Origin of the sequence: Variovorax sp. RCC_210 (assembly GCF_041355175.1) — a bacterium.
GTDB lineage: Bacteria > Pseudomonadota > Gammaproteobacteria > Burkholderiales > Burkholderiaceae_C > Variovorax.
In genome coordinates, this window is record NZ_JBFUPJ010000012.1 from 55,198 (window position 1) to 111,474 (window position 56,277).

Here is a 56,277-nt window from a genome sequence, read left to right on the forward strand (position 1 = left end):
TCGGGCTGCTGGAGGGGCGCTGGAAGCTGGTCATCCTGTTCCACCTGTTCGACGGCCAGGTGCAGCGCTTTTCCGACCTGGAGAAGCGCGTGGACGGCATCTCGCAGAAGATGCTCGCCCAGCAGCTGCGCCAGCTGGAGGCCGACGGCATCGTGCTGCGCACCGTCCACTCGCAGGTGCCGCCCAGGGTCGACTACCGCATGACGGCCTGGGGCCAGGCCCTGTGTCCCGCGCTGGACGCGATGCTGAAGTGGGCCGAGCTCAGGGAGCAGTGCGCCGGCGCCTGAACACCGCCCGGTGAAAAAAAGCCCCCCGGCGCCCACCCGAAACCGGTGGCTTCCAGCAAAATCCCGGGCTTCGAGAAAACTACCTCCCGACACCGGAGAGCGCGATGACCCTGGACGACCTGTTTGCCGACAGCCACCTGCTCCCCACGGTGCCCAAGGTGGTGTTCGATCTCATCGAGATCCTGCGCGACGAAGACGCCGCCGTCGGCGTGGTGGCCCGCAGGCTCGAGCTCGACCAGGTGCTCACCGCCAGGGTGCTGCGCCAGGCCAACTCTCCCTACTTCGGCGTGCGCCGCAAGATCTCGTCCATCCAGGACGCGATCCAGCTGCTGGGCTTCTCGTCGATCCGCTCGCTGGTGGTGAGCTCGGGCCTCACGGGCACCTTCCAGAAGGTCGAGGGCGTGCATCTGCCGACCTTCTGGGCCCACAGCCTGCGCGTGGCCTCGGTGGCCCGCTACCTGGCGGGCAAGACCCGGCGCGTGGACCAGAGCCTGGCCTTCACCGTGGGCAGCATGCACGCCATCGGCCACCTCATCATGGCCGGCGCCATGAAGGAGCAGATGGCGGCGCTCAACGCCGCCCACCCCTTCGACACCATGGGCCGCCTCGAGGTGGAAAAGCGCCAGCTCGGCTACCACTACGGCGATGTCAGCGCGCGGCTGGCCGCCCGCTGGAAGTTCGCGCCGGAGTTCGCGAGCGCCCTCTCCGGCTTCGCCGACCCCATGGCACAGCCGCAGCAAGACCCGCTGGCCAACGTACTGCACCTGGCCGTGTGGCGCGTGGCGCTGGAGCAGGAAGGCCTCGTGATCGGCGACGCGCGGCACGTGTGGCCGGCGCTTTCGGCGGACGCCATCGGCCTGTCGGAAGAAGTGGTGCAGGACATGCCGGCGCCGCGCGAGCTGGCGTTCGACCTCGAGCTGATGATTTCCTGAGCCGCCCCGGCAGTACGAGCAAAAAAAGCAAAGGCAACGGCAGCAGCACATGGCGCAAGGCAAGCGGGTTTCCGCCGACATCAGCGAAGACGCCCTGCGGGCGATCAAGGACATGGGCGCCGCGGCCAAGCAGGGTCGCCTGGCCGCCGGCGAAGGCCAGGCCGCGGCGGCGGCGCGGCTGGGCGTGCACGTGCAGACGATCGCGCGCATCGAGTCGGGCGAACCGGGCGTCGCCATCGGGCATGTGCTGGGCATGCTGGTGCTGTACGGCATCGAGACCCAGCTGCGGCAGCCGGGCGCCTGACGCGCGCAAGCCGCCGAGCTACTTGCTCAGCGAAATCAGCGTCCACACGATCGCCACCAGCTGCGCGATGTTGATCAGGATGGCCGTCACGTGCGTCCTGCGGAACCCCGGAATTGCGTCCATGTAGTTCGCCTGGATCTGCGAGCCCAGCGCGTCCATCTTGGGAATCACCTTCTTGCGCAGCAGCACCGCCACCACCGCGAGCCCCGCCGCCCCCGCCGCGATGCCCAGCCGCCCCGCGCACGCGAAGCTGACCGCCGTGGCGGCCGCGGTGATGAAGGCCGCGTTGTAGTACAGGTTGAAGAAGCCGCGCACGAAGCGGGCGTCGAGCGGCGTGTCGTGCTTGAGCACCAGCAACGGGAGCGAGCCCATGATGAAGTAGGCCGTCGTCACGAGCAGTGCCACCGTGAAGAACAGCGCGGCGAACATGGCGGCAGACATTCCGGTGTTCCTCCAGGTGGTGGGAATCGGGGCGGTACGAACGTTACGAGCGGCACGGGTGGGCCGAAGGGCTTCGGGATATTGCCCGCTTTCATGCGCCTGCGCATCCGGGGTTGGCCTCTTGAAGCCCGTGCTGGCCGCAGGGGCGGCGGCAACGAAAATGCTGTCGCAACGGCTTGGCTGCCCAATGGCCGCCAGTACCCGCGCGCACGACGATCTCCGCCGACCGGCTCCGCAGCACTTCAACAACCTTCTCGATGACCCTCACCGTACGCAGCGCCGCCAGTGGCGACCAGCCGGCACTGCGCGAACTGTTCCTGCGCTCGCGCCGCGACACCTTCGCCTGGCAACCCGCCGACAGTTTCCAGCTGGCGGATTTCGACGCGCAGACGCAGGGCGAGCGCCTGTGGGTGGCGCAGGACGGCGCGCTGACCGCCGGCTTCATCTCGCTCTGGGAGCCGGAAAACTTCATCCACCACATGTACGTCGACCGCCGGTGGCATCGCCGCGGCATCGGCCGCGCCTTGCTGGCCGCTCTGCCGGGTTGGCCGCACACGCGATTCACCCTGAAGTGCCTGCGGCGCAACGAGGCGGCGCTGGCGTTCTACGGCGCCTGCGGGTTCGCCGAGGTGGGCGCGGGCACGTCGCAGGGCGGTGCTTATCTGCTGATGGCGTCGGGTAGAGAGTCAGGCGACCAAGACAACTCGACGCCCCGAGCTTGACGCGCTCGTTACACGCGACCTGCATCAAGTCCCGGACGCCGCAGCGGCTCAGCCGTCCAGGCTGTACGGGTAGCGCTGCGGCAAGCCCTCCGACAGCCGGTTCATTTCCCGAGTAATTTCGTCAACGTTCGCAGGCTCCGACCCACCGTGGTCCGTCAGCTCCACCTGCGCCATCAGGTCCGCCAGCTGCAGCCATTGGTCGAAGTCGATGCCCATCTCGGCGGGCAGCGCATCGGTCCCCCGGTCGTGGTCCAGAAAGGCCGCCTGCGACCCGTGTTCCGTTCGCCGCAGCAGCCAGGCGTCGCCCGTGCCGGAGGTGGCGAAGACCCACCACGCCGTGCCCAGCGCGATCAGCGGGTGGTCCCTGCCGGCGGTCTCGCGCAGCAGTTGCGCCAGGTCCAGCAGCATGAAGTCGCCGGCAATTTCCTGCCCGCCGATGTCGTCGAGCCGCGAGAGAAAGCCGGCCGGCAGCGCCGCCGCCAGCGCCTCGTGCGCGCTGCCTGGAACGGACGCCGGCGCCCGACGGCGCGCGCCCAGTTCCGCCACGATCTGCCCCACGGGGCGCAATGCCAGCATGCTCCAAAGCCCTCCAACAGCTGTCGATGGCCGCCCACGGCCATCCCAAGTTGGCCCCGATGATGCCGCCATCCGCAGGCCGCCCGCAGGCCAAGCGCAAATCCTGAAGTCGCGCTATGGTTCGCTGCCACCCCACGGCGAACCCACAAAAAAAGGCAGGCCCATGATCGACCTCCAAATCAACGGTCAATCCGTTGCCGTCAACGCCCCCGACGACATGCCCCTGCTCTGGGCACTGCGCGACATCGTCGGGCTCACAGGAACCAAGTTCGGCTGCGGCATCGCGCAGTGCGGCGCCTGCACCGTGCACCTCGACGGCCAGCCGGTGCGCTCGTGCGTGCTGCCGGTCGGCAGCATCGGCAAGCGCGCCATCACCACCATCGAGGCGGTGTCGCAGACGCCGGCGGGCCAGAGCATCCAGAAGGCCTGGCTCGACGTCGACGTGGTGCAGTGCGGCTACTGCCAGTCGGGGCAGATCATGTCCGCGGCCGCGCTGATACAGCGCACGCCCAACCCCAGCGACGCCGACATCGACATGGCCATGTCGGGCAACGTCTGTCGATGCTGTACCTACTCGCGCATCCGGGCGGCCATCAAGCAGGCGGCCACGGGCAAGCCCGAGGTGCTGCAATCGGTGGTCTCGATGCCGGCAAGGAGCGCATCGTGAAGGCCGCCGCACGAACGGCAAACCTCAGGGGCGCCGCAGGCATCAGCCGACGCGCCGCCCTGCAGGCCGGCGGCCTCGCGTTGGCCTTCACCTGGGTCGGCGGCAGCAAGGCCTTCGCGGCGATCAGCGCGCGCCAGCAGCCCGCCGACGCAGCCGCCGCGCAGGCGGACGGCAACCCGGCCTTCGCGCCCAACGCCTTCATTCGCATCGACGCCGACGGCGGCGTGCGGCTGGTGATGCCGATGGTCGAGATGGGCCAGGCCATCTACACCGGCTCGGCGATGCTGCTGGCCGAAGAGCTGGGCGTGGAGCTCGACCAGGTGCGCGTGGAGCACTCGCCGCCCAACGAGGCGCTGTACGGCATGCCGCTGCTCGGCGGCCAGATCACCGGTGGCTCGACCAGCACGCGCGGCACCTACGCCGTGCTGCGCGAGGCGGGCGCCGTGGCGCGCACGCTGCTGGTGTCGGCGGCCGCCGCGCAGTGGAAGGTCGATGCGTCTGAGTGCACGGTGGCGCGCGGCGTGGTGAGCCATGCGGCCTCCAGCCGGCAACTGGGCTTCGGCGCGCTGGCCGGCGCGGCCGCGAAGCTGCCGATGCCCGACAAGGTGGCGCTGAAGGAGCCGAAGGATTTCAAGCTCATCGGCCAGCCGCTGCGCCGCGTGGACTCCGCCGACAAGGTCAACGGCAAGACGCAGTTCGGCCTCGACGTGCGCGTGCCGGGCATGAAGGTGGCCACGGTCAAGGCCAGCCCCACGCTGGGCGGTGTGCTGGCCTCGGTGGACGACAAGGCGGCGCGCGCGATTCCCGGTGTGGTCGACGTCATTCGCATAAACGACGCGGTGGCGGTGGTGGGCGAGCATTTCTGGGCCGCCAAGCGCGGGCTCGATGCGCTGAAGATCACCTGGACGCCCGGGCAGAACGCGGCGCTCACCACGCAGCAGCTGCGCTCGGCGCTGGCCGACGCGTTGGCCAAGGGCAAGGCCATCGTCGGCAAGGAAACCGGCAAGCGCCCCGAGGGCACGCTGGTGCAGGCGACCTACGACCTGCCGATGCTGGCCCACGCGACCATGGAGCCGCTGAACACCACGGTGCACGTGCGCCCCGACCAGTGCGAGATCTGGGTGGGCACGCAGGTGCCGGCGCGCTGCGTGAGCGTGGCGGCCAAGATCACCGGGCTGGCCGAAGACAAGGTGGTGGTGCACAACCAGTACCTGGGCGGCGGCTTCGGCCGGCGGCTGGAGACCGACTCGGTCGAGCAGGCCGTGGCCTTCGCCAGGCAGGTGCCTTACCCGCTGAAGGTGGTGTGGACGCGCGAGGAAGACATTCGCCACGACATCGTGCGCCCGATGTACCACGACGACATCTCGGCGGTGGTCGATGCCGAAGGCCAGATCCTCTGGTTCGGCGACCGCATCGCGGGCGGCACGGTGCTGGGCCGCTGGGCGCCGGCCTTCATGGGCAAGGACGGCATGGACGGCGACCTGATCGAGTGCGTGGCCGAGCCCTGCTACGACCTGCCGAACCTGAAGGTCGAGTGGGTGCGGCACGACATGCCGGCGGGGCTGAACGTGGGCTGGTGGCGCGGCGTGGGGCCCACGCACAACCTGTTCGTGATGGAAAGCTTCATCGACGAACTGGCGAACCGCGCAAAGAAAGACCCGGTGGCCTACCGGCGCGCGCTGCTGAAGAAAAACCCGCGCACGCTCGCGGTGCTCGACCTGGCGGCTGAAAAAATCGGCTGGGGCAAAGGCGCGCTGCCAGCGCGCGTCGGCAGAGGCGTGGCGGTGGGCGACCCCTTCGGCAGCCGCGTGTGCGCCATGGTCGAGGTGGAGGTGTCGCCGCAGGGCGAGGTGCGCCTGCGGCGCGCGGTGGTCACGCTGGACTGCGGCATCGCGGTGAACGCGAGTTCCATCGAGGCGCAGATCCAGGGCGGCCTGCTGTTCGGCCTGAGCGCGGCGCTGTTCAGCGAGATCACGCTGCAGGGCGGCGCCATCGAGCAGAGCAACTTCCACGACTACCGCATGCTGCGCATCAACGAGTCGCCACCGATCGAGGTGCACACCGTGAAAAGCGGCGAAGCCCCCGGCGGGCTCGGCGAGGTGGGCACGGCCATTGCCGCGCCGGCGCTGGCCAACGCGATCTTCGCGGCCACGGGCGTGCGGCTGCGCGCGCTGCCGGTGAACCGCGCGCTGCTCGCGCAGGACAAGGACGCGATGAAGAAGAAGATCGCCGATGCGGCGCCCCCGCCGCATCCAACGCCTTCGCAGGGCGAAAGGAGCGCGGCATGAAGCGATTCATCCAGGTGCTGGTGGTGCTCTTCGTGGTGGGCGCCGGGCTGTACTTCTTCCTGAACCGCACCGACGGTTCGCAAGGCGAGGCGCCGGTGCTGGCCGGCGCGGCGCCCGACGCCGCGCTGCTGGTGCGCGGCGAATACCTGACCAAGGCCGCGGACTGCATCGCGTGCCACACGGTGGCCGGCAAGGGCCAGCCCTTTGCGGGCGGCGTGCCTTTCGTGCTGCCCTTCGGCACGATCTATTCGTCGAACATCACCGCGGACCCGGCGACGGGCATCGGCGGCTGGAGCGACGACCAGTTCGTGCGCGCGGTGCACGACGGCGTGCGCGCCGACGGGCAGCGGCTGTACCCGGCGTTCCCGTACACCTCGTACACCGCGCTCAGCCGCAAGGACGTGCTCGCCATCAAGGCCTACCTGTTCAGCCTGCCCCAGGTGAACCAGCCGAACAGGCAGGCCGACCTGGGCTTTCCGTTCAACCAGCGCTGGGCCATGGGCTTCTGGAACGCGGCCTTCTTCAAGAGCAGCCGCTTCGAGCCCGACCCGGCCCAGCCCCCGGCATGGAACCAGGGCAAGTACCTGGCCACGGCGCTGGGCCACTGCGCCGAATGCCACACGCCGCGCAACGTGGCCTTCGCGATGGAAACGCGCAACAACCTGGCGGGCGAATCCATCCAGGGCTGGCGGGCCTACAACATCACCTCCGACGCGAAGAACGGCATCGGTGCCTGGAGCGACGCGGAGATTGCCGCCTACCTCACCACCGGCCATGCCGACGGCCGCGGCTCGGCCTCGGGCCCGATGGGCGAGGCGGTGGAGCACAGCCTGCAGCACCTGAAGCCCGAGGACACCGCGGCGCTGGTGAGCTACCTGCGCACGGTGCCCGCCAGGACGGGCAAGGACCCGATCGAGATCGACGCCAAGGCGCCGTGGGCCGTGGCGGCCAGCGCCGCGGCACCCGCGGCCAACACGGCCGAGGGCCACGAACAGGGCCTGCGGCTGTTCGCGGCGGCCTGCGCCAGCTGCCACCAGTGGAACGGGCAAGGGCAGCAGACCAACTTCGCGTCGCTGCTGGGAACGCGCGGCGTGAACGACCCCGAGGGCTCCAACGTGACGCAGATGATCCTGCAGGGCGTGAACATGCGCGTGCGCGACAACGAGGTCTACATGCCGGCGTTCGGCAAGGCGTACACCGACACCGAAGTGGCCGCGCTCGCCAACTACGTGATCGCGCAGTTCGGCAACAAGCAGGGCACGGTCACGCCGGAGTTCGTGGCGAAGCAGCGCACGAAATAAAAAAACCGACACAAGGGCCGGAGCAACGGCCGGAGCAACGGCCGAAGCCGGCGGCTCAAGACAGCACGACCGGCCGCTCGACCCCGACCGTGCGCTCCAGCGGCAGCCACAGCACCAGCCGCGTGCCCGCGTTGCCCGACTCCCAGCTCACGTGCCCGCCGATGGCCAGCGCGCGGCGCTGCTGGTTGCGCAGCCCGCGGCCGCCGCGCTGCAGCGCCTCTTCGAGCACGAAGCCCGCGCCGTTGTCCTCGATCATCACGCACACGCCCTGCCCGCCCGTCGCGGTGCTGAAGCGGATGGTGGTGGCGCGCGTGTGGCGCAGCACGTTGGCCACGCACTCCTGCATGATCCGCAGGATGTGCAGCGCGCTGCCCGGGTCCAGCCAGGGCAGCGCGGGCACGGGCTGCACGTCCCACTGCAGCGCGATGCCGGCGCTTTCGATGCGCGGCGCCAAGCGGAAGCGCAGCGTTGCCAGCAGCAGGAGCAGGTCGGCGTCCACGCTCTCCATGGAGTCGATGGCCAGCTTCAGGTCTTCCATGCAGCCCTTGAGCACATTGGAAATCGCGGCGTCGTTCATGATGCCGCGCTCCACCGAGCGGATGGCGCCGATCAGCGACGAGCCCAGGCCGTCGTGCATGTCCTGCATGAGCCGCCGGCGCTCGGCGTTGAGCATCTGCTGGTTCTCGATCACGCGCAGTCGCTGGTAGCTTTGCTCCAGCTCGGCCTCGCGCGCGCGCAGGCGCTCGGCCAGGCCCTGGTTCAAGCGGCCCACTTCGGCGAAGGCGCCCGTGTAGCGCTGGAACATGATGTACGAGAACACGAAGAACAAGCCGATGATCGCGTAGGGCGAGGTGTACACGCTCTCGGGGCTCACCAGGTTGTTCTGCAGCAGCCCGTCGTACGAGGTGAACGTGACGGCGAACACGGTCCACCCCGCCACCAGCCGGCCCGCCGGCAGCTGCGCGCGCAAGGCCTTGCGCAGGTTCACCGCGAAGATCAGCACCGCCACGGGCAGCACCGCCAGGTTGAGCAGCGGCGTGATCAGGTAGAGGCTGGCAATCGATGCTGATACATGCGGCAGCGTTGCAACGCTGCACAGCGTCGCCAGGCCCACCGACGAGCGCGTGAGCCACGGCGAAGGCTGCTGGTGCAGCCGCTCGAGAAACAGGTGGATGAGCACGATGAGCCACAGCAGCGCCGACACGGTGAGCCACTCGAACCACTCGTCGGACACCGGCAGGTAGTCGCCGCTCACGTAGTAGTGCAGCATGCGCACGAAAGCCAGCGCCGAGATGGCCGCGAACAGCAGGTACAGCGACTCGCGCCGCTTGCCCAGCCACACCGCGAAAGCAAAGGCGCCCACCGCCAGGAACGCGGCGCTGCCCATGAACGGCAGCTGCACCTGCAGCATCTGGCGCGCCTGGTAGCGCCAGGCCAATGCGCGCTGCTCGCCCACCCACACGCTGGAAAAGCCGCTGCCGCTGCTGCGCAGCCGGTTCACGCGAATGAGCACCGAGGTGGGCGACAGCGTGTTCGCCGTCGCGTTCAGGGGCAGCAGCAGCGGCTGGTTGTAGCCGTTGTGCACCGGGCTGCCGTGCGACTGGTAGAGCAGCACGCCGTCGCCGTACACCGCGATGTGCCCCAGCGTTTTCCAGCGCGGCAGGTACAGGAAGCGCGGCTGCGTGGAGGGCGCGAGCGCATCGACGTCGAGCCGGTACCAGTCGGTGAGGGTGCTCACGCCGCCCGACGGTGTGGGCACCAGCTCGCGCCCGGCCGTATACGGCAGGCCGACCTTCTGCCAGCCCTCGGTCGGCAACGCGGCGTCTTCGATGCTCGGCGGCGGCGCCGAGTAGCCGGTGCCGGCCACGGAGAGCAGCTCGGCCTCGGTGATGTGCAGCGTGCTTTCTTGCTGCGGTGCGGCATCGGTGGTGGTCGGCTCGCCCGCTTGCACGCAGGGCAACAAGGCCAGGAACGACAGCAGCCACAGCGTGGCAGCGACGCGCCTTGCGCTCATCTCTTCGGCAGTGCCGATGCGGCCGCGCCACCAGGCGCAAGACCGCACGCCACCACGATACGGAGGGGGCGGGCGCCGAGGGCGGAGGGGTTCGGTTTCATCGAGACACAATTATGTCTCGGGCACCCCGTGGCGGCCAGATCGCCATCGCGACACTGCATCCCACTGCATTGACACGGCACCGACACGACATCGGCGCAACCTCGATGCGGCTTGCAAGACACACGAGCCGCTACGCTGAAAACACGCCTCAGAAACACGCGCACCGCTCCCGCGCGCTATCGCCGGAATTAAGTGCTTCTATTCGCCCCGCAGCGGCTTCTGGCAGAGAATTTGCGCTCCCCTCGCAGCAAAAACAGGAGTTCCCATGAGCAGTGAAAAGACCGAAGCCAAGTGTCCCTTCAGCCAGGCCGCAGGCGCCGGCACCACCAACCGCGATTGGTGGCCGCAACAGTTGCGCGTCGACCTGCTGCACCAGCACTCCACCAAGTCCGACCCCATGGACAAGGACTTCGACTACGCCGCCGCCTTCAACAGCCTGGACCTCGCCGCGGTCAAGAAAGACCTCGCTGCGTTGATGACCGACTCGCAAGACTGGTGGCCGGCGGACTTCGGCCACTACGGCCCGCTGTTCATCCGCATGGCATGGCACAGCGCGGGCACCTACCGCATCGGCGACGGGCGCGGCGGTGCCGGCCGCGGCCAGCAGCGCTTCGCGCCGCTGAACAGCTGGCCGGACAACGTGAGCCTGGACAAGGCGCGCCGCCTGCTGTGGCCCATCAAGCAGAAGTACGGCCGCAACATCTCCTGGGCCGACCTGTTGATCCTCACGGGCAACGTGGCGCTGGAGACCATGGGCTTCAAGACCTTCGGCTTCGCGGGCGGACGTGCCGACGTGTGGGAACCCGACCAGGACGTGTACTGGGGCCGTGAGAAGACCTGGCTCGGCGGCGACGTGCGCTACGCGCAAGGCTCGCCGGGCGTCGAGGAAAACCACGCCGTGCTGGTGAAGGACGACGACAGCCAGGTACCGCACACGCGCGACCTGGAGAACCCGCTGGCCGCCGTGCAGATGGGCCTGATCTACGTGAACCCCGAAGGCCCGGACGGCAAGCCCGACCCGCTGGCCGCGGCACGCGACATCCGCGACACCTTCGCGCGCATGGCCATGGACGACGAGGAAACCGTGGCGCTCATCGCGGGCGGCCACACCTTCGGCAAGACGCACGGCGCGGCCCCTGCTTCTCACGTGGCGCACGAACCCGAAGCCGCCGGCATCGAAGACCAGGGCATCGGCTGGAAGAATAGCTTCGGCTCCGGCAAGGGCGGCGACGCCATCACCAGCGGCCTTGAAGTGACGTGGACCACCACGCCCACGCAATGGAGCAACAACTTCTTCGAGAACCTCTTCAACTTCGAATGGGAGCTCACCAAGAGCCCCGCCGGCGCGCACCAGTGGGTGGCCAAGGGCGGTGCCGGTGCGGGCACCATTCCCGACGCGCACGATCCGTCGAAGCGCCACGCGCCGACCATGCTCACGACCGACCTGTCGCTGCGCATCGATCCGGCCTACGAGAAAATTTCGCGCCGCTTCCTCGAGAACCCCGACCAGTTCGCCGACGCTTTCTCGCGCGCCTGGTTCAAGCTCACGCACCGCGACATGGGTCCGCGCGTGCGCTACCTCGGCCCTGAGGTGCCGGCCGAAGAACTCATCTGGCAAGACCCGATTCCGGCGGTCGATCACGCGCTGGTCGATGCGCAGGACGTCGCGGCGCTGGGCAAGAAGGTGCTGGCCTCCGGCATCGCGCCTGCGCAGTTCATTGCCACGGCATGGGCCTCGGCATCGACCTTCCGCGGCTCCGACAAGCGCGGTGGCGCCAACGGCGCACGCATTCGCCTGGCGCCGCAAAAGGACTGGGCAGTGAACGAGCCGGCGCAACTGGCCAACGTGCTGCAGGTGCTCGAAGGCATCCGCGGCGAGTTCAACGGCGCGCAGGCCGGCGGCAAGAAGATCTCGCTGGCCGACCTGATCGTGCTGGCCGGTGGCGCCGCCGTGGAACAGGCCGCGCGCAACGCGGGGCGCGAAGTGAAGGTGCCCTTCTCGCCCGGGCGCACCGACGCCTCGCAAGCGCAGACCGACGTGACCTCGTTCGCGCCGCTGGAGCCGGCCGCGGACGGTTTCCGCAACTACACGCGCGCACGCTTCAGCGTGCCGGCCGAGGTGCTGCTGATCGACCGCGCGCAACTGCTGACGCTGACCGCGCCCGAGCTGACCGTGCTGGTCGGCGGCCTGCGCGTGCTCGGTGCCAACGTGGGCGGCTCGAAGCACGGCGTGCTCACCGGCAAGCCCGGCGCGCTGAGCAACGACTTCTTCGTCAACCTGCTGGACATGGGCACGGAATGGAAGCCGGCCGCGGGCGGCAACGAGCAGTACGAAGGGCGCGACCGCAAGTCGGGCGCGCTCAAGTGGACCGGCACGCGCGCCGACCTGGTGTTCGGCTCGAACGCGCAGCTGCGCGCCATTGCCGAGGTGTACGCCGGTGCCGACGCGCAAGAAAAGTTCGTCGCCGACTTCGTGGCGGCCTGGACCAAGGTGATGAACCTCGACAGGTTCGACCTCGCCTGAGCTTGAGTGAGTGGATGTTCGCCGGGCTGCTGCGCAGCACCCGGCGAATGTCACTCGCTCTGCAGTGATCAGCAGGCGCTCAGCAAGACTGCGCCTCCACCACCCGCCGCACCGTTTCCAACGCGCTGCGCAGGTTCTCCAGCCCCACGGAGCCCAGCGCCAGGCGCAGCGCATGCGGCACGTGCGCCGACGTGGCGAACGGCTCGGCCGTGGCCACCGACACGCCTTCGCGCACCAGCGCCGCCGTCACCAGGTCGGCGCGCGTTTCTTCCGGCAGCGGCAGCCACACGAAGTACGACGCCGGATGGCGAACGCATCGCAGCCCGGCGAGCGCATGGGTGGCGATGGCCTGTCGCTGCATCGCGTCATGCCGCTTCTGCGCCTCCAGCCGCTCCACCGTGCCGTCTTCGAGCCACAGGCAGGCGATGGCCGTCGTCACACCGGGCGTGCACCACGTCGTGGCGCGTATCGCGCGTTCGAGCTTCGGCACCCAGGCGTCGGGCGCCACCACGAAGCCCACGCGCAACCCGGTCGCCACGCTCTTGGACAGGCCCGACACATACACCGTGGTCTCCGGTGCCAGCGCAGCCAGCGGTGGCGGCGGCCCCTTGCTCGGGTCGTCCGCCAGGAAGGCATAGGCCGCGTCCTCGATGATGAGCAGCCCATGCCGCCGCGCGATCGCGACCAGCCGGCGGCGCCGGCTCTCGCTCATCACCCAGCCCAGCGGGTTGTGCAGCGTCGGCATCGCGTAGATGGCCTTGACGCGGCGCTTGGCGCACAGCCGCTCCAGCGCGTCGAGGTCGGGGCCCTGGCCCGATGCGGGCACGGCTGCCAGTTCGAGCCGGTGCGCTTCGGCGAGCACCTTGAAGCCCGGGTAGGTCAGCGCATCGACCGCGACCACGTCGCCCGGTTTCAGCAACGCCATCGCCGTGATTGCCAAGCCATGCTGCGCGCCGTCCACCAGCAGCACCCGGGGTGGCTGCACCGCGAGCCCACGCGATGCAAGGTGCCGCGCCACGCAGGCGCGCTCGTGCAGGCGCCCGCCGTGGGGCGCGTAGCGCAGCATCGATTCCAGTTCGCCACCGGCGGCGAGCTGGCGCAAGGCGCCACGCAGCAGGTCGGCCTGGCCGGGGAGCGAGGGGTAGTTGAAGTTCAGGTCGACCAGGTCCGCCGCCACCGCTTGCTGGTCGACGCCCTGGCGCGCGGACATCGCCGTTTCGCGAACGAAGGTGCCACGGCCGACCTCGCCACTGACCAAACCCATCGCCTCGAGTTCCGCGTAGACGCGCGACGCCGTCACCAGCGCCAAGCCGTGTCGCTCGGCCAGGCGGCGGTGCGTGGGCAAACGGGTGCCGGGCGGCAGGCGGCCCTCGCGGATTTCGGCGGCGAGTTGGTCGACGAGTGGCTTGTAGCGGGCAATCTTGCTCAATGGTCGTGAACCGCAGCCAAGAATCCGGGCGGTTTGCAGAGTGGTACACGATTGCATTGTCCGTGTCGAAGTCGCAGACCGGGTCGGCGAATCAGCGTCGAAACGGCGCCGCGTGGGTTCACGGCAGCGGAGGAATCGGTCATCCGCCCGCGTTCGACCCATGTCCGGTTCATGTCCGGATGACGTCCGGTTTTGCCAAACAAGACCGACCTCCGTCCGCCTCTACACAGCCCCGACCTTCAAGCAAATCAACAACTTGGCGTCACGTGGCGTGCGCGCCGAGGCGTGTAGAGCTGCTGCGACGGGGCCGTGCGATGTCCGGGGAATGTCCGGTAAGTGTCCGGTTCAGCCGGCCCACGTCCGGCCGGTGCGCACGTAGGTGGTGGCAGCGCCTGCTCCCTCGACCCGCAGCAAACCCAGTTCTTCCAGCAATACCAGGTCCCTGCGCGCCTGGCGTTCAGACACTGCGGACGCGAAACGCTCACGGTATTCCGCCGGACGCAAGCGTTCGTCTGGCTTCATGACGCCAAGCAGCGCCTGTTGGCGGGCGTTGAGCAGGGGCTGCATGGCCTGTTCATCCCCTGGGCCCCAGAGCGTGAGCGTCACGCCCGTCTCTCGGTCGTCCCATTGCGGCTGGCGCAATTCGTGATCAGCGCAGGCCTCGAGGATTTTCTGCGTACCGCGGCCAATCCGCTCCATCAACCCGCGCAAGTAGAGCACCTGGGCCATATCAGGATTGGCGGGCAGCGAAGGATGGTTGCGCTTCAAGTCGGCAGGCTTGAGTCCCTCGGGCAAGCGCCCTGCGTTCCAGATCTCGATGCGATCCGGATAGACACTCACCGTCAGGCCGCCGGAGAAGCTGGCGTACTCGCGATGGGCAAAGGCATTGACCAGGCCTTCGCGTACGGCTGCCTCCGGATAAGCCGGGCGCGCTCGGCGCACCAGCGGGGCGCCTGGATCGGAATCGAACCTTTGCGCCATGGGCAGTTGAGTACGAAGCCATTCGAACGCGCGCAGCAGAACCTGAACCATGGGGCCCTGCAACTGGCGGTCGTCGAGGTACGCATCGCCAGTCTTGCCCGTGGCGTACCGAATCAGCCGCACGCGCGTCTGCGGATGACGCAACGCCGGGTTGCGCGCGAACAGCACGTCCGCGCCCTGCGTGTAGCCTTTGGCGTTCGCCAACCCAAGCGCGGCGAGCACCGCGTCGTCGTCCTCGACGTTGTCGAAGCGTTGTCGCCCGGCTTCACTGGCCTCGGTGACGAGCGCGCGCACTTCGTCATGATCAAGATCGGCCTCGTCCATCGCCGTGGACGGCCGACGCTCCCAACGCTCGGCGCTTACCGCCTTGAGCTGGACCATGTCGCGAAGCGCCTCCGCGTCGACCGGCACGGTGAGCGCCCCCTTTCGTACAAAGACCCGTCCATCGCACACGTAGGGTCGATCCTTGCCCTCGGGCACTTCGATCGTGAGCACCATCTTGGCGTCAAGCATGTCTTCGCTGACGGTGAACAAAGCGGAGGGCGTCAAGCGTTCGGCCAGCGCCTGGTGCATGCCTCCGGGGCCAACGGCGCCGTTTTCGTGCACGGGCAAGCCGAGCACTTCGCCCGCATCGCCGACGCCGCAGAACACAGTACCGCCTTGCGTATTGAGAAACGAGCACACCACCTGGGCCAATGCATCGACATCAGACGCATCGCGCCTGAATTCGGTATGCAGATCTTCGCCCTGGGCAATCTGCTGCAGCAAAACCTCGCTGATCATGGCTTGCTCCCTTCATCGACCTTGTGCGCAACTACCGCCACGTCGCGCAGGTGCTCGGTCACGAATTGCTCGGCCTCCTGGTAGCGATAGAACTGGGACGAGGCATACAGCAGCGCCTCGTCAGGGTTCACGAATTTCTGCACCCAATTGCCCTTGCGCTCCAACACATGCACGTCGTGGCGAATGGCGGCCTCGTACATGTCGATCACGCGCAAGTCGTCGATCACCTTGCCTCGCTTGAACGGCAGCGCCGCACGCTTCTCGGCCGTTTCGTGCCCCAGCCCCATGAGCAATGTCCGCGCAAACACGACGTCGCCATGGGCCAGGACCCAGCGCGGCTTGTTGAGTTCGATGGCCTTGAGCAACTCGCGATGAGTGATGGACATTGCGTCCTTGTCTTCCTTGCCCGATCCATATTGCGTGGTGATCAGGCTGAGGAACAGGTCGCATTTTTCGACACCCTGCAAGCAAGACTCGAATGCCGAGCGCGTGGAACTGACGGGCAACGTGCCTTTGTGCGACATCCAGACCTCGTAGCCGAAGTTCGTGAGTGTGGCGTAGATCTTCTCCAGCAGCTCTTCGATGCCGTAGACGGTGGATGACACCATGATGGTCAATCGCCGGGAAACCTTTGCCGCTTCGTCCGCCATGCCGATCTCGCTCCTTATGAGCCTCGCATTCTCACCGACACGCTCGGCGCAGGAACCGTCGGCAAACGTTGGAGAGTGTATTCATGACAATTTTTTGATTGTATTGATCGATATGCCTACGATGGCGCCACCTATTCCAATGGCCGCCCCCACGAACACCATGCACATCGCCATCCTCACCTTCGACGGCTTCAACGAACTCGACTCGCTCATCGCGCTCGGCGTGCTCAACCGCATCAAGAAGCCCGGCTGGCGCGTGACACTGTGCTGCCCGGCGCCGCAGGTCACGTCGATGAACGGCGTGACCGTGCATGCGCAATCGCTGCTCGAAGAAGCGCGCTCGGCCGATGCCGTGGTCGTCGGCAGCGGCGTCAAGACGCGCGAGGTCGTCGCCGACCCCGCGCTGATGGCGCGCCTGTCGCTCGACCCGGCGCGCCAGTTGATCGCAGCCCAGTGCTCCGGCACCTTGATCCTGGCCAAGCTCGGCCTCGTGGGCAATGTGCCGGCGTGCACCGACCTCACCACCAAGCCCTGGGTGCAGGAGGCCGGCGTGGAAGTGCTGAACCAACCCTTCTATGCACAGGGCAACATCGCGACGGCGGGCGGCTGCTTCGCCGCGCCGTACCTGGCCGCGTGGATCATCGCGCGCACCGAAGGGCTCGAGGCCGCGAGCGCGGCGCTGCACTACGTGGCGCCCGTCGGCGAGAAAGAGCCCTACGTGGCCAACGCCTTGAAGAACATCACGCCGTACCTGCCGAAGTGAAACAACCGGGCTGAACACCCGGCCCTATTTGCGTTGCACCACCGGCACGTGCACGTCCCACTTCTGCGAGGGCGTCACCGCCTGCGTGCACACCACTGAAATCACGCGGCGCTCATGCGGTACCGCTTCACCGCCCCTGCCCGTCGAAGACCAGCGGATGGTGTCCCAGCGCGCCTTCAACGGAACGGCGCATCGGGGCACCAGCACCTTGAGGTTCGGCTCGCCGGCTTCCCACGCGTTGCCGGCCTTGCCGTTCTCGCGCGCGACGAACTCGCGCGCCGTCTCACGTATTTCGTAGAGGCCGTGGATGGCGTCGTTGGAGCGCATGTCTTCGATGCCCGTGGCGCCGAGGGCATGCATTGCTGCCACGAGCAACAGGGAAGGCAAAAGGCGATGGAGGGGCATGGGGTTTTCAGGCGATATCAGGCGATATGGCGGCTTGCGTGGGCTACATTGGCGAACGATTTTCCAAGCCAGGAGGGACGTTCGCATGACCCAAGTCTGCATGGTTTTCTTTCGCGCGGGCACCTGCGACCTGGAGGCCGCGGCCGCCTCGCTGCAAGACTACGGCCTCGATGTTTCGCGGGAGCCCGGCCTGTTGTTCGCGAGCACCGAAGACTCGCAGCCTTTTCGCATCCGCCTGTCGACCGCGCCGCACGTGCAGGCGGAGGCCATCGAGATCGGCACCGGCACACCCGACGAAGCCGCGATGCGCACGCTGGACGCGCGCTTCGAGATTGCCATCGACGACTTCGACGAGGCGCTCGACGAAATCAACACGCTGATCGACGTGCAGTCCGCGCTGCAGGAGGTGTCGAACGGCTACCTGTTCCTGCCGTGGAACGGACATCTGTCCGCGCCCTGAGCGACGGCCGGCGCCGTGCCGCGCCAACTCACGAGGAAGCAGACGCCTTCACAGGCAGCAAGGCGTCGAGAACGAAACGCGTCGGCCCGCTGGCGCCCCGGTCACTCACCGCAAGGCCGAGCTGGCGCCACAGCGCCGGGCTCAGCGGTCGCACGGCGATGCGCGGGTCGCGCGCGGGCTCGTGCGATTCCTCGGGCAGCAGCGCCGCGCCGTAGCCCGCGGCGACCAGCGTGCGGATCGCGTCGTTGTAGTTGAGCTCGATGCGCGGCCGGCAATGCACGCCGGCGGCGGAGAACCATTCCGCGGTCAGCCGGTACAGGCGGGTAGACGCGTCGTTCATGATCAACGGGCGTTCGGCCAGCCACTGCGGCGTGAGCCGCCGGGGCGCCTTCCAGTCCACCGGCAGGAAGGCGACGACGGCCTCGCGCCGCAAAGGCGTGACGTGCACGCCGCGCACCGGCGCCTGCGGCAGCGCCACGACCGCCAGGTCGAGGCTGCCCGCGGCGAGCCGCGCCATGCTGTCGTTGGAGGTCAGCACCTGCACGTTCACGTCGATGCCCGGATGGTTGCGGGCCAGGCGCTCCAGCGCGGGCGGCAACAGGTGCGCGATGGCGCCTGTCGACGCGCCCACCCGCACGCGGCCGGTCTGGCCGGCGAGCTGGCGGCGGACGTCGTCCACGGCATCGTCCGCGTCGGCCAGCAGCCTGCGGGCGCGCGCGATGAAGCGCTCGCCCAAGGCGGTCGCCTGCGCGGGCCCGCGTCCGCGAACGAGCAGCTGGCCGCCCAGGCGCGACTCGAGCTCCGCGATCTGCACGGTGACGGTCGGTGCAGCCAGGTGAAGGGCGCGCGCGGCATTGGCCAGCGAGCCGAGATCAGCAATGGCGACAAGGGTGCGCAGATGGTCGAGGCTGAGTTCACGCATGGCGCTAATTTAACTTTTCTTAATTCTGGCTTGCATATATTTAGCTGGAGCCATCGAGGCCGCGTGCCTACCATCGCGCTCCATGGACCTCAACATCTTCATCGACGGCGACCAGGGCACCACCGGCCTCGACCTGCAGAACCGGCTGCGGGGCAGCGACTTTCGCATTCGCACATTGCCCACCCACCTGCGCAAGGACGCGGCCGCGCGGCGCGACGCGCTCAACGCGAGCGACATCGCCATCCTCTGCCTGCCCGATGCCGCCGCGCGCGACGCGGTGGCCATGATCGAGAACCCCGCGGTGCGTGTCATCGACGCCAGCTCGGCGCACCGCACCAGCCCGGGGTGGGTCTACGGCCTGCCGGAGCTCGATGCGCGGCAAGGCGAACGCATTGCCTCGGCATCGCGCGTCACGAACCCGGGCTGCTATCCCACCGCGGCGGTCGCGCTGCTGCGGCCGTTGACGGATGCAGGCCTGCTGCCCGCGGACTACCCGCTGGTCATCCATGCGGTGTCGGGCTATTCGGGCCAGGGCCGCGCCGGTGCGGAAGCGCACGAGGCGGCGGCGGGCGGGCATTCGCTGACGGTCTATGGCCTGGCGCTCGAGCACAAGCACGTGGCGGAAATCGAGGCCTACGCCGGCTTGACGCAGCGGCCCCTGTTCGTGCCGGCCTACGCCAGCTACCGACAAGGCATCGTGCTGACCATCGGGCTGCATGCGCGGCTGCTTGCCGCGGACGCATCGGGCGCGCCGCGCATGCATGAATGCCTCGCGCAGCACTACCGCGACGCGGCGCACGTGCGCGTGCTGCCGATGTCGCCCGCCACGCCGCTGACCGAGCTGGACCCGCAAATTCACAACGGCACCAACGACATGAGCCTGGGCGTGGCTTTCAACGAACGCACGGGGCAGATCGTGCTGAGCGCGGTGCTCGACAACCTGGGCAAGGGAGCCGCGGGCGCGGCGGTGCAGAACCTGCGTTTGATGCTGGGCGACACACGGCCCGCGCTGTGAATTCGAAGCAAAGCGAAGCGACGCGGCCGCGTCGCGTTCGCTTGATGCAGGTCAACCGGCGAGCGGCCGGGCCTGCCGATACTGCCGTCTTCCGCAGCAACCCGGTCCAGACAAATGGCGCATCTCGTATGGAAGTCCGAACTCAACACCGGCATCCATGAAATCGATGCTCAGCATCAACGCATCGTCCACTACATCAATGCGCTCGACGATGCCCGGCTCGCGAACGACCAGAAAACCGTCGGCCGGATCATCGAGGAAACCATCGACTACACCGCCTCGCACTTCGCCTTCGAGGAAGCGATGCTCGAGGACGCGGGCTATCCGTTTTCAACGCCGCACCGCAAGGTGCACGAGATCTTCGTGCGCCGCGCCGTGGAATTTCGCGCGCGCTTCGAGCGCGGCGAAGACGTGCTGGCCGAGCTGCACGGCATGCTCTCGCGGTGGTTGTTCAACCACATTCGCCATGAAGACGGCGGCTACGTCGCCACTGTGAAGGCGCACCTGCAAGCGACCGAATCGTCGGCGGAGCGGCTCGTGAAGGAACAGGTGCGCAAGGAGCTGCAGCAGGGTCGCACCGACAACCATGCCAAGCAGGGCTGGCTGAAGCGGCTGTTCGGCGCGGGGGCCTGACCACGGAGGTACGCGGGTGCACAGGTGCGCTAGCCGCGGCTGCCGCCGAGCCGCAGCGAAGGCAGCAGGCACAAGGCCGCGCAGGTCGCGCCGGCGCCCACGAGAAACGCCGTCGAAATGCCCAGCCACTGCGTCGCGAAGCCGACCACCGGCCCGGTCACGCCCATCGCGATGTCGGCGAAGGCGATGAAGTTGCCGACCGCGCGGCCGCGTTGCTCCGGCGGCACGGCGCGAGTGGCGATGACGCCCATCGCCGGGAACACGAGAGAGAAGCCGAGGCCGCTCAGCGTCGCGCCCAGCACGGCCATGCCCGGCGCGGGAGCGCACCAGATCAGCAGCTGCCCCACGGCCTCGAAGACCAGCGAACCCACCGCCACCTTCGTGGCACCGAAGCGGTCGGGCAGGCCCGAGCCGACCAGCCGCACGAACACGTAGGCGGCACCGAAGCCCAGCAGCGCGGTGCCGGCGTGCGGCCAGCCGTGTGCCGCGTAGCTCAGCGTCAGGAAAGCGGCCATCGCGGCATAGGGCACGGTCGCCAGCGCCAGCACCAGGCCCGGTCGCCAGATGAGGCCGAGCACGCGGTGGAACGGCACGCGTTGCCCGCCCGAGGCTGCAACCGCGGGCAGCTTGAGGGCGATGGCCCAGGCCACCATCGGCGTGAGCACCGCGAGCGCGCCCACGCCGGCAAAGCCGTACGCCGACTGAACGACGAGCCCCAGCGATGCGCCCAGCCCGAGGGCGGCGTAGATGGCAATGCCCGTCCACGACATGACCTTGCCGGTGCGCGCGGGGCCCACGCGCGCGATGCCCCAGCTCATGAGGCCGGTGAGGAACAGGCTCTCGCCGAGCCCCGCCACCAGCCGCCCGACGAGCAGCACGGCGAGCTTGGCCACAGGGTCGATGGGCAGCGCGCTGGCCAGCGCATAGGCGATGCCCGAGCAGGCCGTCAGCGGCAGGCCGAGCAGCACGGCCGCGCGCGGCCCGCGCTGGTCGCACAGCGTGCCCGACTGGTGGCGCGTGAGCAAGGTGGCCAGCGCCTGCGCACCGACGACCCAGCCCACGGTGAGCGCGCCGAAGCCCAGGTGGTCGCGCACTTCGAGGGCCAGGGCCGCCAAGGGAACGCTGATGGCGAGAAAGCCAAGGAACACCGCGAGCACCACGGGCGCGAGGCCCGCGAAGGCGGAGGTCTTCGAAGGGGCCGTCGAAGGGTTCTTCGCAAAGGCCGTCGCGGAAGAACGAACGGAAACGGAATCGGAAACGGGAGATGAATGTGATGTCATGCCACAGGCGCGTCTTGAGTGATCGAGTACTCCCTGCTGGGATCCACTCGACAAAGGACGCGTTGGATGACGGTAACGCCTACGACAGTGCATTGCGCGCTGCGGCGGCGACTATAAACGCGACGCGCGGCGTGCGTCAACCACCGCCGAGGCTCGCCTAATTCGCCTCCCGGACAATGCGGCCCATGCCGTCCCGCCATCGCATCGTTCCCCTCATCGTCGCTTCTCCCCTCTTCCTGCAGAACCTCGACACCTCGGTGATGGCCACCGCCTTGCCGACCATCGCCAACGCGCTCGACGTGAGCGTGCTGCACCTGAACCTCGCGATCACCTCGTACCTGCTGAGCCTGGCGGTGTTCCTGCCCGTGAGCGGCTGGCTGGCCGAACGCTTCGGCGCCAGGCGGGTGTTCTGCGTGGCGGTCGCGTTCTTCTCGCTGGGCTCGACCTTGTGCGGCGCCGCGCAGACGCTGCCGCAGCTGGTGGCGTTCCGCGTGCTGCAGGGGCTGGGCGGCGCCATGATGCTGCCGGTGGGCCGGCTCATCCTGCTGCGCAGCGTGCCGGCGGCGCAGATGGTGTCGGCCATGGTGTGGTTCACGGTGCCGCCCGCGTTCGGCCGGCTGGCCGGGCCGCTGTTCGGCGGGGCCATCGTCACGCTGGCGTCGTGGCGGTGGATTTTTCTGATCAACATTCCCTTCGGGCTGCTGGCGATTGCGGGTGCGCTGCGCTTCATCAACGACACGCCGGAAGACCGCGCGCCCGCGCCCTTCGATGTCGAAGGCTTCGTGCTGCTGGCGGTGGGGCTCACCGCGCTGCTGGGGAGCCTGGAGCTGGTGGGCAAGGCGCTGCTGCCGGTGCCGGCCATCTGGGCGATGGCGGGCTTCGGTGCGCTGGCGTCGCTGGTGTATCACCTGCGCAGCCGGCACAAGGCCAACCCGCTGATCGACCTGGGCATTCTTCGGCACTCGACGTACCGCGCGTCCATCATCGGCGGCACGCCGCTGCGCATTGCGATCGGTGCCTCGCCGTTCCTGATGCCGCTGATGCTGCAGCTGGGCTTCGGGCTGTCGCCGCTGGCCTCGGGCACGCTCACGATGGCCACGGCGCTGGGCTCGCTGGCCACGCGCACGGTGATGGCCAAGGCGATCCGCACGGTCGGCTTCCGCTCGCTGCTGGTGGGCGCCACCTGCCTCACGAGCCTGTGCTACCTGAGCTACGGCTACTTCAAGCCGAGCACGCCGCACCTGCAGATCTTCGTCACGCTGCTGTTCGGCGGGCTGGTGAACTCGATGGCGATGGTGTCGCTGCAAACACTGGGCTTCTCGCAGATTTCCAAGCCCCGCATGAGCCATGCGGCCACGCTGAACAGCATGGCGCAGCAGCTGTCGCTGAGCCTGGGCGTGACGCTGGGGGCCTCGCTGGTCACGCTGGCGGCGTGGTGGAACGGCAGTGGCGCGGGCCAGCTGACAGCAGCGGATTTTTCGCCGGCCTTCGGCGTGGTGGGCGCGATGACCTTGCTGTCGCTGCTGTCGTTCACCAAGCTCGCGAAGGACGAGGGCGCGGGCCTGCGCTGAAACGAAAAAGGCCGGCGCTCAGGTCACCATCGCCAGCAGGCTGGCAACGCCGAGCCCCACCGCCGCCAGCGCGTCCCCCGCGATCAGCCCGCCGCCGAACAGCGAGGCGCTGTTCATGTCTTGCGGCGCGTCATTGCGGGCAGGCGCGCGCGCCGACCACACGCTGCCCGCCACGCCGCCCGCGCCCAGCCACAGCGAGGTCGGCAGGCTGACGAAGCCGCCGAACGACAGCGCATAGGGCGACGGCAGCACGATGGCGTCGAGCACGAAGCTGCGCGGGCGCAGCCACTTGCGCAGCAGCTCGATGGCCAGGCCCACGGCCACGCCCACGCCGATGGCTGTGCGCTGGAACGGCAGGTCGTGCGTGAGGCTGCGCAGCACGCCGACGAACTTGTAGGTCATGGCCGAACTCCATTCGGCGGGCTGCTGGTCGGCGCGCATCACCGTCTGGTCTTGCAGCAGCACGGGGTAGGCCGCCATGAACAGCCGCGCGAACACCACCGCCAGCACGGCGCCCATGACGACGCCCAGCACCTGGTAGCGGAACTGCACCGCGCGCGACGTGCCCAGCCGCCAGCCGGTGGAGCGGTCTTGCTGCATGTCGCAGGCCACGCCGGTGGCCACCAGCAGCACCGCGCCGGCCAGCAGGCCCACGCCGGCATCGCGCAGCCCCATGAAAGCCAGGATGACGATGGTGACGACGAAGGCCGAGGAGATCGGGTTGGCGTCGCTCACGCCCACCGAGATGCCGTTGACCAGCGCGAAGACGAACACCAGCGCCACCGCGGCCACCAGGAAGAACACGGGCTGCTCCAGCAGCCAGTGGCCGCACGCCACGGTGGCGCCCGCCCAGAAGACGACCCAGAGCACCAGGCGAAGGGCGTTGGCGGGCGGCTGCGCGGCATCGGCCGCGCCCTGCGGATCGCGGTCTCGCCAGCGCCGCAGCGCCTGCGCGAAGATCCACGCCATGTCCACCACGGCGGCGCCCATGATCGTGCCCAGGGCGATGAGGAACATGATCTTGCGCGGCGGGTCGCCCGCCTGCAGCCAGCCGATGGACACGAAGTACGGCTGCAGCGCCACGCCGGCCAGGCCGCCCGTCACCGCCGGAATGCCGATGCGCGCACCGATGACCAGCCCGGCGCCGAAGGTCGACGCGGACAGGCCGATGGCGCCCAGCACCGGCAAGCGCGCCGCGGCAAGCTCCGCCGCCAGCCCGAGGCCCACGCCGCTGCCCAATTGGCGCACCGAGCGGCGCAGCAGCGCGGGGTCGGTCAGCGCCCGAAGGATGTTGGCCACCGCCAGCCCCGACGGAAACGCCAGCCGCATGCGGTCCACCAGCACGGGCGTGTAGAGCATGCCCACGCCCACGCCGAACATGCCGATGCAGGCCAGGTACAGCGCCATCTGCCAGGCGGGCGGCTGGGGCAGGCCCATCCACGCCATGGCCTGCAGCAGCACGCCCATGCCGCTCATGCTGGCCACCGAGGCGGCCGCCGTCTGGATGTAGTTGGCGCCGTGCCGGCCGCTGGCGCCGTAGCCCGCGGTGACCACGGAACCGAGCAGCCCCGCGAGCACCTGCCCGCCGACGAAGAAGCCCAGCGACAGGTTCATGTAGGCCGCGGTCACGCCCGCGAGCGGCCCCAGCACGAACATGCCCAGGGTCGCCAGGAGCAGGTGGTAGCGCCAGCTGCCTTCGACGGGCAACCAGCGCCAGCGGGGGCCGTGCGGTGAGGGGTTCATAAAGCGGATGATCGCGCACCGGCGCGCGTAGCCTTGCAGCGGCATGCGTTGCAAGGCCCGGGCCATGGCGATGCCATCTGGTGCTATGAGGTCTGGCGAGCCCCGGTCAACGGGCCTGCACGGTGCAGCAACGAGAAGCGAAATGAAGAGTGACAGCGGTCGGCATCGAGGCGGTTTCCCTGAGCGGTTTTTTTCTCCCTGGCCTCTACCAGCGCCGAACCGCTGTCGAGAGGCAGTGTCTGCCACGCAGGTGAAGTCGCAGTGAAGTCTGTGCGGAAGTTCCGTGAAACGATACCGAACAGCCGGTGTCGCGCGACTACGGCAGCTGTAGCCCGTCAGCCGATTCAGTCGAAAGAACTCACCCAGTCCCACACCCGCGCGGGCGCCTCGACCATCACGTTGTGGCCGTGCGGCCCGAGCTCCGTGGCGTGGGCATCGAGCGCGCGGGTCTGCTCCATGGTGACCAGCGCGTCGTGCGCGCCGCGGCCGAGGTGAACGGGGCAACGTGCCACGCTCATCAGCTCGGACAGCGGCGGCTTGCCGACGGCGTTGGCGCGCGGGTCCATCGCGAGGCGCCAGCCATCGGCCTCCTGGGCGACGCCGCGCAACGCGAGCGTCGACGCCGCACCCGCGATGTTCACGAGCGGCGCCAGGCCGGAGACCTTCAGGTAGCGGTCCCACGCTTCGTCTTCGGTGGCGAACTTTTTCGCGGGCTGCGATGCCAACGCGTCCATGCGACGCAGTTCGTCGTCGCTCCACGCGGCCTTGATGCCGGCGCCGAAGACCTGGTGCGGCGCCACGCCGAACCAGCCCGTGGCCAGTGCCAGCGCGATCACCCCGCCCAGCGAATGGCCGAGCACCACGAGCCGGCCCGAGGCGTCGGCATGCGGCAGCACCGCGCGCGCGACGCTCGCGGCGAGCTGGCCGACGGCGTAGCTGTCTTGCGGCGCAGACCGGCCATGCCCCGGCAGGTCGAGCGCGAGCCAGCGGCCGGGCCAGCGCACGTCGGCCTCAGCCAGCAGGGGCGACCACACGGCGCCTGTCGCGCCCATGCCGTGCAGCAACAGGAGCAGGTCGGGGCCTTGGCCGCCTTGTTCGATGTGCATGTTCAACCCCTTCGTTTCAAGCAATCAGCCGGCCGGCCGGACCCAGGCCACCAGCAGGCCGAGCCAGCGTGCGCGCCAGGTCGCGGTGAACGCGATGGTCAACGCGGCGCCGGCCAGCGTCATGAACCACACCAGCGCGGCCATCGACGCGTGATCGACGCGCAGGCACAGCAGCAGCGATGCCGCCAGGCCCGACACGCCCAGCACACGCAGCAGCCGCACGGTGCCGCGCGTGGCCGGTACCGGCCCGCGCGCCTGTTCCCAATGCACGTCCATGGCCAGGGCCAGCCAGCCCAGGCCGGCGATGTTGGCCACGACGGCCAGCAGGAGCAGCAGCGCGTCAGGCACGGGCGTCCTCCCCCGCGGCCGCCACCGCTTGCGCCGGCGCTGGCCGAAACACGGCCGCAGTCACCGGCGCGCCTGCACGGCGGCGCAGCTTGCGCGCGGCCATCAGCGCCAGCGCCGCGCTCGCGAGCATGAACAGGTCGACGCCGGCCACCGGCCAGTAGCCCGCGCCCACGGTGCGCAGCAAGTGGTCGCCCGTGGTCACCCAGTTCAGCAGCACCGCGGCCACCGCCATGACGGCGACGGCCACGCACTGCTCGGCCCATGCGGGCGCGATGCGCGCCTGCGCCACGTCCGACGTTCTCCAGATGCCGTGCGCAAAGGCCAGCACCCACGCGCCCCAGAAGATGTAGCGCTCCCAGTCGCCGCGCGCGGGCAGGTCGCCCGGCAGCAGGCGGTTGGCGATCAGCATGGCCAGCGCGGCGACCAGCATGCCCGTCACGGTGGACACCGCGAACGCATCGACCCAGCGCGCGCCGCTGCGCCCCTGCTTGGCGTGCTGGCGCTTGCGCTTTTCCACGAAGAAGATGAAGCCGGTGGCAATGCACGCGCAGCCCGACAGACCGCCCAGCACGTACAGCCACCGCAGCAGCCAGTGGCGAAAGTGCTGCAGGTGCAGGCCGGTCAGAAAGGTGTTGACGCTGGCCACGGGCGTGAGCGGCGGGTCTTCGCGCAGCACCTCGCCGGTCGACGCCTTGAAGTGAATGCCCTCGCCCGTGAGCGCGATGCGGTCGGTGCCGGCGCGGTACACGCTCACGTAGCTGTTGGCATCACCCACGTGCTGAATGTTCAGCAAGCCCACGTCGCCCGCCATGTCCTTCGCGGCCCAGCGGCGCTTGGCCTCGGCGACCATGGCGTCCACCGACGCGAGCGGCGCTGGCGTGCCGGCGCGGTCGTGCGGCAGGCCGGTTTCCAGCGCCTCGTGCTTCTCATGCATCTCGTGCAGCGGGTGCAGCTGCGTCTCGGTGATCGGAAAGTAGATGCTCCCGAAAATCACCAGCCCCGAGAACGCGAAGATGAAATGAAAGGGCAGCGCCACCACGCCCGTGAGGTTGTGCAGGTCGAGCGTGCTGCGCTGCGTGTGCTTCTTCGGGCGGAAGGTGAAGAGCTCGCGAAAGATCTTGCGGTGCATCACCACGCCGCTGACCAGCGCCACCAGCATCACGAGCGCGGCGAAGCCGACGATGAAGTAGCCCAGGTTCATCCACTCCAGCTGCAGGCTGTAGTGCAGCGGGTAGAAGAACTGGCTGCCGATCTTCAGGTGGTCGTCGGGCAGCGACTTGCCGCTGCGCGGGTCGATGGTGCGCGCGCCGAACACGCCGTCTTCCGGGTCTTTCGCGTTGGGCAGCTCGTAGCTGGAGAACAGGCTGAGCACGGGGTCGCGGTGCGTGGTGTACGCGGCCCAGTTCTTCACCACCGGAAAGCGCTCGGCCATGGGGCCGTTCACGCGCCCGCGGGCCTGCTCGATGCTCTGCGGCGTGGGCTTCATGTCCTGGAAGACGGGCAGCAGCATCTTGTCGAAGGACGGCATGGGCTGCGGCGCAAAGCGCGACTCGGGAATCGCCCAGCGGTCGATCTCGCGGTCGAACACCGAGAGCGAGCCGAAGAAGAAGACGACCATCAGCACGAAGCCCAGCACCAGGCCGAACCACGTATGAAGCCAGGCCATCGAGAGGCGGAAGTTCTGGAACACGGGAAATGATCTCCTTGGGCGCTCGGTCAGCAGTTCTTGCGGTGCGGCTGTTCAGAGCAGCGCGCGCTGCACCAGCCACGCGGCGGCCGCCATGAGCGCGCCTCCGCCCGCCAGCACGAGCCACACGCGCAACAGGCTGCGCGCCGCGAAGGCCCACAGGAACGCGACCAGGAAAACGATGAAGCCCACGATGTAGCCCAGGGCTTCGGCGTCGTGGAACTCCATGCGCGCGGCGAACAGCAGGCCGATGGCCAGGGCGATGAAACCCCAGGTGAAGGCGTAGCCGCCGAGCATGCCGGCGGCAATGCGAAGTGCAACGTGAGAGGCGGTCATGGGGTGCGCGCCGCGAAGGGGCGCGGGCTGGAAAGCGGCATGCGCGGCATCATAGATTTCGTTCTCCCGGATCGGGCCAGAGACCGTGGTCCCTGGCGGTTCATGCGGCGCTATGCCGTCGGTCCTCGGCGCATGCGCGGTTTCTGGGTGTGCCGGCACACGGATCCCGGCCTTCTGGCGGGGTGTGGCGGCGGCCTGTTGTTGGTGGCGCGATGTCGTGGAGAGCGCGGCATTATAGGAGCCAGATGAGAACGAATCGCATGTAAATGCACCCTCACGCCGACGTCGGCGTGCACAATCGCCCACTCCCCTCCCCCCGATCCCCCAGCCTCCAGGCCTTGACGCCCTTCGGCAGCGCATGCGAATCCACGAACTGAAACAACGCCTGCGCGACGCTGGCGCCGGCCCCAGCCACGAGCAGCGCATTCTTCGGCTGTGGTCACACGCGCTGCCGCGCGACAGCGGCCGCCGCCTGCCGGGCACCTTCTTTCCATCGTCGCTGATGGAGGCGCTGCCGGCCATCGAGGCCGAGCTGGCGGGGCTGGCGCGCATCCACGCCGTGCACCCTGGCGCCGACGGCTCCGAGCGGCTGCTGGTCGCCCTGGCCGACGGCCAGACCGTGGAAAGCGTGCTGCTGCCGCGCGACGGCCTGTGCGTGTCATCGCAGGTGGGTTGCGCCGTCGGTTGCCAGTTCTGCATGACAGGGCGCGATGGCCTGCTGCGGCAGGTGGGCAGCGCCGAGATCATTGCGCAGGTCGCGCTCGCGCGCACGCGCCGGCCGGTGCGCAAGGTGGTGTTCATGGGCATGGGCGAGCCGGCCCACAACCTGGACAACGTGGTCGAGGCGATCGACCTGCTGGGCACGGTGGGCAACGTGGGCCACAAGAACCTGGTGTTCTCCACCGTGGGCGACCCGCGCGTGTTCGAGCGGCTGCTGCAGGAGCGCGTGCGGCCCGCGCTGGCCCTGTCGCTGCACACCACCAAGGCCGCGCTGCGCAAGACGCTGCTGCCGCGCGCACCCAGCATGTCGCCCGAGGAGGTGGTGGCCGCGGGCGAGCGCTACGCGCGCGCCACGGGCTACCCCATCCAGTACCAGTGGACGCTGCTCGAAGGCGTCAACGACGGGCCGGACGAGGTCGAGGGCATCGTGCGGCTGCTGTCCGGCAAGTACGGCGTGCTGAACATGATTCCCTTCAACGCGGTCGACGGCGTGGCCTTCACCCGACCGTCGTGGGAGCGCTGCGAGCAGATGGCGCGCACGCTGCACGAGCGCGGCATTCTCACGAAGCTGCGCAACTCGGCCGGACAGGACGTCGATGGCGGCTGCGGGCAGCTGAGGGCGCGCGCGGCTGAAGTGCAGGTGCGTTTCCAGCGGGACGCGACGGGCAGGACGAGCGTTGGGCCGCCTTCGGCTGTGTGACTGCGAGCTGAGAGACGGCGCGGGCGCGGCCGCACATTGACTTTGCTGATCAACATTTGAGGCGACACGGCAACACTAATTAACCAATACAATTGCGAACGGTTCGCATTCGTCGCGCCACATTCCTCCCCCAGAACCGTTCTCCATGCCCGCGGCCAGCTCCCCCGCCTCGCCCATCGAAGCCCTGTACAGCGACCACCACGGCTGGTTGCTCGGCTGGTTGCGCCGCCGCCTGGGCGACGCCTGCGACGCGGCCGACCTGGCGCACGACACCTTCGTGCGGCTGATGGTGTCTTCGCGCACCGCCAACCTCGGCGACGAGCCGCGCGCGTTCCTCACCCACGTCGCCAAGGGCCTGGTGGCCGACCACTGGCGCCGGCGCGAGGTGGAGCGCGCCTACCTCGAGGCGGTGGCTCACCTGAGCGAGCCCGAGGCGCCTTCGCCGGAGGCGCGCCTGCTCATCATCGAATCGCTGTTGCGCATCGAGGCCATGCTGGCCAGCCTTCCGGCGCGCACGCGGCAGGTGTTCCTGCTGGCGCAGTTCGACGAGCTCACGCTGCAGCAGATTTCCGAGCGCATGGCGATGCCGGTGATCACTGTGCGCCGCCATATCCACAAGGCGCTGGTCGCCTGCATGTCCGTCGCCTGAGCGGCAGGCCGCCCCCCAAAATGAACACTCCGCAGCCGCTGCAGGCGCACGGCGCTCCCCGCACAGCGCTCGACCCCGCGCTGCTGAGCGAAGCCGCCGACTGGATGCTGACTCTGCGCTACGGCGACGACGCCCAGAAAGCGCAGGCCAACGTCAACCGCTGGCGCCAGCAGAGCCCCGCGCATGCCGAGGCCTGGGCGCGCGCCGAGGCGCTGCTGGGCGTGTTCGCCCAGGTGCCCGCGGGCATCGGCAAGGACGCCTTCCAGGTCCTGCAACGCCCCACTCGCCGCCGAAGCATGGGCATGCTGGGCGCGCTGCTGATCGCCGCGCCGGCCGGCTGGCTCGCATGGCGCCACATGCCCTGGCGCGAGTGGAGCGCCGACGTGGCCACCGCGACCGGCGAGCGCAGGTCGATGACGCTGGCCGACGGCTCGCGTCTGGTGCTGAACACCGCGAGCGCGGTGGACATCGCGTTCACCGCCGCGCAAAGGCACATCCGGCTGCAGGCCGGCGAGATCCTCGTCACCACGCACGCCGACCCCTCCCCCACCTACAGGCCGTTCCTTGTGCAGACGCCGCAGGGCACCGTGCGGGCGCTGGGCACGCGTTTCAGCGTGCGCCGCCTCGACGACCAGACCACGCGCGTCGCGGTGTTCGAGCACGCCGTCGAGATCAGCGCGCTGGACGGCGCCTCTCACCTCCTGCGGGCCGGCCAGCAGGCCGACTTCGAGGCGGCGCGCATCCGCTCCGAGGTCGCGGTCGACAACAGCGCCGCGCTCTGGGAGCGGGGCATGCTGCTCGCGCGCAACATGCGCCTGGCCGACGTGGTGGCCGAAATGAGCCGCTACCGCAGCGGCGTGCTGCGCTGCGACCCGGCGGTGGCCGAGCTGCGCGTGTCGGGCGCCGTGTCGCTGGCCGACACCGACGCCGGCCTGGCGCTGCTGGCGCGCTCGCTGCCGCTGCGCATCGAGCAGGCGAGCCGCTACTGGGTGACGGTGGCACCGCGGTAGATGCGGTGGCGCGGTAGACGCGGTGGACGCGGCTCGGCGCTCGAGGACGGCGCATGGAGCGCCCCATGGCAGTCCGAGAAAAAAATCCGCAAGAAGGTGATCACTTTTTCCGTCTCGTCCGGTGACAGGGGGAATGACGCATCGACGCCGATGCGCACCACCGCTCTCACAGACCTCCAAGGACGCAGACACATGACATCGCAGCAGGCACGCCGGCACCGGCGCATCGACGGGTTCGCGCTCGCGCTCACCACCACGGCCATTCGCGCGGCGTTGATCGCAGCGCCAGCCTGCGCGCTGGTAGCCGCGCCCGCCTTTGCCGCCGAGCCCACGGCCCAGGCCCCACGCCAGTACGCCATTGCCGGCGGCACGCTTGCCGACGTGCTGGCCCAGTACGCCGCCGCCACGGGCGTGCAGTTGGTCTTCGAGCCCGGCATGCTCGCCGGCCTGCGCAGCGACGGACTGCGCGGGCGCTACACGCCGCAGGAAGGCTTCGAGCAGGTGCTGCGCGGCAGCGGCTACGAGGCGGTCGGCCAGGGCGGCGGCGCGTATGCGCTGCGCAAGGCCGGCGCACCGGTGCGCAACGGCATAGGCAGCACGGGTGGCACCAACGACGCCGCCACGCTGTCGCCTGTGACCGTCACCGCCGCCACCGAGCGCGAGACGCCCACCAGCCGCGTCAACGGCTATGTCGCCCGACGCAGCGCCACGGCCACCAAGACCGACACCGCCCTGATCGAGAACCCGCAGTCGGTCTCGGTGATCACTGCCGACGAAATCGGCGACCGCAAGGCCGAGACGCTCGACGAAGCACTGCGCTACACCGCCGGCGTCACGCCCAACCTGAAGCCCTGGGCGGTCGACGAGTTCTCGCTGCTGCGCGGCTTCGAGCTGGGCACCGCGGGCGTCTTCATGGACGGGCTGCTCACCTCCGGGCGCTCCTACGCGGCACCCATCGAGCCCTATGGCCTGGAGCGGCTCGAAGTGCTGCGCGGCCCCGCCTCGGTGCTCTACGGAAAGATGCCGCCCGGCGGCATGGTCAACGCCGTGAGCAAGCGGCCGACGGCCGACACGCTGCGCGAGGTCGGCATCGAGTACGGCACCTACGGCCGCAAGCAGCTGAAGGCCGACATCGGCGGCGCGCTCGACAGCCAGAACGAATGGACCTACCGACTCACCGTGCTGGGCCGCGACTCGGGCACCCGGCTGGACAACGATCGCGACGACCGCCTCTTCATCGCGCCCGCGCTCACCTGGCAGCCCAGCGCCGACACCAAGCTGACGCTGCTCGGGCGCTACCAGAAGGACAACCAGGCCTACGCCTGGCAGAACCAGCTGCAGCAGCCCGGCGTGTTCGGCCAGCCGAACCCGAGCGTGAACATCGGCGGCTACGACAACCGCTGGCGCCGCGACAACAAGATGCTGGGCTACGAGTTCGAGCACCGCTTCGACGACACCTGGTCGGTGCAGCAGAGCATGCGCTACAGCGAACTCGACCGCTCCGAGACCAACGTGTTCCCGCGCGGCCTGCGTGCCGACGGCTACACGCTCAACCGCAGCTTCTCCCCGCGCGAAACGCACTGGAAGGGCCTGCTCGTGGACACGCGCGTGCAGGCCCGCGTCGACACCGGGCCGCTGTCGCACACGCTGCTGGCGGGCGTGGACTATGCCAAGTCGCGCATCACCGACGAGTTTCCGTACGACCGCCCGCTGCTCGCGCCCATGAACCTGTTCGCGCCGGTGTACACCCACCAGCCGCTCGCGCCCGCCGCCGACCCGTACGTGAACCGCATGCCGAGCAAGCAGGTCGGCCTCTACCTGCAAGACCAGGTGAAGTGGGACCGCTGGGTGGTCACCGCCGGCGTGCGGCACGACAAGGCCGACGCCTCGGGCACCCGCATTTTCCCGAAGGCCGGTGAAAGCACGCTCGACTACGACACCTCCGCCAGCGCCACCACCGGCCGCGTGGGCGCGGTCTACCTGTTCGATTCGGGCTGGGCGCCGTACGTGAACTACGCGACCTCGTTCTCGCCCGAGATCGGCAACAGCGTGAACGGCGACCCGCTCAAGCCCTCGAAGGGGCGCCAGGTGGAGGCTGGCGTGCGCTACCAGCCCAAGGAGCAGAACCTGAGCTACACCGCCTCGGTGTTCGACATCGTGCGCAGCAACGTGACCACCGCCGCGCCACAGGCGCCAGGCGAGGTGATCCAGACCGGCGAGGTCAGGTCGCGCGGGCTCGAGCTCGAAGCGCGTGCCGAGCTGACCAAAAACCTCAGCCTGATCGCCCAGTACACCTACCTGGACACGCGTATCACGCGCAGCAACGACGGCGACCTCGGCCTGCCGCTGATGAGCGCGCCCAAGCACAGCGCGTCGGTGTGGGGCAAATACGCGTTCCCGGTGGGCGATGCCACCCGCGCCTTCACGGCGCTGGGCGTGCGCTACCTCGGCAAGTCGCGCTCCGCATGGGACACGGAATACGCCGGCATCACCAACCCCAGCATCACGCTGGTCGACCTGGCGCTCGGCTTCGACCGCGGCCCGTGGCGCTTCTCGCTGAACATCAACAACCTGCTGAACAAGCAGTCGCTGATGGATTGCAACGGCAGCATCTGCTACCGCAGCGCCGAGCGCACCGCGAACGTGAGCGCGCTGTACCGCTTCTGATGGCGGTGGCGCGCCGAGGCAGGAGTGCGCTGTTGTCGCGCATGGTGGCCGCACTGTTCGGCGGCTACGCGCTGGCCGCGTTGACCAGCGTGGCCGTGCTGGCCTTGCCTATCGGCACGGTCGAGGCCGTACTTCTGGGTATGCAGGCCAGCTTCGGCGTGTACGCGGGCGCGGTCGTGTGGGTGTTCGCCGCGCGCAGCGCGCGCAGCGCATGGCTGGGACTGGCTGTGGTGGCGATGCCGCTGCTGGCGGCGGCGTGCCGCGTGTGGGCTGCCGCATGACCGGTGCGCCACGCCTTCGCCAGGCCATGGCCGGCCTTCACACCTGGACCGGGCTGCTGTTCGGCTGGCTGCTGTACGCGATGTTCCTCACCGGCGCGGTGAGCTACTTTCGCGAAGAGCTCTCGCAGTGGATGCGGCCCGAGATACCTGCGCTGAAGCAACCGACGGATGCGGCCCGCAGCGCGATGCAGGCGGTTGCCAGCCTGCAGGCGCTGGCGCCCGGTGCGACGCAATGGGTGATCGAGCTGGCAGGTGAACGCACGAACGTCGTGGCCGCCTCGTGGCACATCCGCAGCAACGGAGGCAACGACGGCAGGGCCATGCTCGACCCGCTGACCGGCCACGTCGTGCACGCGCGCGAAACCTACGGCGGCGAATTCTTCTACTACTTCCACTTCTCGCTGCACTACCTGCCGCGGGTGGTCGGGCGCTGGCTGGTGGGGCTGGCCACGATGTTCATGCTGGTCGCGCTGGTCAGCGGCGTCATCACGCACAAGAAGATCTTCGCCAACTTCTTCACCTTCCGTCGCGGCAAGGGCCAGCGCTCGTGGCTGGACGCGCACAACGCGCTGTCGGTCACCGCGCTGCCCTTTCATTTGATGATCACCTACACCGGCCTCGTCACGCTCATGACGCTGTACATGCCGTGGGGCGCCGACAGCGCGCTCCAAACAGCGCAGCTGCGACAGGCACTGAGGGCCGAGATGACGGCGTTCCTGCCGGCGGGCGCGGCCAGCGGCACCGCCGCGCCGCTCGCCGACGTGGGCGCGATGGTGCGCGAGGCCGAGCGGCGCTGGGGCACGGGCCGCGTGGCGCGGCTGCTGGTCGACAACCCCGGCGATGCGGCGTCGCGCGTGACGGTGGTGCGCGGTGACGCGGGGCGCGTGTCGGTGAGCCCGCGCCATGCGGTGTTCGACGGCGCGAGCGGCGCGCTGTTGCAGGTGAAAGACCACTCCGCCCCGGTCGCCGAAACCCGCGGCGTGCTGTACGGCCTGCACGTGGGGCGCTTTGCCGATGGGGTGACGCGCTGGCTGTACTTTTTCGCCAGCCTCACCGGCGCGGCGATGGTCGCGACCGGGCTCGTGCTGTGGACAGCGAAGCGGCGCGCGCGGCAGGCCGTGCAGCAAACGCCCCCCTTCGGCCTTCGGCTGGTGGAGCGGCTCAACATCGCGGCCATCGCGGGCCTTCCGGTGGCGATGGCGGCATTCCTGTGGGGCAACCGCCTGCTCCCGCCCGGCCTTGCGTCGCGCGGCGAGTGGGAGGTTCACCTGTTCTTCATCGCGTGGGGGCTGATGCTGCTGCACGCATGTGCGCGGCGCGTCGGGCGCGCATGGGTCGAGCAGTTCGCCGCCGCCGCCGTGCTGCTGGCCGCCTTGCCGCTGGCAAGTGCATTAGCTGGCGACCGCGACCTGCTCGCCAGCCTTCGCGAGGGGGACGGCGTGTTCGCGTCGTTCGAACTCACGCTCATGGTGCTGGCAGGCGTCTTCGCGGCGGTCGCACTGAAGCTCGCGCGCCGCAGGTAACCGAGAGAGAGAAAGAGACGCCGATGAAGGCCCCCTGCCCTCAACTCACCATGTACCCGCCGTCCACCGGCAGGATCACCCCGGTCATGAAAGACGCCGCCGGCGTGCACAGGAACACGGCCGCGCGCGCCACGTCGTCGGGCGTGCCCCAGCGGCCCAGCGGCGTGCGCGCGAGGATGGGGCCGGCGCGCGCGGGGTCGTCCTGCAGCGCCTGCGTCATCGGGGTGGCGATCCAGCCGGGTGCCACCGCGTTCACGCGGATGCCGTCGGCCGCGTAGGCGATGGCCAGCGACTTGGTGAGCTGCGCCACGCCGCCCTTGCTCGCCGCGTAGCCCGGCACCAGGCCGCCGCCGAAGAAGCTCAGCATCGACGCCGTGTTCACGATGCAGCCCTTGCTGGCCTTCAGCCGCTCGCGCGTGGCGCCGCATACGCGCATGGTGCCGGTGAGGTTCACGGCCAGCACCTTCTCGAACACCTCGATGTCGTGCTCGGCACCGCGCTGCAGGATGCCCGCGCAGTTGAAGACGATGTCCAGCCGGTCGATGTCCGTCAGCGCCGCGGCCAGGCTGTCGGACGACGAGATGTCGGCCGACCTGATGTCGACCGCCGCGTCGAGCGTGCCGTCGCCGCCGCTGCGCCCGAGCGCCGTCACCTGCGCGCCGAGCGCGGCCAGGTGGTTGGCGATGACCGCGCCGATGCCCTGCGTGCCGCCGGCGACGAGGGCGCGCTTGCCGTTGAAGAGTCCTGCCTGGTAGGTCATGGGTGAATGTGGATGGAAAAAAACGTCGGCCCGCAGTGTAGGCAGCCCCCGCGAACGCAAAAGCAAAAGCAAACGCAAAACCGCGAGCCCCTCCACAAAGTCTCCCAATTTGGTCGCCATCATTGCCTTGTCCGCTTGATTCCTCCGGCGGACACCTCCCTCCACAGGCCCTTTGCGAGATCGGGGCCATTCAGCCCGCCTTGTGCGGGCTGTTTTTTTGGTAGCGCCGGGCCACACGCCTTCAGGCGTCCGCCACCGCGTACGGCGTGAACCGGCTTTCGTTCTCGTTGACGTCCAGCGGCCGGCCGATGAACGGGAACGCGCGCTGCGGGCAGGCGTCGCGCTCGCACACCTTGCAGCCCATGCCGATGGGCGTGGGCACCTCCTGGTCGGCCAGGTCGAGCCCCTTGGCGTAGATGAGCCGGGACGCATGGCGAATGTCGCAGCCCAGGCCGATGGAAAAGGTCTTGCTCGGCGAGGCGAAGCCGCGCTGGCCGTGCGACACGGTGCGCGCCACCCACAGGTAGGTGCGCCCGTCGGGCATGCGCGCAAGCTGCCGCAGGATGCGCCCGGGCTGCGCAAAGGCCTCGTACACGTTCCACAGCGGGCAGGTGCCGCCGGTCTTCGAAAAGTGAAAGTGCGTGGCCGACTGCCGCTTCGAGATGTTGCCCGCCCGGTCCACCCGGATGAAGAAAAAAGGCACGCCCGGCGCGCCCGGGCGCTGCAGCGTGCTCAGCCGGTGGCAGATGGTCTCGAAGCCCACGCCGAAGCGCCGCGCCAGCAGGTCGATGTCGTAGCGCAGCGTTTCCGCCGCGTTCAGGAAGAGGCCGTAGGGCAGCAGCATGGCGCCCGCGAAGTAGTTGGCCAGGCCGATGCGGGCCAGCGCGTGCGCGGGCACGTCGCCGAAGCGGGCGCTTTCCACCAGCGACTCGATGAGCGCGGTCTGCTCCAGCAGCGCGAGCTGCGTGGCCAACTGGAACGCCTGCTGCCCCGGCTCCAGGCTGCCCGACAGGCGCAGCACGCGGCTGGTGGGGTCGTAGCGGCGCTGGCTGTCGACGGCGTCGTCGTCGGTGGGCACCACGCGCACGCCGTGCTGTTTCATGAGCCGCTGCAGCAGCCATTCGGACAGCGGGCCGCCATGGCCGCGCGCCTCGGCGGCGAGCTTTTCGGCGGCCGTGTCGAGCGGGTCGAAATGGTTCTGGTGCGAGAAGAAAAAGTCGCGCACCACCTCGAAGGGCATGGGCCGCGTGCGCGAGAAGTCGCCGCGCCCGTCGCCCAGCTCGGCGCCCATGATCTCCAGGCGCTCCATGGCCTCCTGGTGGCGGCGGTGCAGCGCCAGCAGCGCGCGCGCCACGGCGGGCATCTGCGAGGCCACCTCGCGCAGCTCGGGCAGCGCCACGGTTTCGCCGCCGGGGTTGTCGGCCAATGCGTCCCGCATGCTGGAAACCAGGCGCGCTTCTTCGTCTTCGGAGAACTGCTGCACATCGACGCCGAGGGTGCGGCTTATTTTCAGCAGCACGGCCACGGTGAGCGGGCGCTGGTTCTGCTCCATCTGGTTGAGGTAGCTGGGCGACAGGCCCAGCGCCTGGGCCAGCGCCACCTGCGTCATGCCGCGCTCGGCGCGCAGCTTGCGCAGGCGCACGCCCATGAAAGTCTTGCTCATCGTGAGGCTCCTGGCGAATGGCGGAAATACCAGGATTTGCAATATTTGCAAAACCCGCGTTTTTCATTCGCAATGATTGGCTAATTCAGCCCTTCATTATGGGCACGCAATTGCGTAAATTGCGAATCCATGACGACGAACCCACCCACCGCGCTCGAGCTCACGGACATCGTGTTCCCCGAGCACGCCAACCACTACGGCACGCTGTTCGGCGGCAACGCCCTGCTGCTGATGTCCAAGGCGGCCTTCCTGGCCGCGCGGGCGTTCGCGAAGGCCGACGTGGTGATGGCCCGTTGCGGCGACGCGCAGTTCCTGGCCCCCGTGCCGGTGGGCAGCGTGCTGCGGCTGCGCGCGTGGGTCAGCCGCGTCGGGCGCAGTTCGCTCACCGTGTGCGTGAGCGGCACGGCCGAGCAGCTCGGGAGCGAGCCGCGCACCGCGCTCCAGTCGCTGTTCGAGATGGTGGTCGTCGACAAGAACGGACGGCCCGCGCGCATTCCCGGCGCCTACCTGCACACAGAAAAGGAAGCAGCATGAACGACATCGCCACCCCCACGGCAACCCCTACAGCAACCGCAACCGGCACGCCAGCCAGCACCGGCTTCAAGCCCAAGAAATCCGTCGCCCTGTCCGGCGTCACCGCCGGCAACACCGCGCTGTGCACGGTGGGTCGCACCGGCAACGACCTGCACTACCGCGGCTACGACATCCTGGACATCGCCGAGGTCTGCGAGTTCGAGGAAATCGCCCACCTGCTGGTGCACGGCAAGCTGCCCACCGCCGCCGAGCTGCGCGCCTACAAGGCCAAGCTCAAGTCGATGCGCGGCCTGCCCGCCAGCCTGAAGGAGTCGCTGGAGCAGCTGCCCGCCAGCGCCCACCCGATGGACGTGATGCGCACCGGCGTTTCGTCGCTGGGGTGCATGCTGCCCGAGAAGGACGACCACAACGTGCCCGGCGCGCGCGACATCGCCGACCGGCTCATGGCCTCGCTGGGCTCGATGCTGCTGTACTGGTACCACTGGTCCACGCAGGGCAAGCGCATCGACGTGGAGACCGACGACGACTCCATCGGCGCGCACTTTCTGCACCTGCTGCACGGCGAGAAGCCCGGCGCCGAATGGGAGCGCGCCATGCACACCTCGCTGAACCTGTACGCCGAGCACGAGTTCAACGCCTCGACCTTCACCGCGCGCGTGGTGGCCGGCACCGGCTCGGACATGCACTCGGCCATTACCGGCGCCATCGGCGCGCTGCGCGGGCCCAAGCACGGCGGCGCCAACGAGGTGGCCTTCGAGATCCAGAAGCGCTACGACTCGCCCGACGAGGCCGAGGCCGACATCCGCCGACGCGTGGAGGCCAAGGAAGTGGTCATCGGCTTCGGCCACCCGGTGTACACCGTGAGCGACCCGCGCAACGTGGTCATCAAGGGCGTGGCGAAGTCGCTGTCGCACGGGGCCGGCTCGACCAAGATGTACGACATCGCCGAGCGGCTGGAAGGCGTGATGTGGGAGGCCAAGAAGATGTTCCCCAACCTCGACTGGTTCAGCGCCGTGAGCTACCACATGATGGGCGTGCCCACGGCCATGTTCACGCCGCTGTTCGTCATTGCGCGCACCTCGGGCTGGGCGGCGCACATCATCGAGCAGCGCATCGACAACAAGATCATCCGGCCCAGCGCCAACTACACCGGGCCGGAAGACCTGAAGTTCGCGCCGATCCAGGATCGGAAGTAAAAAGCGAAGCACAAAACACACAAGGCCCCGTGCCGCATCCGTGCATGGGGACCCGAGACGCCCCATGAACACCCAATACCGCAAGAACCTTCCCGGCACGCTGCTGGACTATTTCGACGCGCGCGAGGCCGTCGAGGCCCTGCGCGCCGGCGCCTGGGCCACGCTGCCCTACACCTCGCGCGTGCACGCCGAGAACCTGGTGCGCCGCTGCGACCCCGCGCTGCTGGCGCAGAGCCTCACGCAGATCGTGGAGCGCAAGCGCGAGCATGACTTTCCGTGGTTTCCGGCGCGCGTGGTGTGCCACGACATCCTGGGGCAGACCGCGCTGGTCGACCTGGCCGGCCTGCGCGACGCCATCGCCGAACAGGGGGGCGACCCGGCGCAGGTGAACCCGGTGGTGCCGGTGCAGCTCATCGTCGACCATTCGCTGTCGGTGGAGTGCGGCGGCTTCGACCCCGACGCCTTCGCCAAGAACCGCGCCATCGAAGACCGGCGCAACGAAGACCGCTTCCACTTCATCGAATGGACCAGGCGCGCCTTCAAGAACATGGAGGTGATACCGCCGGGGAACGGGATCATGCATCAGATCAACCTGGAGCGGATGTCGCCCGTGGTGCATGCGCAAGAGGGCGTGGCCTTCCCCGACACGCTGGTGGGCACCGACAGCCACACGCCGCACGTCGACGCGCTGGGCGTGGTCGCCATCGGCGTGGGCGGGCTGGAGGCCGAGAACGTGATGCTGGGGCGCGCCTCGTGGATGCGGCTGCCCGTCATCGTGGGCGTGCAGCTCGCGGGCCGGCCGCAGCCCGGCATCACGGCCACCGACGTGGTGCTGGCGCTGACCGAGTTCCTGCGCCAGCAGAAGGTGGTGGGCGCGTACCTGGAGTTCCACGGCGCGGGTGCATCGAGCCTCACGCTGGGCGACCGCGCGACCATCTCGAACATGGCGCCCGAATACGGCGCCACCGCCGCCATGTTCGCCATCGATTCGCAAACCATCGACTACCTGCGCCTCACGGGCCGCGACGACGCGCAGGTGCACCTGGTCGAAACCTATGCGAAGCACACCGGCCTGTGGGCCGATGCGCTGGAGCACGCGGTGTACGAGCGCGTGCTGCAGTTCGACCTGTCGACGGTGGTGCGCAACATGGCCGGCCCGTCAAACCCGCATGCGCGCGTGGCCACCACCGAGCTGGCGGCGCGCGGCATTGCCGCGCCGTGGAAAGACGAGCCGGGCCGCATGCCCGACGGCGCCGTCATCATCGCGGCCATTACCAGCTGCACCAACACCAGCAACCCGCGCAACGTGATCGCGGCCGGCCTGCTGGCGCGCAACGCCAACCGCGTGGGCCTCGTGCGCAAGCCGTGGGTGAAGACATCGCTGGCGCCCGGCTCCAAGGCCGTCACGCTGTACCTGCAGGAGGCCGGGCTGATGGGCGAGCTGGAGCAGCTCGGCTTCGGCGTGGTGGCCTATGCCTGCACCTCGTGCAACGGCATGTCGGGCGCGCTGGACCCGGTCATCCAGCAAGAGATCGTGGAGCGCGACCTGTACGCCACCGCGGTGCTCTCGGGCAACCGCAACTTCGACGGCCGCATCCACCCGTATGCGAAGCAGGCGTTTCTCGCGTCGCCGCCGCTGGTGGTGGCCTATGCCATCGCGGGCACGGTGCGCTTCGACATCGAGAAGGACGTGCTGACGGTGGTCGACGGCAAGGAGATCCGCCTGAAAGACATCTGGCCCGACGACGAGGAAATCGACGCCATCGTCAAGGCCAGCGTGAAGCCCGCGCACTTTCGCCAGGTGTACGAGCCGATGTTCGCGATACAGCCCGACAGCGGCGAGCAGGTGGCGCCGCTGTACGACTGGCGCGCCGCGTCGACCTACATCCGCCGCCCGCCGTACTGGGAAGGCGCGCTGGCCGGCGAGCGCACGCTCAAGGGCATGCGCCCGCTGGCGCTGCTGCCCGACAACATCACCACCGACCACCTGTCGCCGTCGAACGCGATCCTGCTGGACAGCGCCGCCGGCGAGTACCTGCACAAGATGGGCCTGACCGAGGAGGACTTCAACTCGTACGCCACCCACCGCGGCGACCACCTCACCGCGCAGCGCGCCACCTTCGCCAACCCCACGCTGAAGAACGAGATGGTGCGCAAGGCCGATGGCACGGTGCAGGCCGGCTCGCTGGCGCGCGTGGAACCCGAGGGCCGTGTGATGCGCATGTGGGAGGCCATCGAGACCTACATGCTGCGCAAGCAGCCGCTCATCATCGTGGCGGGTGCCGACTACGGCCAGGGCTCGTCGCGCGACTGGGCGGCCAAGGGCGTGCGGCTCGCGGGGGTGGAAGCCATCGCGGCCGAGGGCTTCGAGCGCATCCACCGCACCAACCTCATCGGCATGGGCGTGCTGCCGCTGGAATTCAAGCCCGGCACCAACCGCCTCACGCTGGGCCTGGACGGCACCGAGACCTATGACGTGGCCGGCAAGCCCCAGGCGCGCGCCGACCTCACGCTGGTGGTTCACCGGCGCAACGGCGAGCGGGTGGCCGTGCCCATGACCTGCCGCCTCGACACCGCGGAAGAGGTGTCGATCTACGAAGCGGGCGGCGTGCTGCAGCGCTTTGCGCAGGACTTTCTCGCATCGACCACCGCCGTGGCCGCCTGATCTAACAAACGCCATAGAACGCCACAGAAAGCAACGGAACCCTCCCCATGGCCTTCGCACCCCAAGTCAAGATTCCCGCCACCTACATGCGCGGCGGCACCAGCAAGGGCGTTTTCTTTCGCCTGCAAGACCTGCCCGCCGCCGCCCAGGTGCCGGGCCGCGCGCGCGACGCACTGCTGCTGCGCGTCATCGGCAGCCCCGACCCCTACGGCAAGCAGATCGACGGCATGGGCGCCGCCACGTCGAGCACCAGCAAGACCGTGATCCTGTCGAAAAGCGACAGGCCCGGCCACGACGTGGACTACCTGTTCGGTCAGGTCTCCATCGACCAGCCCTTTGTCGACTGGAGCGGCAACTGCGGCAACCTGTCTGCCGCCGTGGGCCCCTTCGCCATCGGCAACGGCCTGGTCGATGCGCAGCGCGTGCCGCGCGACGGCGTGGCCGTCGTTCGCATCTGGCAGGCCAACATCGGCAAGACCATCGTCGCGCACGTGCCCATGGCGGGCGGCGCGGTGCAGGAAACCGGCGACTTCGAACTCGACGGCGTGACCTTCGCCGCGGCCGAGGTGCAGCTGGAGTTCATGGACCCCGCCGCGGAAGAAGAAGGCAATGGCAGCGGCGGTGGTGGTGGTGGTGGTGGTGGCGCGATGTTCCCCACCGGCCAGCTCGTCGATGCGCTCGAGGTGCCGGGCGTCGGCACGCTGCAGGCGACGATGATCAACGCCGGCATTCCCACCATCTTCGTGAACGCCGAGGCCATCGGCTGCACCGGCACCGAGCTGCAGGACGCGATCAACAGCGACCCCGCGGCCCTCGCGAAATTCGAGGCCATTCGCGCGCACGGCGCGCTGCGCATGGGGCTCATCAAGAGCATCGAGGAAGCGGCCGGCCGGCAGCACACACCCAAAGTGGCCTTCGTGGCGCGCCCCACCGGCTACACCGCCTCCAGCGGCAAGCCGGTGGCCGCCGGCGATGTCGACCTGCTGGTGCGCGCGCTGTCGATGGGCAAGCTGCACCACGCCATGATGGGCACGGCGGCCGTGGCCATCGGCACCGCCGCGGCCATTCCGGGCACGCTGGTGAACCTGGCGGCTGGCGGCGGCGAGCGCGCGGCCGTGCGCTTCGGCCACCCGTCGGGCACCTTGCGCGTGGGTGCGCAGGCGGCGCTGGTCGACGGCCAATGGCAGGTGACCAAGGCCGTGATGAGCCGCAGCGCGCGCGTGCTGATGGAAGGCTGGGTGCGCGTGCCCGGCGACACCTTCTGAGGCTGGCCTTTCCGCCGCTCTCTCACCGGCCCCCTCCCTCTTTTTTCATTCAGGAAACCGCCATGTCCACTCGCAAGACACTCCGCGCCCTGGCCGAGGCGCGCCGCGGCGTGCTGGTGCCGGGCGCCTTCAACGCCCTGTCGGCGCGCGTCGTAGAAGACCTGGGCTTCGACGCCATCTACGTCACCGGCGCGGGCGTCACCAACATGTGGTTCGGCCTGCCCGACCAGGGCTTCATGGGCCTGCACGAAATTGCCGACCACACCGCGCGCATCCGCGACGCCGTGGGCCTGCCGCTGATCGTGGACGCCGACACCGGCTTCGGCAATGCGCTGAACGTGCGCCACACGGTGCGCGTGCTGGAGCGCGCGGGCGCCGACTGCATCCAGTTCGAGGACCAGGTCGCGCCCAAGCGCTGCGGCCACTTCTCGGGCAAGGACGTGATCTCCACCGAAGAGGCTGTCGACAAGATCAAGGCCGCCGTGGATGCGCGCACCGACGCCGACCTGCTCGTGATGGCGCGCACCGACGCGGCCGCCACGCAGGGCTTCGAGGCCGCGATCGAACGCGCGCAGAAGTTCAGCGAGGCCGGCGCCGACATCCTGTTCGTGGAGGCCGTGACCACCGCCGAGCAGATTCGCGCGCTGCCGCAGCGCCTGGCCAAGCCCCAGCTCATGAACATGGTGATCGGCGGCAAGACGCCCATCTTCGGCGCCGAGGAACTGGCCGGCCTGGGCTACGGCATCGTGCTGTATGCCAACGCGGCGCTTCAGGGCGCGGTCGCGGGCATGCAGAAGGCGCTGACGGTGCTGCGCGAAACCAAGCGCATCGACGAAGACCCGGCGCTGGTCGTGCCCTTTGCCGAGCGCCAGCGGCTGGTGCGCAAGCCCGAACTCGACGCGCTGGAAAAGCGCTACGCGAGCTGAAGGCAACCGAGGGACCGGCGCATGCACTGCCCCTGGCCTTGCCATGCGCCCCTCGTAGATAATGCCTGCCGCTCCCGAGCGTCCAGGCCAGCCACCCATCCAAAGCCAACCTGCAGACGGGACCGTCCCATGGCTTTGGATTTCTTGTGGTTACCCGTTACTACCGTGAATTGCTGAATTTCTGCGCGCGCGCACTCCAGGACCGCGACGCGGCGGCCGACATCGTGCAGGAAAGCTATGCGCGCGTGCTCGCCATGCAGCGCGCCGCCGTGCCCATCGCCGAACCCCGCGCCCTGCTGTACCAGACGGCCCGCCACGTGATGGTCGACCGGCACCGCCGCAGCCTGCTGCGCGACCATCGCGATCTCGACGGCCTGCCCGAGGCCGAGCACCCCGCCGCCGCCGCGCAGCTGCAGCCCGATGCCATCGCCGCCTCCACGCAGGGCGTGAACGCCTACGTGGCCACCATCGAGGCCCTGCCGCCGCGCTGCCGCGAGGCCTTCGTGCTGCACGTGTTCGACGGGCTTTCGCACGCCGAGATCGCCGAGCGCATGGGCGCCTCGGTCAGCATGGTCGAAAAGCACATCGCCCGCGGCCGGCTGGCCTGCCGCGCGTGCGAGCGGCAGCTGCGGGGTGAATCGGGGGGTGAGGGTTTGACGGCCTCGTGCGACTCCAACTACAAGAAGCCAAAGAAGCCATGACAAAGCAGGCCGACGCCCCCCACGACACCACGCCTTCCCGCACCGCCGACCGCACCTCGGTCCGAAACACCGCCCGGGACGACGCCGACGCGCGCGAGTTCGAGGCCTACGCGCGCACGCAGGACGCCGCCGAACTGCAGGCCGCGCTGTGGGCCTCGCGCAGCCATGACGGGCTCGACGCCGCCGCGCAGGCCGAGTTCCGCACCTGGCTGGCCGCCGACGCTTCGCACGGCCCGCTGTACGAAGCGCTCGGCCACAGCCTCGACGGCGTGCGCCAGCTGCCGGCCGAGCACGTCCATGCGTTGAAGCAGGGCCTGAAGGTGGACGCATTGCAAGCCGCCGCCACCGCTGCCACAAGCGCCGCGCCCGCCAAGCCGCGCCAGCGCCCCGCCTCCCCCGGCCGCCGCGCGTGGCTGCTCGACCTCGGCCGCCTCGTGCCGCAGGCCGCCATGGCCGCGACGGCGGTGGGCGTGGTCGGCGGCGGCTGGCTCGGCTGGGACCGCTGGCGCAGCCAGCCCACCTTCGAGAAGCACTACGCCACCGCGCGCGGCCAGCGGCTGAACGTGGACCTGCCCGACGGCAGCACGCTGCAGCTGGACGCCGCCACCCAGGCCGAGGTGCGCCTGTACCGCGAGCACCGCGAGGTGCGGCTGGTCGGCGGGCAGGCGATGTTCATCGTCAGCAGCAACCCCGCGCAGCCCTTCCACGTGCTGGCCGGCGCCGCGCGCGTGGTGGTGGTCGGCACGCGCTTCTCGGTGCGCCACATGCCCTCGGGCATCGACGCGGGCAAGACCACCGTGGCGGTGGAGTCGGGCCGGGTGCGGGTGTCGGGCGCGGCGTTGCGCGGGGCGCCTGGCGCCGATGCCGGCATTGGCATCGGTGTCGGTGTCGAACTGGGCGCGGGCCAGGGCGTGACGGCGGACGAAGCCGGCCGGCTGGCGCCCGTCGTCGCCGTGGCGCCGGGCGGCGTGGCCGCGTGGCGCCAGGGCCGCGTGAGCTTCGACGACACGCCGCTGGCGCAGGCGCTGGCCGAGTTCGAACGCTACGGCGACACCGGCCTGGTGGTGCGCGACCCGGCAGTGGGCGCGATGCGGCTGGGCGGCAGCTTCGACCTGCGCCAGGTCGGCACCTTCGCGCAGGCGTTGCCGCAGTTGCTGCCGGTGCGGCTGGAGCGGCGTGGGGCGGTGCTCGAGGTGGTCGGCGTCGCCGGCCAGTAGTGGCCGGCGAGGCCCGAGCTCTTATACGCAGGTCACGCGCAAGTCACACACATTCGGGCGCCACGGTGTCCAGCACCCTCACCAGGTGCTCGACGAGCCGGGCCGAATAGGCCTGGTCCGGGTGCAGGATGTCCGCCATCTCCGCGGGGCGCACCGGCACGCTGCCCCAGTCGGCGAAGGGCACGGCCAGCTCCCTGGCCACCCGCCGCACCGCGGCATCACCCCGGTCGCGCACGTCGGCGCCGACCAGCGTGCGCGACAGGCCCGTGAGCACCACATGCCGGCCTTCCGCCCTGGCCTTGGCGACCATGGCGCGCAAAGAAGTTTCCAGCGGCAGCCCCTGCATGGCGTCGTTGAGCCCGTACTGGATGACGACGATGCGGCCCGAGCGCTCTTCGCTCGCGAACGAAGCCATTCGGGTGCCGGCCGTTTCTCCGTTCACCGAGCGATCGACCACGCGGTAGCGCGGGCGCAAACGCCGCAGCGCATCGGCGGGCGGCTCCTTCAACCGGCGGTCGCCGAGGTAGCCGCCGTGCAGGATGGAGTCGCCATACAGCTCGACGCTGCAGACGCTTTGCGGGGTTGGCGCGGGAGCGAGCCGGGCCCGGCTTTCCACCGGCGCGGCGGGCGGTTGCGAACAGCCGGCAGCGAGAACCGCGAGCACAGAGAGCGTCGTGCCGACGACGGTAGTCAGCGTCTTGCGCGGGCCCGCTCGGCGAGCAAGGAAGCGATGGGGAAAGCGAGCGGGGAAGCGGAAAGGAAGGCGGGCGAGATGAAGCACCCGCGCACCTTAGGGAGCAATCGAGGCGAAATTGTGGAGGCGGCCGGCCGTGCTTCATGCACTCCGCACACTCCATCCGCTCCACGCGTTGCATGCGCTCCATGCGCCGCGGCTCAGTCCTCGATCGCCTCCACCCCCATCAGCCTCAGCCGCTCCAGGCCGTCTTTCATCGCCTTGAGCTGCTCGGGCGAATGTCCCTTCCAGTCCAGCACTTCGCCGGTCACGCGCAGCGGATCTTTGGAGCGGTACGACTTGGTCGGGTTGCCCGGAAATTTCTTGTCCGTGAGGTTCGGGTCGTCCGCGATGGGGCCGGTCGGCGCCACGGTGTAGATGCGCCCCGGCCCATCGCCGCGCGCCAGCTCGGCGCCCCATGTGGCGGCCTCCAGCGTGGCGCTCAGGTACACGTAGAGCGCCTGCTTGCCCTTGCCGTAGTTGGAGCCGTAGCCCGGCGCGATGAGGTCGCCCGGCTTCAGGTCGGCCTTGGTGCCGTGATAGAGCGGCTGCGAAGCAAGGTCGTCGGTGTCGGGCATCGGCTTTCCTTTCATGCGAGGGAGCGAACAGGGTGAGCGGGTGGGTCTGCGTGAGCCGCCGGTCTCGGGCACCGGCAAGGCCTTCGAATAATTTTGCGCCAAGGACATGAGGGTTCCGCCGCGCCGTGCGACTCCATGTTCAGCGACGTTTTTTTCGTCCCCTTTTCCACGCCTTTCTTTCCCCTTGTTTCGGAGTTCTCCACCCATGCGGCAACCGCGTTTCGTTCTTGCACCCGTGGCCCTGGTCGCCGCTGCCACCGCCTTCGCCGCGAGCCTGTCGGCCACGGCCCACGCGCAGCAGCCGCAGGCCGCGGGCGTGTTCAACACATCGCGCCCCCTCGCGATCACCGCGCAGCCGCTGGGCCCCGCGCTGAACGAGCTGGCACGCCAGGCCGGCCTGCAGCTCATGTTCCCGCCCGCGCTGGTCGCCGGCAAGACCGCGCCCGCCGTCTCGGGCAACCTCACGCCGCGCGACGCCGTGGGCCGGCTGCTCGCGGGCAGCGGCCTGGCCGCCGAGCTCAACGGCAGCGCGGTGGTGGTCAAGCCGGTGCGGGCCGCGTCGGGCGCCGACGAAGCCACGCTGCCCGCGGTGACCGTCTCGGCCCAGGGCCCTGCCGACACCACCACCGAAGCCACCGGCTCGTACACCACGCGCGCCACCGGCGCCGGCACGCGCATGGCGCTCTCGCTGCGCGAGACGCCGCAGTCGGTCAGCGTCATCGGCCGTCAGCAGATCGAAGACCAGAACCTGAGCACCCTGGTCGACGTGCTGCGCCAGACGCCCGGCATCGTGGCCGACCGGCTCGACGAGCGCGTGACCTTCTCGTCGCGCGGCTTCGCGCTGGGCACCCTGATCGACGGCGTGCCCACGCTCTCGTACAACACGGTGGCGGGCGAGTCGAGCATGGCGAGCACCAGCATCTACGACCGCGTGGAAGTGGTTCGCGGCGCGGCCGGCCTGCTCAACGGCGCGGGCTCGCCGGGCGGCTCGGTCAACCTGGTGCGCAAGCGCCCGGGCACCGAGTTCTCGGGCCACGTCACCGCGGGCTTCGGCTCGTGGAACCGCTACACCAGCGAGCTCGACATGGGCGGCAGCCTGAACACCACCGGCACGCTGCGCGGCCGCGTGGTGGCTTCGCACACCGCGGGCGACAGCTTCATCGACAACAAGAAGCAGGCCGAAGACGTGTTCTACGGCATCGCCGAACTCGACCTGTCGCCCCGCACCCTGCTGAGCGCCGGCTACGAGTACCAGAAGACCGCCATCGACGGCGCCAACTTCGGCCAGTCGCCGCTCTTCTACCGCAACGGGCTGGCCACCAGCCTGCCGCGCTCGTACAACTCCAGCACGCCCTGGAGCACATGGGACATGACCACGCAGCGCCTGTTCGTGAACCTCGACCACCGCTTCGACAACGGCTGGCGCCTGAAGGCCGACGCGGCCTACGCCAGGAACGACCGCGAGCGCTTCAGCGGCGACCTCTGGCTGTACCCGGCCGCGCTGAACCCGCTGGCCAACCTGGGCGTGGTGCAGGTGGCCAACAACCCGGCCGAGAGCAACAACAAGTCGCTCGACATGTACGCCACCGGGCCCTTCGAGCTGTTCGGGCGCACGCACGAGGCCTCGGTGGGCCTGAACATCAACCGCTACACCTACGGCTACGGCAACTGGGGCGCGGTGCCCAACGCCTTCGACCGCCGCACGGTGAGCATCTTCAACCTGGGCGCCATCGCGCAGCCTTCGTTCGACTACCCGCTGAACCAGTTCAACGGCAAGACCGAAGAAAAGGGCCTGTACGGCGCCGTGCGCTTCAGGCCGGCGGACGCGCTCTCGGTGCTCGTGGGCGGGCGCGTGAGCTGGTACGAGAACACCTCGTCGCAACGCCTGTGGACCAACGGCACGCGCGGCGCGCTGGTGACCAACAAGCCCGTGAAGGAAGACGCCGTGTTCACGCCTTACGTGGGCGTGGTGTACGACCTGAGCAAGGAATATTCGCTGTACGCGAGCTACACCGACATCTTCCAGCCCAACACCCTGCGCGACGCGAACAACCAGGTGCTCGACCCCAAGCGCGGCACCAACACCGAGCTGGGCATCAAGGGCGAGCACTGGGACGGCAGGCTCAACACCAGCTTCTCGGTGTTCCGCACGCAGGAAGACAACCTGGCCGTGCTCGACAGCGGCGCACCGCTGCTGGGCGACGGCACCGCGCCGTACCGCGCCGTGAAGGGCGCGCGCAGCAAGGGCTTCGAGGCCACCGTGTCGGGCGAGCTCGCACGCGGCTGGCAGGTGATGGGCGGCTACACCTACCACGCCAAGCGCGACAACAAGGAGGTGCTGCTGAACCCCACGTACCCGCGCCGCCTGTTCCGCGTGGCCACCAGCTATCGCTTTCCGGGCGACTGGAGCAAGCTCACCATCGGCGGCAGCGTGAGCTACCAGAGCGACATCTACTACGACGAGTCCTACGGCACCGGCCGCGCCACGCAGGGCGGCCTGACGCTCATCGGCCTGATGGCGCGCTACGACTTCAACAAGCAGCTGAGCGCCTCGCTGAACATCGAGAACCTGGGCGACAAGCGCTACTACACCGGGCTGGGCGGGTACAACGGCTACACCTACGGTGCGCCGCGCAATGCGTGGGTGAAGGCGACGTACAAGTTCTGAGGGCTTGGCAGAATTGCGCGGTTCGATCACCTGACGAAGGAGACGCCGTGCAAAGCAGTTCGACTCCCGCGCGTTGGCACGTTACCCGTGCCCTTGCCCTTGCCCTAGTTCGCTCCCTTGCCCGTTCCCTCGCGCTGGCACTGCCGCTCGTGGCGCTGGGCGCGGCGGCGCAGTGGCGGCCCTCCAACGCCAGCGCAACAGGCGCTCGACGCCGCTGCCTTCCAGGGTGTGAACGAGACCATCGCCGAGCGCTTCACCGACGTGCAGAGCGTGGTCGTCGCCCAGGGTGGCCGCCTGGTCTACCAGTACTGGCGCGACGGCAACCCCGATGCGCTGCGCGACGTGCACTCGGTGATGAAGAGCGCGCTGTCGACCTTGGCCGGCATCGCCGTGGCGCAAGGCCGCATCGCCAGCCTCGACCAGCCGGTGGTCGCGCTCATGCCCGAGTGGGCAGCGTTGAACACCGACCCGCGCGCGCAGGCCATCACCGTGCGCCACCTGCTCACCATGAGCGCCGGCTTCGCGGTGGACGACCCCACCGGCACCGGGCCGGCGGGCCGCCCGCGCGATGCATGGGCACGGCCGCTGGCCCACGCACCCGGGCAGGCCTTTGCCTACGACAACGCGCTGATTCCCGTGCTCGCGAGCGTGCTCGAGAAGGCGGTCGGCATGCCGGTGGCCGACTACACGCGCGAGCAACTGGTCGTGCCCCTGGGCCTGCATGAGCCCAGCTATCAGCGAGGCGTGGGCATGCGCACCGAAGACATGGCTCGGCTGGGCCAGCTCTTTCTGCAGAACGGGGTGTGGGACGGCAGGCAGGTCGTTCCGGCGTCCTTTGTCGCGCAGGCCACCACGGCGCAGAACGCGGGCGGGCTGCCGGCGTCGCTGCCCTATGGCTACATGTGGTGGGTGGTGCCCTCCAAGGCGGCGCGGCCGACTTTCATGGCCGCCGGCTACGGTGGCCAGTTCATCTGGGTGCACCCGCCCATGGAACTGGTGATGGCCGTGACCTCGAACGTGTCCGCCGATCCGGCCCGCCACGGGCAGTCGCTGCAGTTGATTCGCGGGGCGCTGTTCGCGGCGGCGCGAAAGCGTGAGCAAGACAAGTAGCGCGAGCAGGACAGGTTGGGCGTGCCGCTCAGGGCGCCTCCATGCCCTTTTGCGCCAGCACCGCGCGTGCCTCGGCGCTGCCCAGCAAGGCCAGGAAGGCCTGCGCGGTCGAAGGCTCGCGCGCCGCGGCGCCCACCGCTCCCGCGTACACCGTGTAGTTTTGCACTTCCGCCGGAATCGGCCCGACCAGCGTGGCGCCCGGCACCGCCAGGATTTCGCTGACCTGGTGCACCGCGAGGTCGGCCTCGCCGTCGACCACGCGCTGCGCCACCAGCCCGCCGGGCACCAGCACGGCCTTGGGCTGCACCTGCGCCGCAATGCCCATCTTCACGAACAGCTGCGACAGGTACACCCCGCTGGAGCCGCCCGCGGCGGGGTCGATGTAGGCCACCGCGCGCGCATCGAGCAGCGCCTGCCTGAAGCTCGCCACGCTCGAGATGTCGGGCGCCGGCGCGCCCTGCTTCACGGCCACGCCGATGGCCACGCGCGCCAGCCGCGCCGACGTGCCCGCGGCCACCTTGCCCGCCGCGGCCAGCTGCTCGATGGCCGCCGGCGTGAGCACCACGAGGTCGAAGGCCTCGCCACCGGCGATGCGCTTCTGCAGCGCGCCCGCGGTGTCGTTGTCGATGCTGAGCTTGTGGCCGGTGCGCTGCTCGAACACAGGGGCCAGCGCGACCACCACGGGTTTGAAAGCGCCGGCGGTGAGCACCTTCAGGTCGGCGGCCAGGGCGCTTGTGCACAGGGCCAGCAACGCGAGGGCAAGGGAAAGTTTCTTCATCGGTCGCCTTGGAGTTGAAGAGGCAAAAAAATGGGAGAGCCGGGCCGGGGCCGCAGTCTCTCCCATTTCGCCCCTTCTTGCCGGCGCCGTCAGGGCTCGATGTCCATCACCACCGGAAAGTCGAACATGGAAACCGGCTGGCCATCGGGCGCGTAGCGAAACCGCAGCGTCGCGGTATAGCGGCCGGGCACCAGGCACTGGCCGTTGTAGCAGCCCTGCACCTGCGTCTTCCAGCTGTAGCTTTTCGTCGCGAACCGGGGCAGCCCTGCCTCGTCGTACGAATAGAAGAACAGCCAGCCGCTAGGGAACATGCTCGTGTCGGCACCCGGTGGGGCGGACAGCGTCGTGCTCACGTAGCTCATCTTGTCGCTGGTGTTGCCGGGGAAGAACACGGCGGCATCCATGCCCGTCAGGTACGGATACCCCTGCTTAACGACGAAGCGGGCCTCCGGCCTGGAGGGCGCGTAAGGCGCGGTCGACGCCGTGGTCTGCAGCGACACATCGAGCATCCTGCTCAGTTGCTGGCCGTCCTGCGTGCTGGCCCTCACCGAGAAGCTGCCCTTGTATGTCGTGCCGGTGGGCGCGAGGCCTTCCAACGAAACGACGATGTTCGGCGAGCCGTCGCCGGCCTTCTCGACCTTGAAGCCGCCGGTGTCGCCGATCACCGGTGCGACCGACCACGAGGCCGCGTCCGCCGGCAAGCCGACCGGCACGGTCACCGGGGCCGGGTACGTGCCGAAGGGCGTCACGAAATCGACGCTCTTCTGGCCCAGCGTCAGCCCGGCCTTGACGGTGACGGTGTACGGCACCTGCGGGTTCTCGACCCGAATTTCCGACTGGCAGGCGGCGTCGAGGCAGGCCTTGACCGTGATGTTGTCCTTGTAGACCCTGGCGCCGTCCGGTGCGACCTTGCCGGTCAACAGCAGCGAAGCCGACAGCCCGGTCGCGTTGATGCTGACGGAGGGCTTCTCTTCGAACAACGGGTCCGGCACCACGACCAGCAGCACGAGCACCTTGCCGTTGAGCAAGCTCACGTCGCCGGCCAGCGTGCCCGAGACCAGCACGCTGGGAATCTGCTGGCCCTCGTAGACCGTGCTGCTGACGCTGGCAGGCTGGTTGAGCCGAATGGAAAGCCCGTTGACGTAATTGACCTGCGGCGCCGCGGGCGTGGCAACCAGCGGGAACGCGGCACCGCCGCCTCCGCCGCCTCCGCCGCCCCCTCCTCCCCCACCGCCGCAACCCGCAACCACCAGAGACACCAGGCCCGCCAGGGCCGCACGAACGACACGCTTCATCTTCTCCTCCAGAAATGATCTTTTTTCTGATGCCCCGAGCTTGGTCTCAGCGCCTGGCACTGGGGCACTCCACGTTTTGGCGCGGATTCTAGAGCCTGGTTAACAGTCTGTTTCAACTTGACTCGTTCGTCGAAGCGGGGCGCTGACGGCCGCCGCGGGGCTTTCGCCGCGGGCCCGCCGCACGGCATCGACTAAGCTTTGCCGCCATGCAGTTCAAGCGAAAGACCCGATGGCTGTGCGCAGCCGTCCTGACGATGGCGTGCCTCCACAACGCCCTGGCCGCCGACGAAGAGTTGGTGCGCGAGATGGCCGAGGCCTCCCAGCACATGCTCAACGACCTGGCCAGCCAGGTGACCGACCTGAAGGCGATGGCCGACCGCAAGGCCTTCGACACGCTCACCAAGACGCTGGAAAAGCAGGTGAGCCAATGGCCCACCGAAACCGACGCCACCGAAAAGTACCGGCCCTGCAAGCAAGCGCTCGAACGCGCGCTCGACGTGGCGCGGCTCACGCACGCCAAGGCCACCGCCACCAAGGCGGCCACGCCCGCGGACGAGAAGGCCTGGCTGCAAGAGCACGCCAAGCTGACCGACCGCCGCGCGGTGTGCGAGCGCGTGCTGCGGCACCCGCTGGTTCGCGCGTCCTGACGCCTTTCACCCCTCACCCTTCGGAGCCCGCCATGGCGTCTTCACCTGCTGCCGCACAACCCCATGCCCAAGGTCAGGCTCACCCGCAAGCTCACCCCCAAGCTCACCCGCACTACGACCGCCTCATCGCCACGGCCCGCGCGCTGCCGCCGCTGCGCGTGGCCGTCGTGCACCCGGTGAACGACGTGTCGCTGGAGGCGGTGCTCTCTTCCGTGCGGCTGGGCCTGATCGCGCCGGTGCTCATCGGCCCGCGCGAGCGCATCGAGGCGGCGGCGGCGTCCATTGGCGCGGACCTGTCGGCCTTCGACATCGTCGATGCGCCGCACAGCCATGCCGCGGCCGACGCGGCCGTGGCCATGGCCCTGCGCGGCGAGGTAGATGCGCTGATGAAGGGCAGCCTGCACACCGACGAGCTCATGGGCGCGGTGGTGCGCCGCGAAGGCGGGCTGCGCACCTCGCGCCGCATCAGCCATTGCTTCGTGATGGACGTGCCGGGCCACTCGCAGCCGCTGATCATTTCCGACGCGGCGATCAACATCGCGCCCACGCTCGAGGAAAAGGTCGACATCGTGCAGAACGCGATCGACCTCGCGCACGCGCTGCAGATGCCCAACGTGCGCGTGGCGTTGCTGTCGGCCACCGAGACGGTGAACGCCAAGGTGCCGTCCACGCTCGATGCCGCCGTGTTGTGCAAGATGGCCGACCGCGGCCAGATCACCGGGGCGCAGCTCGACGGCCCGCTGGCCATGGACAACGCCATCGACCCCGAGGCCGCGCGCATCAAGGGCATCGTGTCGCCGGTGGCGGGGCGTGCCAACGTGCTGATCGTGCCCGACCTGGACGCGGGCAACATGCTCGCGAAGAGCCTGACCTTCCTGGGCGGCGCCTATGCGGCAGGCATCGTGCTGGGCACCAAGGTGCCCGTGATCCTCACGAGCCGCGCCGATTCCGAACCGGCACGGCTCGCCTCGTGCGCCGTGGCCTCGATGCTCGCGAAGGCGGGGCGCGAGCGCCTCATCAAGGCCGTGGGCTGAAGCCGAAGCGCTTGCGGCCCCGGTTCTTTCCTCAGTCCTGCAGGCAGAGGTACTTCAGCTCCAGATAGTCCTCGATGCCGTGGCGCGAGCCTTCGCGCCCGAGCCCCGACTGCTTCACGCCGCCGAAGGGCGCGACCTCGTTGGAAATCAGGCCGGTGTTGATGCCGACCATGCCCGTTTCAAGCTGCTCGCCCACGCGCCAGATGCGGCGGCGGTCTTCGGTGAACACATAGGCCGCCAGACCGAACACCGTGTCGTTCGCCATGGCGATGGCTTCTTCTTCCGTGTCGAAGCGAAACAGCGGCGCCAGCGGGCCGAAGGTTTCCTCGCGCGCCACGCGCATCTGCTGCGTGACGCCGGTGAGCACGGTCGGCTCGAAGAAGGTGCCGCCCATCGCATGCGGCTTGCCGCCGGTGCGCAGCTGCGCACCCTGCGTGAGCGCGTCGTCGATGTGCTCGCGCACCTTGGCGACCGCGCGCGAGTCGATGAGCGGGCCTTGCACCACGCCGGCTTCCAGCCCGTTGCCCACGCGCATCGCTTCCACCGCCTGCACCAGCCGCTGCGACAGCGCCTCGTAGATGCCCGACTGCACGTAGATGCGGTTCGCGCACACGCAGGTCTGCCCCGCGTTGCGGAACTTGGAAGCAACGATGCCTTCCACCGCGCGCTCCAGGTCCGCGTCGTCGA

51 protein-coding genes (2 of these 51 cut by a window edge) are annotated in these 56,277 nt (G+C 69.2%); 30 read left to right on the plus strand and 21 right to left on the minus strand.

Features of this window, described 5'->3' with window-relative positions; all coding sequences use genetic code 11:
• The 3 genes from AB6807_RS27565 to AB6807_RS27575 form a co-directional block, all read left to right on the plus strand.
• Window positions 1-287 carry the 3' portion of a winged helix-turn-helix transcriptional regulator gene (locus tag AB6807_RS27565; RefSeq protein ID WP_371087038.1) on the plus strand. Its footprint begins 103 nt before the window's first position, so the window shows 287 of its 390 coding nt (coding positions 104-390); its start codon lies beyond the left edge, outside the window; it ends in the stop codon at window positions 285-287.
• A gap of 104 nt (window positions 288-391) precedes the next feature.
• Window positions 392-1,219 carry an HDOD domain-containing protein gene (locus AB6807_RS27570; protein WP_371087039.1) on the plus strand — a complete coding sequence of 276 codons (828 nt, stop codon included), beginning with the start codon at window positions 392-394 and terminating at the stop codon, window positions 1,217-1,219.
• A gap of 49 nt (window positions 1,220-1,268) precedes the next feature.
• A complete protein-coding gene (locus tag AB6807_RS27575) occupies window positions 1,269-1,523 on the plus strand; it encodes a helix-turn-helix domain-containing protein (RefSeq protein WP_286514273.1) in 255 nt (84 codons plus the stop codon).
• An 18-nt stretch (window positions 1,524-1,541) separates the two neighbouring features.
• Here AB6807_RS27575 and AB6807_RS27580 read toward each other — a convergent pair whose 3' ends face one another.
• Window positions 1,542-1,964, minus strand: a complete 423-nt coding sequence (locus tag AB6807_RS27580) for a hypothetical protein (RefSeq protein WP_116909924.1) — start codon at window positions 1,962-1,964, stop codon at window positions 1,542-1,544.
• Between the two features lie 257 nt (window positions 1,965-2,221).
• On the opposite strand from AB6807_RS27580, the gene AB6807_RS27585 reads away from it, so the two are divergent.
• A complete protein-coding gene (locus AB6807_RS27585) occupies window positions 2,222-2,686 on the plus strand; it encodes an N-acetyltransferase family protein (protein ID WP_371087040.1) in 465 nt (154 codons plus the stop codon).
• A 48-nt stretch (window positions 2,687-2,734) separates the two neighbouring features.
• On the opposite strand, the gene AB6807_RS27590 is transcribed toward AB6807_RS27585, so the two are convergent.
• Window positions 2,735-3,262, minus strand: a complete 528-nt coding sequence (locus tag AB6807_RS27590; RefSeq protein ID WP_371087041.1) for a hypothetical protein — start codon at window positions 3,260-3,262, stop codon at window positions 2,735-2,737.
• A gap of 163 nt (window positions 3,263-3,425) precedes the next feature.
• On the opposite strand from AB6807_RS27590, the gene AB6807_RS27595 reads away from it, so the two are divergent.
• From AB6807_RS27595 to AB6807_RS27605, 3 genes are read left to right on the plus strand one after another with little or no spacing between them, the layout of a single operon-like run.
• Window positions 3,426-3,929: a (2Fe-2S)-binding protein gene (locus tag AB6807_RS27595; RefSeq protein ID WP_116909927.1), complete on the plus strand. Its 504-nt coding sequence runs from the start codon at window positions 3,426-3,428 to the stop codon at window positions 3,927-3,929.
• Window positions 3,926-6,217: a molybdopterin cofactor-binding domain-containing protein gene (locus tag AB6807_RS27600; RefSeq protein ID WP_371087042.1), complete on the plus strand. Its 2,292-nt coding sequence runs from the start codon at window positions 3,926-3,928 to the stop codon at window positions 6,215-6,217. Before AB6807_RS27595 ends, AB6807_RS27600 begins: the two co-directional genes overlap by 4 nt.
• The gene (locus tag AB6807_RS27605; protein WP_371087043.1) at window positions 6,214-7,518 is read left to right on the plus strand and encodes a cytochrome c; all 1,305 of its coding nucleotides are present in this window, start codon (window positions 6,214-6,216) and stop codon (window positions 7,516-7,518) included. Before AB6807_RS27600 ends, AB6807_RS27605 begins: the two co-directional genes overlap by 4 nt.
• Window positions 7,519-7,573: 55 nt before the next feature.
• On the opposite strand, the gene AB6807_RS27610 is transcribed toward AB6807_RS27605, so the two are convergent.
• Window positions 7,574-9,532, minus strand: coding sequence for an ATP-binding protein (locus AB6807_RS27610; protein WP_371087044.1), 1,959 nt, complete (start codon window positions 9,530-9,532; stop codon window positions 7,574-7,576).
• Window positions 9,533-9,899: 367 nt separating this feature from the next.
• On the opposite strand from AB6807_RS27610, the gene katG reads away from it, so the two are divergent.
• Window positions 9,900-12,158 carry a catalase/peroxidase HPI gene (gene katG / locus AB6807_RS27615; protein ID WP_371087045.1) on the plus strand — a complete coding sequence of 753 codons (2,259 nt, stop codon included), beginning with the start codon at window positions 9,900-9,902 and terminating at the stop codon, window positions 12,156-12,158.
• 79 nt (window positions 12,159-12,237) lie between these two features.
• On the opposite strand, the gene AB6807_RS27620 is transcribed toward katG, so the two are convergent.
• The 3 genes from AB6807_RS27620 to AB6807_RS27630 form a co-directional block, all read right to left on the minus strand.
• Window positions 12,238-13,587: a PLP-dependent aminotransferase family protein gene (locus AB6807_RS27620; protein WP_371087046.1), complete on the minus strand. Its 1,350-nt coding sequence runs from the start codon at window positions 13,585-13,587 to the stop codon at window positions 12,238-12,240.
• Between the two features lie 345 nt (window positions 13,588-13,932).
• On the minus strand, window positions 13,933-15,351 hold the full coding sequence (locus AB6807_RS27625; RefSeq protein ID WP_371087047.1) for an ATP-binding protein: 1,419 nt from the start codon (window positions 15,349-15,351) through the stop codon (window positions 13,933-13,935).
• Entirely contained in the window at window positions 15,348-16,001 is a 654-nt protein-coding gene (locus tag AB6807_RS27630) for a DUF4062 domain-containing protein (RefSeq protein ID WP_371087048.1), read from the minus strand. Before AB6807_RS27630 ends, AB6807_RS27625 begins: the two co-directional genes overlap by 4 nt.
• Window positions 16,002-16,161: 160 nt before the next feature.
• Here AB6807_RS27630 and AB6807_RS27635 point away from each other — a divergent pair, with 160 nt between their 5' ends.
• The gene (locus AB6807_RS27635; RefSeq protein ID WP_371087181.1) at window positions 16,162-16,764 is read left to right on the plus strand and encodes a DJ-1/PfpI family protein; all 603 of its coding nucleotides are present in this window, start codon (window positions 16,162-16,164) and stop codon (window positions 16,762-16,764) included.
• 24 nt (window positions 16,765-16,788) lie between these two features.
• Here AB6807_RS27635 and AB6807_RS27640 read toward each other — a convergent pair whose 3' ends face one another.
• Window positions 16,789-17,124 (minus strand): hypothetical protein, encoded by a 336-nt coding sequence (locus AB6807_RS27640; RefSeq protein WP_371087049.1) that lies wholly within the window; start codon window positions 17,122-17,124, stop codon window positions 16,789-16,791.
• Between the two features lie 130 nt (window positions 17,125-17,254).
• Between AB6807_RS27640 and AB6807_RS27645 the strand changes: the two genes are divergently transcribed.
• Window positions 17,255-17,629: a hypothetical protein gene (locus AB6807_RS27645; RefSeq protein WP_371087050.1), complete on the plus strand. Its 375-nt coding sequence runs from the start codon at window positions 17,255-17,257 to the stop codon at window positions 17,627-17,629.
• A gap of 28 nt (window positions 17,630-17,657) precedes the next feature.
• Here AB6807_RS27645 and AB6807_RS27650 read toward each other — a convergent pair whose 3' ends face one another.
• Window positions 17,658-18,551, minus strand: a complete 894-nt coding sequence (locus AB6807_RS27650; RefSeq protein ID WP_371087051.1) for a LysR family transcriptional regulator — start codon at window positions 18,549-18,551, stop codon at window positions 17,658-17,660.
• An 82-nt stretch (window positions 18,552-18,633) separates the two neighbouring features.
• Between AB6807_RS27650 and argC the strand changes: the two genes are divergently transcribed.
• Both argC and AB6807_RS27660 read left to right on the plus strand, forming a co-directional pair.
• Entirely contained in the window at window positions 18,634-19,566 is a 933-nt protein-coding gene (gene argC, locus AB6807_RS27655) for an N-acetyl-gamma-glutamyl-phosphate reductase (protein WP_371087052.1), read from the plus strand.
• Between the two features lie 114 nt (window positions 19,567-19,680).
• Window positions 19,681-20,199 carry a bacteriohemerythrin gene (locus AB6807_RS27660; RefSeq protein ID WP_371087053.1) on the plus strand — a complete coding sequence of 173 codons (519 nt, stop codon included), beginning with the start codon at window positions 19,681-19,683 and terminating at the stop codon, window positions 20,197-20,199.
• A gap of 29 nt (window positions 20,200-20,228) precedes the next feature.
• Here AB6807_RS27660 and AB6807_RS27665 read toward each other — a convergent pair whose 3' ends face one another.
• Window positions 20,229-21,479, minus strand: coding sequence for an MFS transporter (locus tag AB6807_RS27665; protein WP_371087054.1), 1,251 nt, complete (start codon window positions 21,477-21,479; stop codon window positions 20,229-20,231).
• Window positions 21,480-21,664: 185 nt separating this feature from the next.
• Between AB6807_RS27665 and AB6807_RS27670 the strand changes: the two genes are divergently transcribed.
• Window positions 21,665-23,050: an MFS transporter gene (locus AB6807_RS27670; protein WP_116909941.1), complete on the plus strand. Its 1,386-nt coding sequence runs from the start codon at window positions 21,665-21,667 to the stop codon at window positions 23,048-23,050.
• 18 nt (window positions 23,051-23,068) lie between these two features.
• Here the strand turns inward: AB6807_RS27670 and AB6807_RS27675 are convergent, their stop codons facing one another.
• From AB6807_RS27675 to AB6807_RS27695, 5 genes are all read right to left on the minus strand, one after another.
• Window positions 23,069-24,793 carry an OPT/YSL family transporter gene (locus AB6807_RS27675; protein WP_371087182.1) on the minus strand — a complete coding sequence of 575 codons (1,725 nt, stop codon included), beginning with the start codon at window positions 24,791-24,793 and terminating at the stop codon, window positions 23,069-23,071.
• Between the two features lie 344 nt (window positions 24,794-25,137).
• Window positions 25,138-25,899: an alpha/beta fold hydrolase gene (locus AB6807_RS27680; protein ID WP_371087055.1), complete on the minus strand. Its 762-nt coding sequence runs from the start codon at window positions 25,897-25,899 to the stop codon at window positions 25,138-25,140.
• A 24-nt stretch (window positions 25,900-25,923) separates the two neighbouring features.
• Window positions 25,924-26,247, minus strand: coding sequence for a DUF3325 domain-containing protein (locus AB6807_RS27685; RefSeq protein WP_371087056.1), 324 nt, complete (start codon window positions 26,245-26,247; stop codon window positions 25,924-25,926).
• Window positions 26,240-27,937: a PepSY-associated TM helix domain-containing protein gene (locus AB6807_RS27690; RefSeq protein ID WP_371087057.1), complete on the minus strand. Its 1,698-nt coding sequence runs from the start codon at window positions 27,935-27,937 to the stop codon at window positions 26,240-26,242. The genes AB6807_RS27685 and AB6807_RS27690 overlap by 8 nt, the downstream gene beginning before the upstream one ends.
• Before the next feature lie 51 nt (window positions 27,938-27,988).
• The gene (locus tag AB6807_RS27695; RefSeq protein ID WP_371087058.1) at window positions 27,989-28,270 is read right to left on the minus strand and encodes an iron uptake protein; all 282 of its coding nucleotides are present in this window, start codon (window positions 28,268-28,270) and stop codon (window positions 27,989-27,991) included.
• A gap of 358 nt (window positions 28,271-28,628) precedes the next feature.
• Here AB6807_RS27695 and AB6807_RS27700 point away from each other — a divergent pair, with 358 nt between their 5' ends.
• The 6 genes from AB6807_RS27700 to AB6807_RS27725 all read left to right on the plus strand — a co-directional run bounded on the left by AB6807_RS27700 (window position 28,629) and on the right by AB6807_RS27725 (window position 35,820).
• On the plus strand, window positions 28,629-29,690 hold the full coding sequence (locus AB6807_RS27700; RefSeq protein ID WP_371087059.1) for an RNA methyltransferase: 1,062 nt from the start codon (window positions 28,629-28,631) through the stop codon (window positions 29,688-29,690).
• Window positions 29,691-29,835: 145 nt separating this feature from the next.
• Window positions 29,836-30,339, plus strand: coding sequence for a sigma-70 family RNA polymerase sigma factor (locus AB6807_RS27705; protein WP_371087060.1), 504 nt, complete (start codon window positions 29,836-29,838; stop codon window positions 30,337-30,339).
• 20 nt (window positions 30,340-30,359) lie between these two features.
• Window positions 30,360-31,349, plus strand: a complete 990-nt coding sequence (locus tag AB6807_RS27710; protein ID WP_371087061.1) for a FecR domain-containing protein — start codon at window positions 30,360-30,362, stop codon at window positions 31,347-31,349.
• Window positions 31,350-31,541: 192 nt separating this feature from the next.
• Window positions 31,542-34,016 (plus strand): TonB-dependent siderophore receptor, encoded by a 2,475-nt coding sequence (locus AB6807_RS27715; RefSeq protein ID WP_371087062.1) that lies wholly within the window; start codon window positions 31,542-31,544, stop codon window positions 34,014-34,016.
• Window positions 34,016-34,297 (plus strand): DUF3649 domain-containing protein, encoded by a 282-nt coding sequence (locus AB6807_RS27720; RefSeq protein ID WP_371087063.1) that lies wholly within the window; start codon window positions 34,016-34,018, stop codon window positions 34,295-34,297. The genes AB6807_RS27715 and AB6807_RS27720 overlap by 1 nt, the downstream gene beginning before the upstream one ends.
• Before the next feature lie 26 nt (window positions 34,298-34,323).
• On the plus strand, window positions 34,324-35,820 hold the full coding sequence (locus AB6807_RS27725; RefSeq protein ID WP_165840343.1) for a PepSY-associated TM helix domain-containing protein: 1,497 nt from the start codon (window positions 34,324-34,326) through the stop codon (window positions 35,818-35,820).
• 40 nt (window positions 35,821-35,860) lie between these two features.
• Here the strand turns inward: AB6807_RS27725 and AB6807_RS27730 are convergent, their stop codons facing one another.
• Both AB6807_RS27730 and AB6807_RS27735 read right to left on the minus strand, forming a co-directional pair.
• Complete coding sequence (locus AB6807_RS27730; RefSeq protein WP_371087064.1) at window positions 35,861-36,580, minus strand: SDR family NAD(P)-dependent oxidoreductase; 720 nt, start codon at window positions 36,578-36,580, stop codon at window positions 35,861-35,863.
• Window positions 36,581-36,821: 241 nt separating this feature from the next.
• Entirely contained in the window at window positions 36,822-38,243 is a 1,422-nt protein-coding gene (locus AB6807_RS27735; protein WP_286514216.1) for a short-chain fatty acyl-CoA regulator family protein, read from the minus strand.
• Window positions 38,244-38,372: 129 nt separating this feature from the next.
• On the opposite strand from AB6807_RS27735, the gene AB6807_RS27740 reads away from it, so the two are divergent.
• The 7 genes from AB6807_RS27740 (at window position 38,373) to AB6807_RS27770 (ending at window position 46,747) form a co-directional block, all read left to right on the plus strand.
• Complete coding sequence (locus AB6807_RS27740; protein WP_371087065.1) at window positions 38,373-38,777, plus strand: acyl-CoA thioesterase; 405 nt, start codon at window positions 38,373-38,375, stop codon at window positions 38,775-38,777.
• A complete protein-coding gene (gene prpC, locus AB6807_RS27745) occupies window positions 38,774-39,973 on the plus strand; it encodes a 2-methylcitrate synthase (RefSeq protein WP_371087066.1) in 1,200 nt (399 codons plus the stop codon). Before AB6807_RS27740 ends, prpC begins: the two co-directional genes overlap by 4 nt.
• 64 nt (window positions 39,974-40,037) lie before the next feature.
• Window positions 40,038-42,638, plus strand: a complete 2,601-nt coding sequence (acnD, locus tag AB6807_RS27750) for a Fe/S-dependent 2-methylisocitrate dehydratase AcnD (protein ID WP_371087067.1) — start codon at window positions 40,038-40,040, stop codon at window positions 42,636-42,638.
• A gap of 47 nt (window positions 42,639-42,685) precedes the next feature.
• The gene (prpF, locus tag AB6807_RS27755) at window positions 42,686-43,903 is read left to right on the plus strand and encodes a 2-methylaconitate cis-trans isomerase PrpF (RefSeq protein ID WP_371087068.1); all 1,218 of its coding nucleotides are present in this window, start codon (window positions 42,686-42,688) and stop codon (window positions 43,901-43,903) included.
• Window positions 43,904-43,965: 62 nt separating this feature from the next.
• Window positions 43,966-44,829 (plus strand): oxaloacetate decarboxylase, encoded by an 864-nt coding sequence (locus tag AB6807_RS27760; protein ID WP_371087069.1) that lies wholly within the window; start codon window positions 43,966-43,968, stop codon window positions 44,827-44,829.
• A gap of 146 nt (window positions 44,830-44,975) precedes the next feature.
• The gene (locus tag AB6807_RS27765; protein WP_116909958.1) at window positions 44,976-45,530 is read left to right on the plus strand and encodes an RNA polymerase sigma factor; all 555 of its coding nucleotides are present in this window, start codon (window positions 44,976-44,978) and stop codon (window positions 45,528-45,530) included.
• Window positions 45,527-46,747, plus strand: a complete 1,221-nt coding sequence (locus AB6807_RS27770) for a FecR family protein (RefSeq protein ID WP_371087070.1) — start codon at window positions 45,527-45,529, stop codon at window positions 46,745-46,747. Before AB6807_RS27765 ends, AB6807_RS27770 begins: the two co-directional genes overlap by 4 nt.
• 43 nt (window positions 46,748-46,790) lie before the next feature.
• On the opposite strand, the gene AB6807_RS27775 is transcribed toward AB6807_RS27770, so the two are convergent.
• Complete coding sequence (locus AB6807_RS27775; RefSeq protein ID WP_371087071.1) at window positions 46,791-47,411, minus strand: SGNH/GDSL hydrolase family protein; 621 nt, start codon at window positions 47,409-47,411, stop codon at window positions 46,791-46,793.
• A gap of 230 nt (window positions 47,412-47,641) precedes the next feature.
• Complete coding sequence (arr, locus tag AB6807_RS27780) at window positions 47,642-48,058, minus strand: NAD(+)--rifampin ADP-ribosyltransferase (RefSeq protein ID WP_116909960.1); 417 nt, start codon at window positions 48,056-48,058, stop codon at window positions 47,642-47,644.
• A 205-nt stretch (window positions 48,059-48,263) separates the two neighbouring features.
• Between arr and AB6807_RS27785 the strand changes: the two genes are divergently transcribed.
• Both AB6807_RS27785 and AB6807_RS27790 read left to right on the plus strand, forming a co-directional pair.
• Entirely contained in the window at window positions 48,264-50,726 is a 2,463-nt protein-coding gene (locus tag AB6807_RS27785; RefSeq protein ID WP_371087072.1) for a TonB-dependent siderophore receptor, read from the plus strand.
• Window positions 50,727-50,843: 117 nt separating this feature from the next.
• Window positions 50,844-51,836 (plus strand): serine hydrolase domain-containing protein, encoded by a 993-nt coding sequence (locus AB6807_RS27790; RefSeq protein ID WP_371087073.1) that lies wholly within the window; start codon window positions 50,844-50,846, stop codon window positions 51,834-51,836.
• Between the two features lie 28 nt (window positions 51,837-51,864).
• Here the strand turns inward: AB6807_RS27790 and AB6807_RS27795 are convergent, their stop codons facing one another.
• Together AB6807_RS27795 and AB6807_RS27800 are read right to left on the minus strand one after the other, a co-directional pair.
• The gene (locus tag AB6807_RS27795; RefSeq protein ID WP_371087074.1) at window positions 51,865-52,614 is read right to left on the minus strand and encodes a substrate-binding domain-containing protein; all 750 of its coding nucleotides are present in this window, start codon (window positions 52,612-52,614) and stop codon (window positions 51,865-51,867) included.
• A gap of 89 nt (window positions 52,615-52,703) precedes the next feature.
• Window positions 52,704-53,909 (minus strand): hypothetical protein, encoded by a 1,206-nt coding sequence (locus AB6807_RS27800; protein WP_371087075.1) that lies wholly within the window; start codon window positions 53,907-53,909, stop codon window positions 52,704-52,706.
• 206 nt (window positions 53,910-54,115) lie between these two features.
• Here AB6807_RS27800 and AB6807_RS27805 point away from each other — a divergent pair, with 206 nt between their 5' ends.
• On the plus strand, window positions 54,116-54,556 hold the full coding sequence (locus AB6807_RS27805; protein ID WP_286514187.1) for a hypothetical protein: 441 nt from the start codon (window positions 54,116-54,118) through the stop codon (window positions 54,554-54,556).
• Between the two features lie 32 nt (window positions 54,557-54,588).
• Window positions 54,589-55,590: a phosphate acetyltransferase gene (locus AB6807_RS27810; RefSeq protein WP_371087076.1), complete on the plus strand. Its 1,002-nt coding sequence runs from the start codon at window positions 54,589-54,591 to the stop codon at window positions 55,588-55,590.
• Between the two features lie 31 nt (window positions 55,591-55,621).
• Here the strand turns inward: AB6807_RS27810 and AB6807_RS27815 are convergent, their stop codons facing one another.
• Window positions 55,622-56,277, minus strand: partial view of an NAD-dependent succinate-semialdehyde dehydrogenase gene (locus AB6807_RS27815; protein WP_371087077.1) — the final stretch only. 829 nt of this gene lie beyond the right edge of the window; 656 of the gene's 1,485 nt are visible here — the last part of the coding sequence; its start codon lies beyond the right edge, outside the window; the stop codon is at window positions 55,622-55,624.

Bases quoted from the DNA above. Each gene is read 5' to 3' on its own strand.
- AB6807_RS27590 (WP_371087041.1), bottom strand. From the start codon at position 3,262: ATGCTGGCATTGCGCCCCGTGGGGCAGATCGTGGCGGAACTGGGCGCG.
- AB6807_RS27680 (WP_371087055.1), bottom strand. From the start codon at position 25,899: ATGCACATCGAACAAGGCGGCCAAGGCCCCGACCTGCTCCTGTTGCTG.
- AB6807_RS27805 (WP_286514187.1), top strand. From the start codon at position 54,116: ATGCAGTTCAAGCGAAAGACCCGATGGCTGTGCGCAGCCGTCCTGACG.
- AB6807_RS27605 (WP_371087043.1), top strand. From the start codon at position 6,214: ATGAAGCGATTCATCCAGGTGCTGGTGGTGCTCTTCGTGGTGGGCGCC.
- AB6807_RS27625 (WP_371087047.1), bottom strand. From the start codon at position 15,351: ATGATCAGCGAGGTTTTGCTGCAGCAGATTGCCCAGGGCGAAGATCTG.
- AB6807_RS27725 (WP_165840343.1), top strand. From the start codon at position 34,324: ATGGCCGGCCTTCACACCTGGACCGGGCTGCTGTTCGGCTGGCTGCTG.
- AB6807_RS27610 (WP_371087044.1), bottom strand. From the start codon at position 9,532: ATGAGCGCAAGGCGCGTCGCTGCCACGCTGTGGCTGCTGTCGTTCCTG.
- AB6807_RS27795 (WP_371087074.1), bottom strand. From the start codon at position 52,614: ATGAAGAAACTTTCCCTTGCCCTCGCGTTGCTGGCCCTGTGCACAAGC.
- argC (WP_371087052.1), top strand. From the start codon at position 18,634: ATGGACCTCAACATCTTCATCGACGGCGACCAGGGCACCACCGGCCTC.
- AB6807_RS27670 (WP_116909941.1), top strand. From the start codon at position 21,665: ATGCCGTCCCGCCATCGCATCGTTCCCCTCATCGTCGCTTCTCCCCTC.
- AB6807_RS27720 (WP_371087063.1), top strand. From the start codon at position 34,016: ATGGCGGTGGCGCGCCGAGGCAGGAGTGCGCTGTTGTCGCGCATGGTG.
- AB6807_RS27570 (WP_371087039.1), top strand. From the start codon at position 392: ATGACCCTGGACGACCTGTTTGCCGACAGCCACCTGCTCCCCACGGTG.
- AB6807_RS27700 (WP_371087059.1), top strand. From the start codon at position 28,629: ATGCGAATCCACGAACTGAAACAACGCCTGCGCGACGCTGGCGCCGGC.
- AB6807_RS27710 (WP_371087061.1), top strand. From the start codon at position 30,360: ATGAACACTCCGCAGCCGCTGCAGGCGCACGGCGCTCCCCGCACAGCG.
- prpC (WP_371087066.1), top strand. From the start codon at position 38,774: ATGAACGACATCGCCACCCCCACGGCAACCCCTACAGCAACCGCAACC.
- katG (WP_371087045.1), top strand. From the start codon at position 9,900: ATGAGCAGTGAAAAGACCGAAGCCAAGTGTCCCTTCAGCCAGGCCGCA.
- AB6807_RS27665 (WP_371087054.1), bottom strand. From the start codon at position 21,479: ATGACATCACATTCATCTCCCGTTTCCGATTCCGTTTCCGTTCGTTCT.
- prpF (WP_371087068.1), top strand. From the start codon at position 42,686: ATGGCCTTCGCACCCCAAGTCAAGATTCCCGCCACCTACATGCGCGGC.
- AB6807_RS27645 (WP_371087050.1), top strand. From the start codon at position 17,255: ATGACCCAAGTCTGCATGGTTTTCTTTCGCGCGGGCACCTGCGACCTG.
- AB6807_RS27740 (WP_371087065.1), top strand. From the start codon at position 38,373: ATGACGACGAACCCACCCACCGCGCTCGAGCTCACGGACATCGTGTTC.
- AB6807_RS27585 (WP_371087040.1), top strand. From the start codon at position 2,222: ATGACCCTCACCGTACGCAGCGCCGCCAGTGGCGACCAGCCGGCACTG.
- AB6807_RS27580 (WP_116909924.1), bottom strand. From the start codon at position 1,964: ATGTCTGCCGCCATGTTCGCCGCGCTGTTCTTCACGGTGGCACTGCTC.
- AB6807_RS27785 (WP_371087072.1), top strand. From the start codon at position 48,264: ATGCGGCAACCGCGTTTCGTTCTTGCACCCGTGGCCCTGGTCGCCGCT.
- AB6807_RS27760 (WP_371087069.1), top strand. From the start codon at position 43,966: ATGTCCACTCGCAAGACACTCCGCGCCCTGGCCGAGGCGCGCCGCGGC.
- AB6807_RS27705 (WP_371087060.1), top strand. From the start codon at position 29,836: ATGCCCGCGGCCAGCTCCCCCGCCTCGCCCATCGAAGCCCTGTACAGC.
- AB6807_RS27715 (WP_371087062.1), top strand. From the start codon at position 31,542: ATGACATCGCAGCAGGCACGCCGGCACCGGCGCATCGACGGGTTCGCG.
- AB6807_RS27595 (WP_116909927.1), top strand. From the start codon at position 3,426: ATGATCGACCTCCAAATCAACGGTCAATCCGTTGCCGTCAACGCCCCC.
- AB6807_RS27810 (WP_371087076.1), top strand. From the start codon at position 54,589: ATGGCGTCTTCACCTGCTGCCGCACAACCCCATGCCCAAGGTCAGGCT.
- AB6807_RS27800 (WP_371087075.1), bottom strand. From the start codon at position 53,909: ATGAAGCGTGTCGTTCGTGCGGCCCTGGCGGGCCTGGTGTCTCTGGTG.
- AB6807_RS27660 (WP_371087053.1), top strand. From the start codon at position 19,681: ATGGCGCATCTCGTATGGAAGTCCGAACTCAACACCGGCATCCATGAA.
- AB6807_RS27730 (WP_371087064.1), bottom strand. From the start codon at position 36,580: ATGACCTACCAGGCAGGACTCTTCAACGGCAAGCGCGCCCTCGTCGCC.
- AB6807_RS27575 (WP_286514273.1), top strand. From the start codon at position 1,269: ATGGCGCAAGGCAAGCGGGTTTCCGCCGACATCAGCGAAGACGCCCTG.
- AB6807_RS27640 (WP_371087049.1), bottom strand. From the start codon at position 17,124: ATGCATGCCCTCGGCGCCACGGGCATCGAAGACATGCGCTCCAACGAC.
- arr (WP_116909960.1), bottom strand. From the start codon at position 48,058: ATGCCCGACACCGACGACCTTGCTTCGCAGCCGCTCTATCACGGCACC.
- AB6807_RS27770 (WP_371087070.1), top strand. From the start codon at position 45,527: ATGACAAAGCAGGCCGACGCCCCCCACGACACCACGCCTTCCCGCACC.
- AB6807_RS27675 (WP_371087182.1), bottom strand. From the start codon at position 24,793: ATGAACCCCTCACCGCACGGCCCCCGCTGGCGCTGGTTGCCCGTCGAA.
- AB6807_RS27735 (WP_286514216.1), bottom strand. From the start codon at position 38,243: ATGAGCAAGACTTTCATGGGCGTGCGCCTGCGCAAGCTGCGCGCCGAG.
- AB6807_RS27650 (WP_371087051.1), bottom strand. From the start codon at position 18,551: ATGCGTGAACTCAGCCTCGACCATCTGCGCACCCTTGTCGCCATTGCT.
- acnD (WP_371087067.1), top strand. From the start codon at position 40,038: ATGAACACCCAATACCGCAAGAACCTTCCCGGCACGCTGCTGGACTAT.
- AB6807_RS27695 (WP_371087058.1), bottom strand. From the start codon at position 28,270: ATGACCGCCTCTCACGTTGCACTTCGCATTGCCGCCGGCATGCTCGGC.
- AB6807_RS27630 (WP_371087048.1), bottom strand. From the start codon at position 16,001: ATGGCGGACGAAGCGGCAAAGGTTTCCCGGCGATTGACCATCATGGTG.
- AB6807_RS27635 (WP_371087181.1), top strand. From the start codon at position 16,162: ATGCACATCGCCATCCTCACCTTCGACGGCTTCAACGAACTCGACTCG.